Origin of the sequence: Micromonospora sp. NPDC047793, assembly GCF_040642635.1 — a bacterium.
GTDB lineage: Bacteria > Actinomycetota > Actinomycetes > Mycobacteriales > Micromonosporaceae > Micromonospora.
Map to the genome: position 1 here is coordinate 336547 of NZ_JBEYSG010000002.1, position 57671 is coordinate 394217.

8 protein-coding genes (2 of these 8 only partly in view) are annotated in these 57671 nt (G+C 71.6%); 5 read left to right on the forward strand and 3 right to left on the reverse strand.

What is annotated here, in order from left to right; translation table 11 throughout:
* Window positions 1–11483 carry the 5' portion of a hypothetical protein gene (locus tag ABZ738_RS06330; RefSeq protein ID WP_357211489.1) on the reverse strand. It extends 1870 nt beyond the left edge of the window, so 11483 of the gene's 13353 nt are visible here — the first part of the coding sequence; its start codon is at window positions 11481–11483; its stop codon lies off the left edge, out of view.
* 285 nt (window positions 11484–11768) lie between these two features.
* Here ABZ738_RS06330 and ABZ738_RS06335 point away from each other — a divergent pair, with 285 nt between their 5' ends.
* The 3 genes from ABZ738_RS06335 to ABZ738_RS06345 are packed head-to-tail and all read left to right on the forward strand — an operon-like array spanning window position 11769 to window position 15102.
* Window positions 11769–12104 (forward strand): WXG100 family type VII secretion target, encoded by a 336-nt coding sequence (locus ABZ738_RS06335; protein ID WP_131051368.1) that lies wholly within the window; start codon window positions 11769–11771, stop codon window positions 12102–12104.
* Between the two features lie 36 nt (window positions 12105–12140).
* Window positions 12141–12452: a WXG100 family type VII secretion target gene (locus ABZ738_RS06340; protein ID WP_131051369.1), complete on the forward strand. Its 312-nt coding sequence runs from the start codon at window positions 12141–12143 to the stop codon at window positions 12450–12452.
* Window positions 12453–12510: 58 nt separating this feature from the next.
* On the forward strand, window positions 12511–15102 hold the full coding sequence (locus ABZ738_RS06345; RefSeq protein ID WP_357211492.1) for a discoidin domain-containing protein: 2592 nt from the start codon (window positions 12511–12513) through the stop codon (window positions 15100–15102).
* A 10-nt stretch (window positions 15103–15112) separates the two neighbouring features.
* On the opposite strand, the gene ABZ738_RS06350 is transcribed toward ABZ738_RS06345, so the two are convergent.
* On the reverse strand, window positions 15113–17029 hold the full coding sequence (locus tag ABZ738_RS06350) for a WXG100 family type VII secretion target (RefSeq protein WP_357211494.1): 1917 nt from the start codon (window positions 17027–17029) through the stop codon (window positions 15113–15115).
* Window positions 17029–17646 carry a hypothetical protein gene (locus ABZ738_RS06355; RefSeq protein ID WP_131055257.1) on the reverse strand — a complete coding sequence of 206 codons (618 nt, stop codon included), beginning with the start codon at window positions 17644–17646 and terminating at the stop codon, window positions 17029–17031. Before ABZ738_RS06355 ends, ABZ738_RS06350 begins: the two co-directional genes overlap by 1 nt.
* A 149-nt stretch (window positions 17647–17795) precedes the next feature.
* On the opposite strand from ABZ738_RS06355, the gene ABZ738_RS06360 reads away from it, so the two are divergent.
* Window positions 17796–18320: a hypothetical protein gene (locus ABZ738_RS06360; protein WP_176092454.1), complete on the forward strand. Its 525-nt coding sequence runs from the start codon at window positions 17796–17798 to the stop codon at window positions 18318–18320.
* 3 nt (window positions 18321–18323) lie between these two features.
* On the forward strand, window positions 18324–57671 hold the 5' portion of the coding sequence (locus tag ABZ738_RS06365) for a hypothetical protein (protein WP_357211498.1). The gene runs 12153 nt beyond the window's last position; 39348 of the gene's 51501 nt are visible here — the first part of the coding sequence; the start codon lies at window positions 18324–18326; the stop codon falls past the right edge of the window.

Here is a 57671-nt window from a genome sequence, read left to right on the forward strand (position 1 = left end):
AGCAGTCCGTGGCGCTGTGGTGCGGGATGGACGGTGTAGTACGCCGCGAACGGGTGGAGAGTCGGCGTGTGCACACGGGTGTGGGCCACGAAATGATCGGTCAGGTCGGCGGGATCAACCAGGTTCGCGGCCAGTGCCAGTGTCCGGTCACCACCCACCAGTCCGGCAAGCTCCACGGCCCGGGACGCGCTCACCCGAGCGGACATCACCAGCTCCACGGTCGAGGATTCCGGAAGACCGTCGCGTACCTGCGTCAACACGTGGGGAGCCGTGGCCGGATCGCCCACCTCCACGATGTCGAGGCGTCGGGTCGGATGCGTCATCCGTGTCGGCGGATCCGTCCGGGACCCCGCCGGGCGTACGAAGGTCCCCGCCGGGCCCAGGTCGACCATCTCGAACCCCGGGACCTCCGACACTCGGATGGTCGACGCCGTCCGCCAGTCCCGCAGCGAACCAGCCTCCGTGAACTTCTGCTCGAGAAGTAGCTGCGCCTCGGCCACCGAATCGATGGTGGAGGCCATCACATCGGCGTACGGTCGTTGTGTGGCGAGCACGCCCTGCGTCAGTCGGTGACGCAGCCGGGGTGACCTCTCCAGAGGCCCGATGGTCGAGAGTCGATGGGCTGTCATCAGGATTTCGCGTTGCGCGCTGTCGCGGGCGGTGGCAGCACGCGCCCGTACGTGGGCGTAGTCGGACGGCCAGGCTTCCAGTCGGGTGTCTTCCCCGACACGCGTGTCCCACAGGTGGCGCGCGACATCGTGGGCCGTCGTGTGTTTGCTCATGTCCGGTGGTGAGGACACTGCCCGGGCCTGCATCGTGATCACTTCTGCGACGAGCAGTTGTTTCATCAGCGCGATGAGTGCGCCGTCGACAGAGGTGACTGCGAGGTCCAATCTCCAGCGTCTTGGGTCGAATATTGCTATGTCGCCGAAATCGATAAAATCGACGAAAGTGGGCATCGGCGGCACGTCGACCCATTTGACGAGCAGATCCACCAGCTTGGCCCACGCCATCCGCCGCTCGTTCCAGCCCCGACCGCCGTCGAGAATCGAGTAGCGCTCGCGTACCCAGCTCCGGGCGAAGTCCCAGAGGTGCGTATCCAGTGTGTCAGCGTGCCGTGCCGGCACTGAGGAGGACGGGTCCGCGCTGATGAGCGGCCCGTACGCCTGGTACGTGTCGGGGCGGAACCGGTCCGTGTCGGTGCGGAACAGGTGCAGTGCCGGGCGGGGCCCGGGATGCGTCTGCTCGACCGGACGCTGGTCGCCGTGCACGATGATGTTGATGTCGAGTGCCCTGGCGACGACTGCGGGAAGGTGTCGCCCCAGGGCCGTCAGCTGGAGGTCGACCCGTTCGATCCCCGCCTGCAGGTGACGGGCACCGGATGTCGCACCCCCTGACGCCAGGTGCGTCAGTTGTACGCGGGCATGGTCGAAATCCATGACGGCCCGTAGGAGCCGGGCGTGGAAAGTGGGAGTCGGCTGCTCCACACGCCGGGCGAACTCCGCCCGCCACTGGCTGCGCCGGTGCTCGCGCGTCCGCGCGCTGCTCGCCGCCAGCACCGCCTCCCGGATCGTGTGGTCGTCCGCGTCGGGCAGTCGACGCCGCACCACGGCCGACGCTTCGGCCCGCCACCGACCGAGCTGCTCGGGCGTCGGCTCCGTCGGCCGGAAATCGGCCAGGAGCGCGGTCGACGTGCTGAACGGCAGCTCCTCGGCCAGCAGAGCGCCCCGACCCCCCGCCACGTCGGCGAACCGCGCCGGCTCGGTCGCCACCACCCCCGTGACGACGTCACGCAGATGACTCGGCGTGCGGATCTCGGGTGGTAGCGGAACGCCCTGCCACACGGCGGCATCGAGGACCGCCCCCAGCAATCCCCGGTGCGCCCACTGCCCGTTCCGGGCCTCCATCGACGTCGGTGCCGGGCGGAGTGGTCCTTGAGCCGCCGCGTCCAGCCGGTCCGCGACCTCACGACGCAGCAGATCGATCCGGCTCTCGCCGGCAGCGTCCAACCAGGGCCTTGTCTTCGACGTCAGCCAGGAGTCCACGGCCCTCAGCGCGATCACGTCCTCGACGGTGGCACCGCCGGCGGGAACGGTGTCCAGGACGCCCTGTGCCTCGTCCACCAGGGCCGGTATCGGGCCGTGCTGCGACACGTCTACGCCCAGGTCACCCAGCCTGACCTGCTCGTTCCGGAATCGCTCGCGCCAGGCGCCGACCGTCGCGCCGCTACGCTCCAACTCGTCCCAGAGCCCCGCCACGCTGGCCTGCCGCAGCTCCAACTCAGTGGCGGCATCGGTGACCGGTGGTGCCGTACGCAGGTAGAGGTCGGCCCGCCGTTGGATGCCCATCAGGTGGTCCAGCGGAAGGCGGAGTGCCTCGCTGTCGGTGACGGCGTCGCGAGCTGCCATCTCCGGGTCCAAGCCGGCGACTGCGGTGACGAACGCGGCGGGATGCTCCGATCTGGTGGAGACCGGCCATATGGGGTGGTCGGCCATGCCCCGCACCGCTCCGTGACCGTGGTCCGGCGGCGGATACCACGAGTTCAGGTGAAACAGCGCGGCGACCTGTGCGCGTCCGGCCGGGTCCAGATCCAGGGCTGCCAGCAATGACCTGAGCTGCGGTCCCCCCGACGGGTCGAGGAACCAACCGTGTACCTGCTGCGGCTCTGACCTGGTGGTGGCGAAGTTCGTGCCGACCACGTCCGCAGCGGAGTCGGGCAGGGCCGAGGCCGCCAAGGGGTCGCGCGTCGTGGCAGCCAGGAGCGCCCAGACCACGCGGACCCCGCCCTGTAGCCCGCCCAGCCCGGACGTCGGGATGCCGGGATAGGTGAAGCCGACCTCGACGGCGTGAGGTCGCGATTCGGCTGCGGTCACCTTCGGCGGATTCGCATGGTTGAGCCAGGGCAGTTCCGGTGAACCGAACAGCCGGGTCAGCGCGTCCTCGTGGGCGCGGACGAGGCGGCCCAGCGCCGCCGCAACATCGACCGGCTCCCCTATCCCCGCTGCCGACAACGGGGCGTGATCGACTTCGATCACCATCTTGGAGACGGACACGCCGTACCGCCGCATGGCCTCGACCACGGATCCGAGCGCTCGCCACACCGGTGGGCTGTCCACGAGATCCGTGGCGCGGATGACGAACCTGCCGGCTTCGTCCAGGTCGAACTCGGTCCGCAGCCGTGACCTACCGCCATACACCGACGGCGCAGACTCTGCGGCGGCCAGCGCATCGACGAGTATCTCCCGACGATCCTCGGGGGCCACCCACGTCCACGGCTCGTGTGGCAGGTCGTCACTCCACGCGCCGTCGATGGTGAGAGCGAACGTCCGCCCGGACGCGGGATCGCCCAGGCCCCCCAACGCCTGAGTCAGGATGTACGGCACGGGTGGTGTGCCGGCGTTGATCCGGTGCCGGAGCCAGTCCACGGTCTCCGACGGTTCCGGCCACCTCTCGGACCAGTCCGAGGCGTACGCCTCGACACTCGCCGGTAGGGTCTCGGTCAGGAGGCGACCCTGCGGTACCTCGTGCGTCCGTGGCAGGGCTTCCGGGATCGTCGGAGCGGCCCGGACCGGGCCCAGTCCCCGTGCCATCGGGAACTTCGAGGCCACTCGCCGCGCCGGGAAGATGGTCAACAACGCTGCGGCCTGCGCGCGGGTCGACCCGTCCACGAGTAACTTCACCAGCCGCCACCCGTCGAGGCCCAGATCGAAGGCGTCGTCCGCGTGATCGCCGGGCGGCCGGAACGGCCAGTCCCACCACTGCGGCTCGGGGAACGGTTGACGGGCCAACTCCACCAACTCCGCGAATATCCGCAACCCGGCCTGTCGTACGCCGGGCCATAGGAGTTCCTTCCTGGAGCTCATGCGGAGCCTGACGACATCGGCGGAACTCCAAGCCACGTCGAAAGACAGGCCACTGTCCTTGCGGTGGGCGCGGAGAAACCCGGCGAAGCTCGCGAAGCCGTACGGTGGCGGCGGGCTGCTTCTGCTCGCCAGGCCGATCTGGCTCATCGCGTTGAGATGCGAGTAGTAGAGGTGGGCCAGCCGCAGGTATGCGGCGGCGTCGGCGCCGTACCCTGTCCTGACCTCGACCGTCGCCTTGCTGAGGGTGAATCTCAGATCCCTCAGTGTGTCGAGCACCTGCGCAAGGTCGGTCCATCCAGCCTGCTCGTGGCCGAACGTGACCGTCAACGAGTACTGGCCGCCCGTGGGTGGCTCGACGCGCACACCGGCTACCTGTGACAGGCGAGCGAACGCTCTCTCGGCCTCCGGTGACTGTTGGTCAAGGAACGACAGGAGGTTGATCGACATGCCGTCCGGCACGGGTGCGTCCGGGAGCAACGGGCTCAGCCATTCGTGCGGCGCGGAGCCGGGTCCCGCCGCCGCGCCCATCGCCCGGATCAGACCGGCGACAGACTGCGGAACGTCCTGCCGGGCGGCACGGGCGATGATCCGGCGAAACAGCTCAGCGCGCCGATCCGACGCGGCGTACCGCAGGGCTGCGGCGCTGACCTCGGCGACGTCGCCTCGGGTGAGGGTCGCCGACCCGTCGTGGTTCCACACCGGCCACAAGTCCGACGTGTCGAGTCCGTACTTCTCCTCATCGGACCGCCGCCAAGTCTGAAACGCCCCGATCACCCGGCGCGGCCCGGCCGGACCGGCATCAGGTACCTTCGGCGGCCGACTCAGGTTGGCGTAGACCGCCAGCGACTGTGTCGGGAGATCCGACCTTGCGGCGACTTCCAACAGTCCGCGGAGACCAAGCCAGCCACCGTCGTGGTTGAGCTGCTGGGCCAGCCTGGGTGGTACGTCGCCCTGCTCGAACACGATGTCGTACAGGTGGTCGGTGGGCGTGCCGGTCAACTGCCGCGTCGGCCAGTCCGGACGGCTTCGGATCGAGTCGGCGACCGGGCCCACCATGGCGAACCTCGGCGCGCCGGCCTCGTCAGCGTCGTTGAGGCGCGCGAGGTCGTCCGCCGGGTCGAGTACTGCGGGGTCGACACCGAGAACGGAGGCGAGCGCGAACAGTCTGTCGGGCGGGACACCCAGCCGCGACGCATGCTCCTCGATGTCGGGCACCTGCCCGATCCGGAGGCTCAACCCGGTGACCCAGAAGGTGCTGATGCGCAGTCGTGTCGCCAACTCGTGGCGCCGGTGGAGGTCGAGGCCGAGCTGTTCGGCCACCTCCGACAGGGTCGTCAGGTACCGCTCGCGCTGGTGGTCGTTCAGGTCCGCCCACATCTGGTCGGCGAAGACCCTGTTCGGGCCGGCGGCCGACTCGCTGCTCGTGTCGGTGTCCGACCCGCTGGTCATCTCGACATCGGAGTCGGTGTCCATCGCGGAACCTGGGCCGTCGGTGTAGGTGGCGTCCGGCAGACCCAGCACACTGGTCAGCCACCAGCCGAGATCGATCTCGTCACCCGACCAGTCGGCCAGAGTCAGGCCCCAGTCGGTGAGGAACGCCAGCGGCACCTGCGCGAGCCAGAACGTGTCCGTCACATCGAAGCCGGCGTTTCTGGGCCACAACTGTCGCAGCACGTCGTCGGCGATCGCCGGGATCTCCTTCGGCGGGCCCTGTCGACGCGGCAACGTGGCCACGACCGGCCCGAGTTGGACCAGCGGCACATCCCACCGTGCGGCCATGCCGAACAGCTGTGTCACGGTGTCGGGATGTGCGTCCGGTGGCAGCGGCGGGATGTCGGAGGCGCGCAGTCCACCCCACCGGCGGGCGTGGGCCAGGGCCGTCGGCACCGGCACCGCCAGATCACGGGCGGCGTCGAGTACGGCGACATGGTCCAGCCACGGACGGTCGATCAGGTCGCGCTCGACCTCGTGACGCGACATGCCCATCTTCTGAGCGAGCCACTCGGCCAGCCACAGGTCGGCGTCGCGTGCTGCCGGCAACTGCGGGCGGGCCGGCGGAGGCTCGTCCTCGTCGAACCGGCGTGCCGAGTCGTCCATCGCCTGCTCCAACAGCCCGATCCAGTCCAGGCCCGCGAGCCGCCGGTGATACTCCGCGACGCTGGCGTGGCCCACCCGGAACGTGCTGAACAAAAGGTCGTGTAGCTCGTTCGGGGTCAGCCCGTCGGCCCCGGACCCGTTGGGTAGGCGCGCCCCTACCCAGAAGGTCCACGACGGAAATGGCACCGGCTCACCGTCCGGCCCCTGCGTGAGCAGGCGAACCAGGTGTTCGACGGTCAGTCGGTCGTCCGACCGCTCGGGCGTGTGTACCGCCAGCCGGTTCAGGACTGACCGCATCGGCAGGAGATCCAGGATGTTCGCGTTCAACCGCCAGGACAGCTCCAGCGCGACCTCCGGCTCGATCCCGGCCCGATAGGCGAACCAGTCCAGGCGGTCCGGCACGTGGCCGGTGTCCGCGATCACGTCGAGCAGTCGCGCGATCTGCTCCTTCGGCAGGTGCAGTTTGTCGACCAACCGGGCAACGCGCGGCAGGTCGACCAAGGGGAGCTCGGCCACCGCCCGGACCTGCTCCTCGGGCACCTCCCACCGGTCGGCCCAGCCGGCGGCCTCCCGCACGCTCAACCTCGTCGATGTCGACGCCGGCATCAGATCAGGTTCCAGATCGGCCGACTGCCGAATCAACCGGGCGGGAGCCACTTCCGTCAGGAACCGCGTGATCTGGGACGTCGGAACGTTGCCGACCAGCTGGTATACGAGCGAGGGCAAGTGGCCGGACGGCAGGAGGTTGCTCAACTCGGTGACCGGGAATCCGAGCTTGCCGCTCAACTCCGCATACCGCGTGACGTGCTGCAGCGACTTGAACCCGAGTTCTTCAGCGATGAGTCGGACCTGATCCACCAGCCGCTCGACCAGCGTCCCGACCTCGGCGGGCCGGACGCGGTCCGCCCTCATGTCGACAATCCCCGCCGCGGTCCGGATCATTTCTCGGATGGACAACAGGCCGGCAAGATCGATCCTGCCTGCCGTCTCCAGTCGTGCGGACGGCGGATCCCCCGCCGCGTCGACGGGAGGGGCATCCGGAGGCGCCGGGTGCTCGCTCTCGGTGCCGGATGGGGCGACCGGCCCGAGGCTCAGCTGCCCGGCGAGCGCTTCGAGCGCCAGCAATCGCAGCTTGCGCCGCACCTTTCGGACCGACTCGTCCGGCCCGACCGAGACGAGGAACATTCCCATTTCCTTCGCCACACCGGCGATGTCGTCGCCCCGGCGGACCTGATCGGCGGCCCAGGCCACGGACCGTCCGGCCAACCTGTCCGGAAGGGTGTGCACCAGTTCCAGCGGCACCCCCCGCTCGCTCAGCCAGCGGAACGACGGAAGATCATCCGGACCCAGTCCGAGCCGGGCGCTCAGCTCGGCCAGATACACCACCTCGACATCGGTCGACACCCCGAACGGCCCCAACCGCTCGCGTAGCCCGGTCAGCAGCTCGTCAGCCGTGGCCACCCTGGTGTTGGTGGCACGCGTCCGCACCACGGTGACCAGTTCCCTACCGACGATCCGCAGGGCGCCCGGCGGTAGACCGAGATCCTGGGCGACCGCGTACCACGCCCGCCGGAGCGGCTCCACGAGATCCGCCGAGGCGCGCTCCTGCGCGTCGGTCGGGAGCGGCCCGTGCACCGCCGAGATCGCCTCGACCGTCAGATCGGTGACCTCGTCCGGGTCCGGCACGCTCTCGATCAGACGTACCCACTGCCGCGTCCTGGCCTCGTCCGGGCCCGTCACACCCAGGTCGCTGACGAGCCGGGTCCACGCGTCGCCGTGGAAGAGGTCGTCGGTCTGCGGCTGCTGATCCACAGCCGGGGTGACCGCCGGCACCGTCGGGGACGCCTCCGACACCGGCTCGTCCGGCTCCCACACCCGCTGGTACGCCGGTGGTGGCGTCTCCTGCCTGAACCGGTCTGCGGTGGGCGTGTCCAGCGCCAGTTCCAGTGCGCCGTCGAGCCGGAAGACGAGCTGCGGCAGGCCACGCACTTCTGCCGGCTCCACCTGCACCAGCAGCCCGCCCCGGACCCGTTGGTAGACCACGTCGTCGCTGCTGAGCGTGCCCAGGGGCAGCGCGTCGACCAACGCCATCCGGAACCTCAGCGGACCCGCCGTTGCGCCCTGGGGGCGCAGGGCAGCGCCGAGCATTCCGGACAGCCCTGGTCCGGAAATCACCTGGTGCAGCGTGTCGGCCCGCATCAACTGCCGTCCAGCCGATCGCCAGCGACCCACCTCGACCTCCGCGACGACTGCGTCGTGCAGTGTCCGTACCGACACCGGATCGATGGCGGCCACTCGCGCCAGGCCCCGCCGCAGCGTCTCCGGTGGAAGATCCAGCACTACGGGATTGAGCCGGTCCACCGTCGCGGCCAACTTCTCATCCACACCGACCAGTTCGGCCCCGCGCCGCGCCACCCGCGACCCTAGCCCGGACAACACCTCGTCCGACACCAACGCCCGCAACTGCACCAGCGCCGCGCGGACCACCGGCAGGTCAGCCGTCGGCGGATGCCCGGAGTGCTCCCACCGCACCGTCACCAGCAGCGGGGCGGCATACCACTGCGCGGACTCCGCCGCGCCCACATGCTGGTACGCGCCGACCGGCTCCGCGCGCACCACCAGCCGGATCCCCCTGTCCTCCGGCCTGCTAACGCGCGCCGGGCGCAGCACCACACCGCTGTCGAACAGACCGGACTTCCGCCAGGCCGTCAGTTGCTCGGCACTCAACAGGTCACGCAGCACGACGCGCTGGCTGGTGACTGCGGTGTCATACGTGACCGCCCGCCAGTCAGCGTCCTGCAGATGCTTCGCGTGATCCTTCACCAGATTCGCCGCCAGCCCCTCAACCCGCTCCGTCGGCGCCTCGTCGGGTTCGGACAGCACGTCGACGGCCATGGAGTCCGACGCGGTCTCGTCGGCTTCGGGCGACGTGTCGATGTCCATCGGGTCCGACGGCGCTTCGTCGGCGGCGTCCTCGGCATCGGGTTCGGGTTCGGGTTCGGAGGAGATCACCAGCTTTTCGACGACCAGGGGGAACTCGTCCGGTGTCAGCACGGCCGGCGGCCACGAACCGACCGCGACCGGCTCTTCGGCGGGGTCGGGCGGACTGGCGTCGAGTTCCAGATGTTCGTCGGGATGCGCAGCGGTGCTGCCTGGCGGCGTCTGCGGGTCGAACTCGGTGAGGATCCGGTAGTACATGCCCGCGTCGCGCCACAGTCGCCGGAGCAACCCACGCCGGGCCGCCACCGGGCTTGCCGTCGAATGTGGCAGGCGCAACCGCTCGGCGTACCGGTCGAGATGGGCCACCAGCGCTGCCGGGTCCTGCTCGGCCGGGTCGGCACCGGCCTCGTCCAGCAGCGCGTCCAGCAGGTAGTGACCGACCCGCGCCGGGACGCTCCCGGACGCGAACAGGGCCTCCTGCCACCGTGGACCGAAGGCCAGGTCGAGTAGCCGCCGGTCGTGAGCGGTCTCCGCGTGCAGCGACGCGGTCGACGGCCACGGTCGCGGCGACACCGGAGGCGCGGGCCGGTGCACCCGGACGAAGTCCGCGTCGGCGACGGCCCCGGTGTGGCTGGCCAGCACCCGGGCCACCCACATGCCGTACTGCCACACCGTCCACGGGACGGGGCGGTCAGGGGTGCCGATCACCACGCGCGGGTCGCCGTCGCCGACCTGTGGTGACACGTCTGCCGGACCGATCCACACCCGGTCGCCGACCGTGACGACATGCCAGCCCGGCAACATCTCGTACCTGCCGTCGTCGCGCGCGCTCAGCGTGAACATGCCACCGACAGGAACATCCGGCCGCGAGGCGGGATGCACGGTGTAGTAGGTGGCGAACGGCGTCATCGTCCGTTGGTGTGCCCCGCTGTGCGCGACGAGACGGGCGGCACCGGCACCGCTGGGATCCACCAGGTTCCGGCCGACCGCCAGGACGTGCCCGTCGCCCAGCACCTCGGCCAACGCCACCACGTGGGCCGCCGACAGACGCGCGGCGGGCACCAACTCCACGAGCGCGTCGGAGGGAAGGGCGGCCCCGATGTCCGTGAGTCGTCGACGCGCGTCCGACACGTCCCCGACCTCGACGACCACCAGCGGCCGGTCCGGATGAGGCAGCCGCTGCGGCGGTGACGCCGTCGGTGTCGTCGGCAGGAAGACGCCCGCCGGGCCCAGGCTCAGAGCCCCCAGATCCGCGAGTACGGCCACCAACCCGTCGATCTCGACGTGCCAGTCCCGCACCGAACCGTCGGCGGCGAGGGACAACTCCAGGCGAAGAGCCTGGGCCTCGGTCGGGTCGGCCTGGTACACGGCGCGTACGTCGGCCCTGGCCAGCAGAGCCCGATCGTGGCCGGCCGCCAGCCGCCGCAGCACCCGTGGGCCGAACCGGCCGAGTCTGCGGGCCGAGTCGAGCCGCATGTGCGTCCGATCCACCAGATCCACCACGGCGGGATGGGCAGCTCCCACCCACCGCCGAGCACGTACCGCCTCGCGCACCCCGGGATCCGCCGAACGGAACAGGCGGAAGTCCTCCACGTCGGTGATGCCGAGCAGCGTCCGGTGCGCCTGCTGCACCGGGCCGAACACCACCACGGCGGTCGCGGGATCCCGCAGCGCCGCCGACACCCAGCCCTCGCCCACCGGCACGATGACCGGCCCCGGACCACCACCCGGGGCGGGTGATGCCCCGAACCACCACACCACATCGTCGTGCGTGACCAGCCAGCCCAGCTCACCCGCGCCCAGACCGGGCCGCAAGCGCACCAGCGCCGACGAGTCGGGGGCCCGCAGGAGGCCGTCGAGCAGCGCGTCGACGTCCGCCGTCGGCGTCGGTTCGCCACCCGCCACCGACAGCACGTCGGCCATCGAGACCGGCATCACCTTCCGCATCAGCTCGGCCGCGTCCGGCCCCGGCGGGAGGCCGTGACGCACCAGGCGGAACGCCATCGCGACGGCCGCCGTCGGCACCGGGACCCGCAACCGCTGGTGCGACTCCGCCAACCACCCGGCCAACGCCTCGATGCGGGTCCAGGACGGCGAGGTGCGGTCGGACGCGATCTCGACCGCCGTGCGGACCGCCTCTCGGGCGGCGACGTGCGACCACGGCAGGCTCCGCACCGCCACGGCGTCGTCCCACGAGGTCTCCCGACCCTGCGGGTCCACCGGCACCAGCCGCGCCGAGCGCGCCGACCCGACCGGTACCTGCACCTGCACCCGGTACAGATCCGCGAGCTTCTCCACCGCTTCCGCGTCGTCCACCAGGCGGCGCCCGTCGACCCCCCAGCGCTCGACCTCCCACGGCACCAGCACCAACTGGTCGGAGAACGGTTGCCCGTGGACGAAGTCCGCGCCGACCGCCGAACGGGGCTTCTCCTCCGCCAGGAAGACCAGGGCCGCGTCGACCGGCCGCACCGCGGCGAGCGAGGCCGCCAACGCCGCCGAATGCCCGGTCTGGGTCAGCTCACCGGTGAGGACCAGCCGGCCCGCCACCACGAGAATCTCCCGGCAACCATGCGCGACCGGCACACCATCACCCCCCGGTCGCTTCTCCGGTACCGACAGCTTCGGATGGGTTTCCGCCGTTCGGTGCTCTGAGTCGGCCTCCCCGCCCAAGCCATCCCCGCCGCACGGTGGCACGACTCGCCGGATCCCCGGTAGTCCCTTTATGTCCGCACCGGGCGTCCTCACCGTCCGGTGCGGCGGGTGTCCCTGGAACTGGTGACTGTGCCGGTCCCGTGCCGAGCGGGCAGGCTGACACGGGACCGCCGTCCGGACGGCCAGGAGGCCGAGCGGCATCGACCGGGAGGGCCTATGAAGCTAGTCGACATCACTCCGCAGATGCTGCTGGACGGGTCGCAGTCCTGCACCGACACGGCTGCACAGCTACAGGCGCGGCTCGCGACGCTGCGACGGGACGTGGACGACCTGGCGTCGTACTGGTTGGGGCCGGGTTCCAAGGCCTACAAGCAGACGATGGAGGAGTACGACACCTGCGGCCGGATGCTCAACGACGCCCTGAACGGGATCTCGCGGGGCCTGCAGCGCAACGCCGGCAACTACGCCACGGCCGACGAGGCGACGGTGCGCACCATGCCCGAGATCAATGGTATTCCGGCGGCCCGTCTCGGGCCTGAGCCCGGCGCCTGACCGGAACCGTCAGCCCGCCCGAGTAGAGGAGTTCGCGTGACCGACAGTATGGGTAGTCGCATCCGGGTCCCCCCGGAGCTGGAGTTCGCCGGCGCCAGGCTCAAGAGCACCGCCGACGAGCTGGTCGACATGCTCGCCACCCTGAAGGCCAAGCTCGTTCCGTTGGAGGAGAGCTGGGTCGGTGAGGCACGCGAGGAGTACGTCGGACTCCAGGGGCAGTGGAACGCCGGGGCGAACGGTCTGTTCGGTGTGGACGGCGCACTGGGCGACATCGCCAACGCCGCCAACCTCGCCTGGAACAACTACTCCGAGGCGGAGTTCTCGAACCTGCGTACCTGGCGGGGCTGACGATCACCGCAGGCCGGGGGTCTTGAACATCCGAGACCTCCGGCTCGTAGTATTCGGCATGATCCGTGATCAACGAGGCCGTACCTCCGACGCGCAGCCGTCGCCGGAACCGGTCGGACCGGGTGCCGAGTCGAACCCGGAGTCGCTCGCGGACAGCAGCCGGTTCCGCAAGCTCGGTTCGGCCCTGAACTGGGTCGGTGACCGGGTGGCCGTGGTCGGCGCCGACCCGACGGGAGCGGTCGCCGCCGCAGCGACCGGGCTGGCGGCGGAGCGCGACGTGGTGACCGTCGTCGGGCCGCTCGACACCGCCGAGGACTGGGCGTTCGTCGAGACGGTGCTCCCCATCGCGGTGCCGCCGGGCAGTCGTGCCCGGGTCGCGGTGGCCGGGGCGGCCGGTCGCGGCCTGGCCGGTCGGCTGGCCCGGGAGCTGACCGCCACCCTCGACGTCCCCCGGGCCGAGGTGCTGCTGGTGCCCGGGGGCTCGCTGTTCGCGGTGGACGGCTGGCTGCGGCACACCCCCGACGGGGTGGCCTCCCCGGCCGGCCATCGCAGCCCGCAGCCGCCCTGGGAGAACGACGTCGACAAGCTGTGCGCCGCGACGCGCCCCGGTGAGCTGGTGCTGCTTCCCGTACCGGCCGGGATGTGGCTGTTCGGTCGGCTGCCGGGCACCCCGATGCCGGACTACGACGACCCCGCGTATGGGGTGCCGATGGACGCTGACCGGCCGGTGCTGCTGATCGGGCGGCCCGGGCAGCCGGAGCCGGAGGCGGACGCCATCGTGGAGTTCCTCGACCGGCTCCCGTCCCGGCTACGCCAGCAACTCGTGCTGGCCTCCTACGGATCGGTGACCACGACTGCGGCGGCGGCGACGAGCCTGGCCCGCGAAACGGGTGTCCCGGTGCAGGTGCACACCGGCCTGCCGGCGCTCACGCCCGAGGGCCGACCGACGAGTCTCGCCGTCGACCACGCGGCGGCCACCTGGGAACCGATCGCGACCGTCCTCAGTTTCCCGCCCGAGGGTCCGGCCCGCCCGGTCGGACCGGTACGCGGACTCGACGGCTACCCGGAGCTGACGGAGAACGTCTTCCGGCTCGGCGAGCGGTGGGTGGCCGAGGTGACACAGTCCGGCCTCTGGGTGCGGCCACCCGAGCAGGAGCACGCCGCACGCCTGGTGCGGTCGCACCCGTGGACCTCCGGCAAGGTGCGGATCTTCGTGGGCGTACCCGGCAAGCCGCCCCGGTACCACGTCTTGCCGGTGCTCGGCGCGCTGCTGGGCCGGATGCCCGCCGAGACCCGTCAGCGGGTCGAGTTGTCGCCGGCCCGGTTCGCGGTGGCGGCCGGGGACGACGCGGTCCCGACGCCGGACCCGGAGCAGGGTGAGCCGGTCGCGCCGGTGGTGCAGCGCACCGTCGTGCTGCGCGCCCCGCAGTCCGGTGGCGCGATCCCGGTTGTCCCGGCACCGGCGGAGCGGCCGGAGGACCCGACGGCCGCGAGGCGGAGTCCCGAAGTCGGACGGACGATCGGGGCGGGCGCGGCGTCGCCGGAGACGACCGCGTCGCCTGCGTCCGGCGGGAACGCCCCGGTCGGACCCGCGCTGGTGGCCGCGCCGACGACGACGCTGGCGGCCGAGCCGACGACGCAGTATCCGATCCGTCCGGTGGCGCGGCACGAGGCCGTCCGTCCGGTCCGCCGCGACGAGCCGAAGCAGGGTACGGAGGCGGTGCGCCCACCGCGTACCGAGGCGTCCCGTCCGCCGGTCTCGCCCCCGGCCGGTCCGGACGACGAGCGGCGACACCCGTCCGGGTCCGGTCCGGCCGGACCGGAGACCCGGCGGCGGCGCAAGCCCCGGCTGTCGGCCCAGATCCTGACCGCCGTCGCGGTCCTGACAGTGGCGGTCGCCAGCGGGTACGTGCTGAATCCGAACGGGCAGCCGTCCGGCGCCGACACGTCGCCGGGGTACGCCGTACCGCCGCCGCAGGGTCTTCCGGAGTTCTCCGCCGGGACGCCGGTCGCCGCCGACCCGTCCGGTATCCCGACCGACGATCCGTCCACCTCGGTCAGTCCCGCCTCCGGCAGCAGCGGCCAGACCGGTGCGGCCCCCGGCCCGAGCTTTCCCGGGCAGAGCCAGGCGTCGACGGGCGGCACCGACCGGGTGCCCGCGCCGGTGGCCCCGCCCCGACCCAGCGGGTCGCCGTCGTCCGCACCGAGTGCCACCCCCCGGCCCGCGGCGTCCTCGGCGATGCCGGGTCAGGTGAACAGTTCGGGGCGGAACCTGGCCCTCTCCGGGACCGCCAGCGCGTCGAGCTTCGAGACGATCTACCGGCCGTCGAGCGCGATCGACGGGGACCGGGAGTCCCGGTGGGGTAGCGCGTTCACCCCGGACACCCAGTGGCTCGCCATCGACCTGGGCGAACTCTGGCAGGTCACCGAGGTGCGGCTGCGGTGGCAGCGGGCGTACGCGACCGCGTACCGGGTCGAGGTGTCCGCCGACGGCGGGACGTGGCGGACGGTCTACCAGACCGGTAGCGGCGTGGGCGGGACCGTCGACATCGCCGTCACCCGCACTTCCGTCCGGTACGTACGCATGGTCGGCACGGCCAAGGCGATGCCCGGGTACGGGTACTCGATCCACGAGTTCGAGGTGCGCTGAGGAGGGCGGCTCACCGTTTGTTGTTGGTGAGGTTCTTGGTGTTCTGCTCTTCGACGTCGGTGTACATCGCGTGGGTGTGCTTCATCCGCCGGATCGCCTCGTTGAGGACGTCGCGCATCTGTCCGCTCAGACCGTCGACCTGATCGAGCAACAGCGCGAAGTTCTTGCCGGCCGGGCTCATCCAGTAGTCGCGCAGCGTGCGGAACTCCTTGTTGATCTCGTTCAGTTTGCCTTCCAGCGTGTCCCGTTCGGTGGCGACCTTCTTGGCGGCGTCGGCCAGCTTGTCGAGCTCGACGGCGAAGGTGAACTGGGAGCCGTCCGGGTTGATCTGGGTGATCGGCGTACCGTCCGCGTTGGTGATCACGGTGATCGAGGGCTTGCCGTTGTCGGTGTACGCCCACTTGATGTCGCTGCCGCTGCTGCCGTACTCGATGGTGACCGTCTTGGTGCCCTGGGTGCCGTACGTCGGCCGACCCTCGGAGTCGAAGGTGGTGAACGTCCAGCCGTTCTGCTCCATGCTGGTGACCGCACCGTCCGAGTTGCGGAAGATGGTCGTGCCACCGGAGTAGGTCCACTGGAAACCACCGCCGGCCGTCGGCGTGATGGTCACCGTCTCCCGGGTCTCCGAGTTGACGCCGGACGTCGGCGCCCCGTCCTTGTACGTGATGACCCACCCGTCGCCACGGTCCTCGGTGAGGATCTGGCCCTCCGAGTCGTACGTCACGACGCTCTCGTCGTCGTACGTGTAGACGGTGTTGCCGTCCCGGTAGCTGATGGTGGCGGTGACGCCGGGGCGTTCCTCGGTGGCGGGGATGTCGACGTAGTGCGGGCGGTTGTCGGCGTCGAACTGGCTGTAGGTGGTGCCGTCGGCACGTTCCTCAGTCAGGATCTTGCCGCCGGCGTTGTACGTGATGACGGTGTCGTCGGCGTACGTGTAGAGGGTGTTGCCGTCCTGGTAGGTGATGTCGGCGCTGGTGGCGGGGCGGCCTTCGGTGGCGGGGACGTCGATGTGGCCGGGGCGGTTGTCGGCGTCGAAGTCGCTGTAGGTGGTGCCGTCGGGGCGTTGCTCCTTGAGCATCTTGCCGTCGGCGTTGTAGGTGATGACGGTGTCGTCGGCGTACGTGTAGAGGGTGTTGCCGCCTTCGTAGCTGATGTCGGCGCTGGTGGCGGGGCGGCCCTCGGTGGCGGGGACGTCGATGTGGCCGGGCCGGTTGCTGGCGTCGAAGTCGCTGTACGTCGTGCCGTCCGGGCGTTGCTCGCTGAGGATCTTGCCGTCGGCGTTGTACGTGACGACGCTGTCGTCGGCGTACGTGTAGACGGTGTTGCCGCCCTGATAGTCGATCTCGGCGCTGGTGGCGGGGCGGCCCTCGGTGGCGGGGACGTCGATGTGGCCGGGCCGGTTGTCGGCGTCGAAGTCGCTGTACGTCGTGCCGTCGGCCCGTTGCTCTTTGAGGATCTTGCCGTCGGCGTTGTAGGTGACGACGGTGTCGTCGGCGTACGTGTAGATGGTGTTGCCACCCTGGTAACTGATCTCGGCACTGGTCGCCGGCTGCCCGCTGCGGGCCGGGATCTCGACGTACTGCGGTTGGTCGTTCGCGTTGAAGTCGGTGTACAGGGTGCCGTCGGGCAGCCGCTGGCTGACCAGGTCCTGGCTGTGACTGTCGAAGGTCAGCACCGACTTGTCGGAGTACCGGAAAATCGTCAGGTTGTCCTGGTAGCCGATGTGCGCGTACGTCGCCGCCTGCCCGTCCGACGGCGGGATCTCCACGTACCGGGCGCGCCCCGCGTCGTCGAACGAGCTGTAGACCCGCCCGTCCGGCATCACCTGCTGGACCGGCTGACCGTCGGCGTCGTACGTCACCACCGAGCCGTCGCTCTGCCGCTCGAACGTGTGCCCCTTGGTCGGCGGCTGCTCCGGCCCGGCCATCAGGCGGATTCCTCGGGGCCGCCGACCCGCGGGAGGGACTCGGGTGCCGTCGGCACCGTCTCGCCGAACGACTGCTTGTCGGCCTCGGCGTAGAACTGGGCGGCGTTGTTGACCCGGACGACGTACTGCGCGACCGCCTGGATCGAACCGCCGACCGCCTTGAGCAGCGAGAGCTGGGTGTCCACGAGCATCTGCGTCTGATCCGGATTGGGGTCCTCGACCGGCGGGAGGTCCTCGCCCTTGACCGTGTGCCGCGAGATGTGACTGCCGCCGTCGTGGCTTCTGATCTCGCGGTCGTTCTGTACGCCGCCCTCGTTCTCGGCGTAGAAGATCCAGCCGCCCTTGCTGAGCACGTCCGCCTTGAACGACTCGAACTCGTCGACCTGGGTGTTGAGTTCGTTCAGCATGTAGTTCTGCGCCCCGCGAAGGTCGGCGGGCGTGACCCCGAACGCGCGGACGGTCGGCTCGACGAGTTCCTTCGTCTCGTCGCCCGCGTCCTTGGGCGGGTTGAACAGATTGTCGCCGGTGACCGATCGCGCATAGCGTTCTTCCATGTGCAGTTCGGGTATGTGTTTAATCGACGCCTGTACGTAGGTGTCCAGCTCAGGGTCGGCCATCTTAGACATGTACCACGCGGGTCCTCGCGGACGGATGTCCCTCTTCGGGGGACGCCCACCGTCACCAACATTGAGATGGTCCGGTTGAGCTGGGCCGATGCTAGCGTCTCCGGCACGAGACCGATTGGTGCGCGGGCGGGGGGCTGAGCATGGGGAGCGGTGCGCCCGCACACTACGACGACGGCCAGAGCATCAACGTCGACCCGCAGGGCATGTGGACGATCGGGTCGGAGCGAGTCGTCAAACTCATGGGCGATGTCGTCGACTCGTGGGAGCGAATCGGTAACACCTGGAAGAACCTCGAACTCAGTTGGGCCGGCGAGACCGCCGAGGAGGTCCAGCAGTTCAACTATCGGTTGCAGAAATTGCAGTGGGATCTGTTCGGATCGCAGGAACAGGAAACCTACGGGCTGATTTCGCAGGTGTGCGGGATCGCGGCGAGCGCCGCGTCGAACTACGGCGAGGCCGAGAAGACGGTCATCAAGATGTTCGACGAGTTCACCGCCGCCATCCCCGCTGATGACCTGCCGCCCGAGGAGGACGGCGAGGGCGACGGCGGCACGCCTCCACCCATCGATCTCGGGGATGCGTACAACACGACCGAGTCGCCGGTGCACACCCTCTACCCCAACAATCCCGACGCGAACAAGCCGCCGCCGCCGGATAACGAGTGACGGATGGCGAGCGACACCCATCCGGATCCTGACAAACTCGATGCGCTCGCCGCGCAGTGGGAGGCCAAGGCCGAGGACCTCGATCGGTTGCGCCTCGTACCGGCGAAGGCCCTGAACCAGGTCGGCAACTGGCAGGGTAGCGGTCGGGCAGCGGCTACCCGCACGTTGCCCAATCTTGAGAAGAACCTCCGCAACACCGCCGAGTTGTGTCGCCGCTGGGCCCGACGGTTGCGCAAGATGGCGGACGAGATCCGCAAGAAGCTCGAAGAGCTCCGCAAACAGTCGCTCGTCACGATCCTGAGCGTCATCTTCGGACTGCTCTTCGGTTTCATCGTCGGTTTCGCGATCGGCCCGGCGCTTGCCGCGCTCGTCGCGGCGATGGCGCGGGCGGTCGCCGGTCTCGCCACGGCGCTGCGGGCCATCATCAACCTGTCGTTCCAGTTCGGTGTCGGCGCGGCCGTGTTCGGTTCCACCCAACTTGCCGCCGAGGTCTTCGCCCAGGCGATCGCGTCGCACGTCGACGGCAAGTTCGAGATCACCAACGAGAGTTGGATCAGCGTCGGTGCCGCCGCCGGTCTGGGCGGTCTGTTCGGACTCTCCACCCGGGGACTCGGCAAGGTCGGCGGCGGTGGGCCGAAGTCGACCGACGTGCCGACGGTCAAGGGCCTGGACGGCACGAACACCGGTGGCCGACCCAGCGATACCCCCACCCCGGACGTGCGGACCGGTCGCGGCGACATACCGGGCGTCGGCTCGCCGGACGGACCTCCGCTCGGCGCACCACCCCCGTACGGTGCTGTCGGTGGTCGGCCCCCGACGCCGGGCCCGGTCAGTGCCAGTTCGACGCCGCCACCGGTCCGCCCGGTCGGTGGGCGGGGAAACGCCGGTGGTGCCGCGCCGACGCGGACGACCCGACCCACCACGGTCGACCAACCCCCACCCTCGGCGCTCGGCGGCGCGCCGGCGCGGACCACACCGCCACCGGCCCGCCTCGACGGCCCGGTGAACACGCCACCACCAGCCCAACCGCAACCCCGCGCCGGGGTGCCGCAGCCCGACGGTCGGCCACCGGCGGTCGGCAACGGCAACGCGGCCAGCAGCCTGCCACCGCCCGCCCGCACCACCCCGCCGCCGAAGGCCGACGCGGGTGCGCCACCCGTCGGTACGCGGACGCCGGGTGGGCCGGCGATGGCCGGAGTGGACGCGCCCGCGCCGCCTTCGCGCGCCGTCGCCGCCGATCCTCGGCCGCCGTCGGCGCTGACGCCCGAGCCGGCGCCCGGCGGAGGACGGCCGCCTGCGGCGAGCCCGGACCTGCCCGCCACCCCCGCTGGTGGGCGGCCGCCTGCGGCGAGCCCGGACCTGCCCGCCACCCCCGCTGGTGGGCGGCCGCCCGCCGCGAGCCCGGACCTGCCCGCGACCCCGGGCGCGGGTCGGGACGTACCCGTCAACGGCCCTGCCCGGGACGTGTCACCGATCGCCCCCGAACCGGTCCGGTCCGGCACTCCGCCGCCGGGCCAGGGCCTGACGGTCGATCCGCCCGTGGCACGGCCCGGTGGCGTCGGCGCGGTGACGGACGTTCCCCCGCCGACTGGCAGACCTGCCGGTACCACTCCCGATGCCACGGTGTCGGTGCCACCGCCCGGCCGCCCGGTCCAGCCGGGTGTCGAGGGGAACCCGGTGAACACGCCCGGCGGCGGCACCATCGGCGGGGCCCCGCGTCCAGGGCGTCCCGTCGAGGGAATCCCGGCCAACCAGGTGGTCGACGTCCCCACGTCCACCCCGAGACCGGCCACCCCCGAGCCGTCCACACCGGTGCCACCCGCCGGGCAGCCCGGCCCACGGGGCAACCTCGCCGCCACCGACCTGCCGGCCGACGTCAGGACCCCGGTCACCACGAGACCACCTCTCGACCGGGCACCCGTCTCCGGCGAACCGCCGGCCGTCCGGCCGGACACCCCGGTCACGTCACCCCGACCCACCTCGCATGCGACGACCCGGCCGGACACACCCGAACAGGTCCCGACCGACGTCCCGCCCGGTTCCCGTCCCGGCGGCACCAACGGCGACCAGCCGCCGGTCGTCGGGCAGGGCAAGCCGACCACGGACACCGCCCCGGTGGGCGCGTCCTCGAAGGGCGCGCCGGAGCCGGGCAAGACCAACCCGGTGCAGGCCAACCTCGACGCGCGGATCCGCGACCTCATCACCGAGGGAGGCGGCGGCAAGGGGCAACCCGGGGTGTCGCAGTCCAGCCGGCCGGGCACGCTGACCGAGATGCGCGCGCTGCGCGAACGGATCCTCGCCGACAGCCCCGGTGGGCAGCCCACCGGTGGCAACGCCCTCGTCGTGCAGCGCCTGAACGATCACATCGCCGACCTGACCCCACGGCGGCCCGTCGGCGGCGACGCGCAGGGGGGCGCGGGTCGGCAGTTCAGCGGTCAGCCGGGGGTCGAGACTCCGCTCAAGCAGGTCCCGTTGCCGACGAAGCCCATGCCCGGCGGTCCGCGACACACCGGGCCCGACGGCATCGACGCTCGGGCGCCCTATCCGGACCAGACGTCCGTACCCGCGGTGGGGCCGAAGGGGCCCGGCGGTCCGCGACCCGACCCGGAGGTGAAAGGTCCGGTCCCGCCACCTGCCGAGGCGCCACCCCCCAAGACCTCGGGCCGCGACCAGTACACCGGCGAGTGGGACTGGCACATCCGTCGGGACAAGTTCGGCACCGAGTTCCTGTTGTTGCAACGTGGACCGGAGCAACCGCCGGGTGTGCGTCTCGGCGGATCCAGCGGCGAGCCGCACGGCCCGGGAGGGCTCGGCCGACCGCCCCGGACCGATCCGGTGGATCCACCCGACCCCGGCGCCGGGCGTCGCCTGGGCGACGGCAAGGCGGTCCGGGACGACCAGTTCGGTGTCTCGTCCAGACCGGCCGGGAACAACCAGGTCAGCGAGTATCCCGCACAGGTCCGGGAGATCAACGGTGAGAAGTGGGTCCGTCTGCCGGACGAGGCGGTGCAGGGCCGGCCCGGTGCCGGCAACCAGCAGTCGTCGGACCGCTGGATGCGGATGCCCGACCGGGACAACCGCGTCCTGCCGGACTCCGGCGGGCGCGCCCCGGAGGGCAGTTACTACTCCTGGCAGGAGCACACCCCCGGCAAGTCCGCCGTCTCCGGACTGGACCGGGGCCGGGGGCAGATGGTCGACATCAAGAGCCGCCCCGGCTGGCAGCTCAATCCACCGGAGCCCGCACCACTCGGTGTCACCTCCCGGCCGACTCCGGGGGCGGACATGCCCGGCCCCGGAAACCGGCTCGGCGGCGGGACGACCGACCGTCTGATCAACTCGCTGAAGGACTTCGGGGGCATGTTCCGTCGGGGCGGTGACGCGCCGGCCCCACAACCGCCCTCCGTCGTCATCAAGTCGGCGGGACCGGGCGGCAACACCGGCGGCGGGATCGCACCGGGGGGCAGGGGCACCACCCCGGACGCGCCGGCCTCCGGCGGAAGCTGGAAGGGGTACGGCGAGGGCCAGCAGCTCGGCGGTCGACCGGCCCGGCCGGACGTCGACGGCAGCCCGGTCCGGCCGGGACGGCAGGGCCTGGACGGCGGCGGGACGGGACCGGGCCGAACCGGGGACGTCACCACGCCGCCCCGGTCGACCGACACGCCGACGCCGAGGACCGACACCGGCAGCCCGCAACCGGGGCGCTCGACCGGGGCGGAGGGCGGCGGCTCGTCGCGTACCGGTGGGTCGCAGGGCACGATGGGGATGCGGGATCCGCGCTCCGGCAGCCGTACCGAGACGGTGACCCCGGACCGGTACATCGAGCCGACGGTGGACAACCCGGCCTGGGCCACCCGTGGCGCCCGGGATGTCGGTGACACGCCCCGGGGCGTCGGGGGCGAGACCCGGGCACCAGCCGGGCAGGGTGGTCAACGTTCGCCCTCCGGCACCGAGGGGGCACCGCCGAGCGGTGCCAAGCGTGTCCCGGACCGCATCACGACCACCGACACCCGGACGCCGGCCGGGTCGCAGCCGGGCGAGGTCTTCGGGGCGCGGTCCGGCCCGACTGCCGCGCCGGGCCCGAGGCCGGCCGGACAGCCCGTTGCGGCCCGCGACAGTCTGCACGGGCAGATGGCGGACCTCCTGGAGGGTGCGGCCAAGCGCGCAGAGGTCAAGCCCGGTGGCGGACCCAAGCCGGGTGATGACGTCAACCTGGGCACGGGGACGCGGGCGGGCGAGAGTTCCCGTACGCCGGGCGACGTCACCACGCCGCCGGGGCAGTCGCGACCGGGTGAGGCGTTCGGGCAGCGTCCGGAGTCGGGGACCCGACGGTTGGAGTCGTCGCCGGAGTCGGAGCAGGTCACGCCCGGCAAGTTGCAGAAAAACCGGCCCGTCGGTGACACGGGACGGCCGGGCGAGACCTTCGGGCAGCGTCCCGAGTCGGGCACCCGGCGGTTGGAGTCGTCGCCGGAGTCGGGATCGGCCGGGCTCGGGAAGTTGCGCAAGGACCGGCCGACGGGCGATGCGGGGCGGCCGGGCGAGGCGTTCGGGCAGCGTCCGGAGTCGGCGAACCGGCGGTTGGAGTCTCCGTCGGAGTCCGCTCCGGTCAAGCCCGGCACGTTGCGCAAGGACCCGCCGCCCGGTGACCCGGCACCGCGACCTGGTGAGCCGTTCGGGCAGCGCCCGGAGTCGGGCACGAAGCGTCTGGAGTCCGCTCCGGGGCCCGGAACGGGACGGACGGACGCGTCGGCAGGGTCGTCGACGCCGCGTACCGGAACGCACGAGCCGTTAACGCCGATCCGTGATGGGCAGTCTGCGCCGACGACCGGACGACCGGCCGGGCCGACACCATCCCAGGTCGCGCCGACCGAGGGCACGCCTGCCGCGACGGTGAAGCCGGAGTCGAGTCCCAGGCCCGAGCCGGGCACCAGACCTGAGTCGACGACCAGCCAGGAACCCGCAGCGGCCAGTGGCAAGGCGCCCGCGCCCGGATCGGCAGCTGACCGGCGGGCGCAGGCGTGGGCGAACGCGTCGCCTGCGGAGATCGAGGTGCTACGGGGCGGGGGCGCGGGCGCCGGGCTGCGCCCCGACCAGCGGGTGAACGTGGTGCTCAATGATCGGATCTCGGCCGAGTACGCGAAAGCGGCGCAGGACGCGTTGCGGGCCGAGCTGGCGGATCTGCGGGGCCGGGTGCGGACTCCGGGTGAGCCGATCGCGGATTGGGTGTGGCGGGAACAGCGGATCGCGGAGATCGAGTCGAGGCTGGGCGGACGCGCTCCGGAGCCGGTGGACGTGCCGGTGCCGACAGCGCCTGCGGGTGAGTCGCCTGCTGACCGGCGGACGCGGGCGTGGGCGAACGCGTCTCCGGCGGAGTTGACGGTGTTGCAGGGCGGGGGCGCCGGTGCCGGGCTGCGCCCCGACCAGCGGATCAACCAGGTGCTCAACGAGCGGAACTGGGCGCGGCAGGCGGCTGAGGTCGAGGCGGGTCTGCGGGCGGAGTTGGCGGACCTGCGGGCACGGGAGCAGTGGGGGCAGAACCCGTCCGAGGCGGAGCAACGGATCCTCGATGGTGCGGGGCTGGGCGCAGGCGTGCGGCCGGATCAGCGGGTGCTGGTGGTGGAGGCGCTGCGGTCGTTCGCGCAGGGCGCCGAGACCTGGCTGGAGGGGCCGAGGGCGGCTGCGGCGGGGGCGGCGCGGACCGCCGAGTTGCGGCGGCAGGTGGAGTTGGCGCGGCAGGGCCTCAACCCGTACGGGGACGGCGGGGTCCAGGTCGTGCTGCACCGGCGTGGCAGACCGGAACTGCGGGCGCTGGAGGTCGACACGCCCGGTGCCCCCGCCACCACGCGGGTGGAGCCGGACGGGCTGGAGTGGTTGTGGCGGGATCAGCGGATCGCCGAGCTCACGTCGGCGTTGGGTGTGCGTTCCGAGGTGTCGTTGCCGAGGCCGCCTGCGGGTGAGTCGGCTGCGGAGCGCAGCACGCGGGCCTGGAAGGACGCGTCGCCCGCGGAGTTGGAGATCCTGCGGGGTGGTGGTGCGGGGTTCGGGTTGCGGCCGGATCAGCGCGTCAACCTGGTGCTCAACGAGCGGAACTGGGCACGGCGGGCGGCTGAGGCCGAGGCGGGTCTGCGGGCGGAGCTGGCGGATCTGCGGGGTCGGGTGCGGACGCCGGGCGAGCCCATCTCGGAGTGGGTGTGGCGGTCCCAGCGGATCGCGGAGATCAGGTCGGCGCTTGGCGAGCAACCGGTCGAGGTCCCGGCGCCGAGGCCGCCTGCGGGTGAGTCGGCTGTGGAGCGGAGCGCCCGGGCGTGGGAGAACGCGACTCCCGCCGAGACCGAGATCCTGCATGGCGGGGGAGCTGGTTTCGGGTTGCGTCCCGACCAGCGGGTGAACCTGGTGCTCAACGAGCGGGCCTGGGCGCGGCAGACCGAGCAGGGGTTGCGGGCGGAGTTGGCGGACCTGCGGCGGCAGGTGCGCACGCCGGGTGAGCCGATCTCGGAGTGGGTCTGGCGCTCCCAGCGGATGAACGACATCCAGGTCGCGCTGGGTGACCGTACGCCGGAGCCGGCACCAGTATCGAGGCCGTCCGGTGCCGGCCCCCGTCGAGTGGAGAACCCGACGCCCGCCGAGCAGGAGGTGTTGGCCGGTCGGGGCGCCGGCTTCGGGTTGCGGCCGGACCAGCGGGTGAACCTGGTGCTCAACGAGCGGGCCTGGGCGCGGCAGACCGAGCAGGGGTTGCGGGCGGAGTTGGCGGACCTGCGGCGGCAGGTGCGCACGCCCGGTGAGCCGATCTCGGAGTGGGTGTGGCGGTCGCAGCGGATCGCCGAGATCCAGTCGACGCTGGCGGGGCGTACGCCGGAGCCGATCGTCGTACCGGTACCGAGGCCGCCGGCGGGAACGTCGACCGCCGACCGGAGTGCGCGGGCGTGGGAGAACGCGACGCCTGCGGAGCGGGAGATCTTGCAGGGCGGGGGTGCCGGCTTCGGGTTGCGTCCCGACCAGCGGGTCGACCTGGTGCTCAACGAGCGGGCCTGGGCACGGCAGAGCAAGGCGACCGGGGTCGAGACGCCGACGACGCTGCCGCCGGAGCTGGCCCACCTGCAGGCGCGTACGCGGCGGATCACCGATCCGTCCGAAGGGGAACAGCGGATCCTCGACGGTGCGGGTCTGGGCGCGGGGTTGTCGCCGGGACATCGGGTGCTCACGGTCGAGGCGCTGCGGTCGTTCGCGCGGGGCGCCGAGACCTGGATGGAGGGCCCGACGGCTGCTGCGGCCGGTGCGGCCCGCATCGCCGAGCTACGGCGGCAGGTCGAGCTGGCGAGGCAGGGCCTCAGCCCGTACGGCGACGACGGGTTCCGGGTCGTCCTGGACCAGCAGGGCCGCCCGAGCCTGCGGTCGCGCGAGACCTCTGGTACTCCCACCGGGCAGGTGGAGTGGACCGTGCCGGGGCAGGTCCGTGAGCCGGCGCCCCAGCGCCCGGAGACCGTGTTGGTCGGCGAGCACGACGCGTTGCCGCCGGTGACCGAGGAAGCGGTTCCGCCGGTGCGACCGGCCGAGAGTCCGTCGGTGATCCGCGAGCGCCCAGGCATCGGAGAGTCGGCACCCCCGGTGCAGACGATGGAGCGTCCGCCGCTTCCGACGGTGGAGCGCCCGTCGGTGCCGGAGCGGCGGATCCTGGCGGGTCAGCGTCTCGGCGAGGGGCTGTCACCGGCGCGGCGGGTGCAGACCGTGGAGGCGCTGCGATCGTTCGTGCAGCAGACGCGGACCCGCATCGACGACCTCACGGCGGCAGGCGGTCCAGCAGACCTGCGGCGGGCCACCCGGCTACGGCAGCAGGTGGAGGCGGCCGAGCAGGGCCTCAGCCCGTACGGGGATCGGGGCGTGCGGGTGGTGCCCGGCCGGGACGGCCGACCGGAACTGCTGCCACCGCGTGAGGTACGCGGCCTGCCGCTGACCGGGGCGGAATGGAGGGTGCTGGCCGGACAGGGCGCGGGCGAGGGCCTCTCCTACGACCAGCGGATCGACCTGGTGGTCACCGAGCGCAACGCGGCCTGGCAGACCGAGCAGTTGCGGGTCGAGTTGGCGCAACTGCGGGACCGGCAGCCGCTGCCGGACGAGCCGACGTCGGATCAGGCATGGCGGACGCAGCACATCGCCGACCTGGAAGCCATGGTGGGCGCCTCGGCCGGTGACCGGACGGCCCCGCCGGTGCGGACGGTCGCCCCGGTGCGACAGCCACCGCAGGCCGGGGTGTTGACCGAGGCCGAACAGGAGGTGCTGGCCGGGCGGGGCGAGGGCCGGGGGCTGCCGTTCGACCAGCGCATCGACCTGGTCGTCGGCGAGCGCAACTGGGCCTGGCAGACCGCGCAGGTGCAGGCGGAGTTGGCGGAGCTGCGCGCCTGGGACGCCCTGCCGGGCGGCTCGGTCTCGCAACGGATGTGGCGCGCGGACCGGATCGCCCATCTCGAAGCCGTGGTGACCGGCGAGGTCACGCACTCCCGAGACGAGCAGCCCGCGCCACCGGTCCCGACGTCGGACGGACCCCCGCCGGTGCCGCCGGTGGTCGGCCCGTCCGCAGGAGAGCAGCGGATCCTCGACGGCGAAGGGCTCGGCGCGGGTCTGTCGCCGCTGCGGCGGCGGGACGTGGTGGAGGCACTGCGGTCGTTCGCGCAGCGCGGCCGGGCGGAGCTGGACGACCTGGTCGCCGCAGGCGCGGACGAGGCCCGGGCGGGACAGCTCCGGCAGCAGGTGGAGGCAGCCGAGCAGGGGCGCAGCCCGTACGGCGACCGTGGGGTCCGGATCGTGCTGGACCGGGACCGGCAACCGGTGCTGCTGCCCCCGCGTGAGCTGCCCGGCCCGCTGACCGAGGCCGAGTGGACGGTGCTGCGCGGCCGGGGCGAGGGCCGTGGCCTGACGTACGAGCAGCGCGTCACGCTCGTCATCCAGGAGCGGGCGGCGGCGCGGCAGGCCGAGGAGGTCCGGCAGGCCGAGGAGGTCCGGCAGCGGCGCGAGCTCGACCAGGCGTTGCGGACGTGGCAGGCCGAGCAGGAGCGGAAAGCCCGCGAGGAACAGACAGCAGTGCGCGCGGCTGCCGTCCCCGAGGGATACCAGATCCGGCACGAGCAGGCCGACACCTACCGGCTCTATCGGGGCGCGGCCCCGACGTCGGCGGAGGACGCGGGCGCACCGCTGGTGGCGGGTCGGGAGGCGTTGCGGGTCGACCGGTCGGTGACCGACATGAGGGTGGTGGGCCGGTACCTCCGTGCCCTGGACCCGGCGGTCACCCGTCGGCAGCAGGTGGAGGTGCCGCGCACCGGGCGGCGGGTGACGCCGGAGAAACTGCGGTCGCTCGTGGAGCGGCACCTGCCGGCGGGGGCGGTCATGGCCGTACCGGTCGGTCAGGTGACCGCCGGAACGCCGGTGCCGTTCCCCCGGCTGCCCGGCGGCGCGTCGGCGGACGACGGCTGGTATCTGGTCGACGAGGACACCACCCTGCGCGACAGGGTCCGGACCCGGCCGATGGCCGCCGGGCACACCCTGGTGGAGTACCCGAACCTGATCTGGATTCGGCCGCCCGGCGCCCCGGAGTCGGTGATCACCGGGTTCCTGGCCCGCCCCGACAACGCGAAGACGCTGGTGCTGGTCGGTGCGCCCGGGGGCAACCCACCCGGCGAGGTGTGGGACGAGCTGAGCACGTATCTGCGCGGCCTGCCGGAGCAGCGGTTGAGCCGGCTGGAGATGAAGGATCTGGTCGCCGAGCGACCCGACCGCCACCTGCCGGAGGACCGCCGGTTGGTCGAGTACCACGAGGCGGCGCGCCGGATCGGGCACAATTTCACCGGTAAGCCCACCTTGGAGGCCAAGGAGGAGCTCTGGGCGTACCTGTCGGACACGCTCAATCCGGCCGGGCCGGGACACGTGCCGGTGCCGGAGTTCGATCCGACACTCAACGCCCCCGGCCGTCCTGGCACTGACAAAGGCCATGATCTGCACGGTGGCTTCGAACATCGTCGTTGGCGTCTGCTGCTCTCCGACAAGCTGGACACGTGGCAGGCCGTGGTCACCACGATGCGCCACGAGTGGGAGCACGTCGAGCAGTACTTCCTGATGGCCCGCTACCTGGCGGCCACCCACCGCACGGTGGCGGACCTGCGGCGGCACCTCGCCGTCGAGGACGACCGGGTGCTCCAGGCCGCGCTGGACGACCCGGCCGTGCCGGGCACCGACGACCACGAGTACGGCGAGCAGTTGTACCGGGGGAGGCTCGGTGCCGATCGGGGGGCGACCGAGGCGGTGGAGGCGCGTCGGCGCGAGCTGTACCGGGTGTACAAGGACACCGTGCAGCGCAAGCGGGCCAACGACGCAGACCCGGCCCGGACCCTGCGCGGTGGGGCCGAACTGGCGCTCCAGACGATCCGTGCCAACGCCGCGTACGCCGCCTCACTCGTCGAGTACGCTGCGCTGCCTCTGGAGGGCCCGGCGATCGAGCGGGAACGGCAACTGGACCGGCTGTTCGCCTGGGACACCATGCCGGACGCGGTGCCGGTCGGCGTCGCCACCGGACCTCGGCCCGGCCGTGCGGCAGATCGTGCCGGCGCGGCTGGGGTCGGACCGGCACCGGACGAGTCCGCCGAGGTCACCGCCAGCCCACCCGTGCCGGCCGAAGCCGCCGTGGCGCTCGCGCCGACGAATCCGCTGCTGGACCACCGGCTTCTCGTGACCGCCGACCGCGAGATGCACGAGGCGGTACGCGAGCTGGTCCGTGCCGACTACGGGCGGCTCTCGGGCAGGTCGGGAGAAGCCGCGCAGCAGGACGGCTGGCGGAACCTGGCGAACCTCGTCCTGCGGCACGCCGGGTTGCCCGAGCTGGGACCCGACGGCCTCCACATCGGTCAACCGGCCGAGGGACACCTGGGCGGATTCGACCGGCGGTCGTGGACGATCGGGCTCGCCGACGGCTCCGTCGAACACCTGCTCCGTACGCTGATGCACGAGCTGGTCCATGTCGAGCAGGTCACGCTCGTCGGCCGGCTGCCGGCGGGCCGCCCCGACGGCGTCGCGCTGGATTCGCTCGTCCACGACGCCCGGGTCCGTGACGAACTCTCCTCGACAGCGGTGGATGTCGGCAGCCCTGGGCACAGCATCGCCGGGTGGATGCGGCCGGAACTGGAACCGCAGGGCGAAGCTCGGGCGACAGAGATCATCGCCGCGGTGGGTGCCGCGCAGTCCCGCATCGACGTGACGCCGACACTCCTGCACGAAGTCGACCGCCTCGGCGGGTTCAACGCCGGAGTCCGTGGCCGATTGGCGCGGGGCCACGACGGCGTGCTCCGACACTTCGCCGAGGCGATGACCCGATACCTGAACCTGCCGCTGGAGGCTCAGGCACACCTCGTGCAATTCGACTTCGACTCCGACGGTGTGGCGCGGGACTGGCGACGGGAACCGCAGGCACAGGTGCCGCCACTTCCGGGGTACGTCGTCGAGGCGATCGTGGCGGGCAGCGTCGTCCGTCCGCAGGGCGTCGTGGTGACACCGCCACCTCGGCTCGCCCATCCCGGTCGTCCACAGGTGCTGATCCACCTGACCGACCTCGGCGACGCCGAGCAGGTGCTGCCCGAGCTGGCGTCGTCGCTGCCCGCCCACGCGTTGGTGGAACTGCACGGCGCGCCGGGAGGCCGGCTGTTCACCGTCGAGGAGTTGGCGGTGCTCTCCTCGGCGCTCGACGACGGCCAGCGGCTGATCGTCGCCCCGGACCTGGTGGCACCCGCCGGTGAGTTCGCCCGTCACCTGCTGCCGTTCTCCCGGACGCACGCGCCGACCTTGGCCCCGTTCGCCGCCTACTACCTGCTCCACCCGAGTTCGCGGCCACCGTTCCTGCCGATGCCCTTCCCGTACCTCATGCGGAATGTGGGCGTCGGGACCTTCGAGCTGTATCCGGGTTGGCATGTGGTCGCGGTGGGCGACCGGGCCTGGATCGGCCCGGCCGACGGGCAGCCCGACCTGACCGGTGTGCCACACGCGCGCGTGGTGATCGGCAGCCCCGGCCAGGAGACGCCGTGGGCGGTGGTCAGCGCAGGACTCTGGCTGGCCCGGATCCTGGCCGGTCAGGTCGGGGCCACCGTCGACGAGGGCTTCGTCCACGTGTTCCGACCGGCGATCGCACCCGCCGACACTCCGGCGGCCGTCACCGACGACGTGCTCCACGCGGTCGAGGACCGCGACCGTGAGCTGGTACGCCTCGCCTTCGGCGCGGAGTACGTCCCGGCATCCGGGGGTGCCGTCGGGGTCCCGCACCTCGACAGGAACCCGTTCAGGCTGGTGGAGTCCGCCGACTACGAGCTGTACTACGTGGTGGACGCCCTGCTCCACCTGGCCGGCGTCGGACCGGTCGCTCCGCTCGTGGCACCGTCGCGCGCGGTCGACGCGCTGACCGGGTTGGCGGACCGGCTGGGCCTGAGCGATCCGGCCGAACCCGATTCCGGCGCGCTCGCCGCCCGGCGTGCCCTGCTGGCGGCGGGACGACTGGCGGCCGTCGCGTACGGTCCGGGTGGCTTGACCATGCCGAGACTGCGTGCGGCGTGGCACGTGCACACGACGGCGGGAGATCCGACGCTTCCTGCCGTCACCCGGGCGAGGACGCTGGTCGAGCGGGTCGTTCCCGCACGCCACGTCCAGGACCTGGACCGGGAGCTTCCGCTGCTCGTGATGCGGGTGCTGGAGCCGGTGGCGATGTCGGGCGGTTCCCGGTCGGCGCTCGGCCCGTCCTACGATCGGTCGGGCGAGTGGCTGATCCGGATACTCCAAGGTACGAGGGCGACCGATGACGGGGCGGCGACCCTCTGGTGGCCCGGTGCGGACCTGAGCCACGTACCCCTCAAGGTCTGGGCGGCACTGCCCATGCTTGCCGAGATCGACGACGTCCTGGTGGTGGGTTACCAGGCAGGCCCGGACGGGCTGCCGCTGCTCGACGGCCGACCCGCCGCCGACCACCAGGTCCTCGGTGGTGCCGCCCTGCTGGCCCAGCTCGGTGACACGCTGCGTACCGAGCTGAACGGCGGTGACCCGAGCCGGCAGCGGGTCTTCCTGACGCCGCTCGTCGACGATCCGGCGGTCGAGGAGTCGCTCGACGGGCTGCGGACCGACCTCGCCGCGCTGGACAAGCGGCTGGGCTGGGGAGTGCGGCTGGCGGCGTCGGTGTCGACCGGGATGGACGAGACGGATTCGGCCGGCGGCGATCCGGACGACATGGAGATCACCGCGAGCCCGCCCGATCCGGCGGAGGAGCCGGTGCGGGTCGGGTCGTGGCCGCCCGTCCTCCTGTCGTCCCAGGCGTTCCCCCTGCTGCACGAGCAGGTGGCCATCGTGTCGCCCGAGTCGTCACCGTCCGGCTCGCGCGTGACCTCGCGGGCGGTGTCTCGGGCGGTGTCGCCGTCCGGCTCGCGGGCCGTGTCGCCGTCCGGTTCGCGGACCGTCCCCGCGTCCGTGAGCGCGACGGAGGCACCGGATGAGCCGGTCGCGCGGGCGATGGTGGCCCTGGTCGACGCGTATGCGCCGGGGCGTGCGGAGCACGACTGGGAGGTGACCGCGCCACAACCCGGCGGACCGGTGCCACGTGGCCCGCTGGCCGACCTCTTCACCGTCGAGGCGCTGTCCGGTTGGCCGGCTGGTGTGCTGCGCGCCGGGGTCGTCCTGCGTCCGGTCGGCAGCACCGGGGACCGGCGGTTCCGGTTGGTGGTCCGGGCCGAGACGGCGGGTTCCTACCGGCACCTGGAATCGGATGGGGACGTTCACCGGTACGGAGTGCCACTGCTGGTGACGGTGCGGCTGGAACACACCGGCCCGGTGCCGGTCGGGCCGCTGCTCGAGTCCGCGTCCGAGTTGCCGCAGTCGCGGGCGGTGCTGCTCGATCAACGGGTCGCGGTGACGGACGAGGTGCTGCGGCAGCCGGGAGTGCGGATCCGGCGCGGCGGCGTGGAGCAGGTGGCGGCGCTGCCCGGCGGTCCGGACGAGACACTGGAAGCGCTCAGGCTCGCAGCGCTGCGGGTGCCCGAAGGAGCCGCGCTGCCCGGGCAGGTCGTGGTGGCCGGGATCGCGGCATCGGTGCGGGTGTTGCAGGACGCGGTGGTGGCCGAGCTGACCTCGGGCCGGTGGGCGGAGAGCTGGTCGGCGCGGACCCGCGCCGGTGTGCGGTCCCGTTCGGTGCTCGCCGATCCGGTCACGTTGGACGGGCTGTCCCACGCCCTGTCCGAGCCGGGGTTGGTCGACGCGCTGCGCGGGCAGCCGGTGGCGGTGGGCCCGCTGTCGGTCGGGCTGGCGGCGTTCGACGGGGTCCGGCTGGGTCAGGTGACCCGAGCGGGTGCTCCGGAGGTACGCGTCCGGGCGGGCCTGCTGGTGCAGGTGGCGCTGCGGGAGACGGTTCGACCTCCGGCGGGTCCGGCCGGGTCGCCACCGCCTTTGGCGTTCCGCCTGGACGGGGCGGTGGAGCTGTCGATGCCGCCGGAGTTGGCGGATCAGATCCTCGATGTGCGTACGCCGCCGTACGAGGCCGAGGCACCCCCGGCGTATCAGCGGGCCGCGGCATCGGCGTGGGGTGTGAGCGACGAACAACAGCGGCTGCTGACCGACGTGTCGGGCGGGCCGGGAGCCTGGGACCGGCTCCTGGAGAGTCAGCCGTTCGGGTTCGACGGCCCGGCGTTCTGGCGTCTGGCGGGGCTGTTGGAGGTGATCGACGAGAGCGGTCGGGTCCGGGATCGGTCGCGGTTGGCCGGGCTGGCGCGATGGGTGCAGGTCATCGAACGGGTGCCGGACCCGTCCGAGGTCGAGGCGTTGGCCGTGGGGGCGGTGCTGACGCAGACGCGTGCGGAGTTGTCGGCGGCGGAGAACGCCCTCCAACGGGCCGGAGAGGTGCTCCGCTCGTCGGCGTACCAGCATCGGTCCCTGGAGACCGAACAGCGCGGCCTCGACCGTCGGATCGCAGGGTTGTCCGCGACGGTGACCGACGGCGCGGCGGCGTCCGAGCTCGCCACCCTCCGCCGGGAGCGCGACAGGGTCACGAACGCGTTGCCGGCTGCCGTCGCGCATGAAGCCCATGCGTTGGACGAGTTGAGCTTGCGACGCGACGTCGACGCCCGGCTACGGGACGGTCTTGAACGTCTTGTCGCCGATCCGTCGGGGTCGGCACGGCTGGCGACCGTCCGGCGGGCCTGGTTCGCGATCGCCATCGAGCTCGGTGTCGAGCCGGGTGCCCTCGAAGTGATGAGCGGTGAGGTCGCTGCGGTGGCGGTCGGGCGCGGTGACGCCTCGCCGACGGAGTTCCTGGCCGACCTGCGGCAGCGGCTACGGCCGCTCGGGGTGTTCACCGACAACGACCTGGCGCTGCTGGCCGGCCTCGGTCGGCGGATGGCGCTGGGTCCGTCCGACGTACCAGCCCTCGCGTGGCTCAACGACCGGGGTGTGCCGCTCGAGTTGGTGGACGGCCTTCCGGACGAGTTGGCGAACACGACGGTCACCTGGGCCTCGAAACAGCACCTCCGGGGCGACGACCCGGCATCGGTGGCCCGGGAACTCGGTCTGGCGGGCGCACCGGCGCTGAACGGGCTCGTCGACGTGCTCCGGGACGCCGCCGTGGCGGCCCGGCCGGTGGGTCGCGCCACGCAGCCGTCCGGGGACGACGATCGTGGCCAGTGGTCGGAGTCGATGCAGGACTGGTGGTCCGCCCTGCTGATGATCCGTGACCTGGTGGACGTCGTGGTACGGCGTTCGCCGGTGCCGATCATGAACGCTGAGCAGGGTGCGGCGGTCGCAGCCGGGGTGCTCCGGCTTGCCCAGGAACTGGGCTTCCGGACGCCTCGGCACCTCCTGCGGTATGCCGTGTTGAGTGCGCGGCTCGGCTTCCCGGTCACGACGCTCTCCGCGTACCTGCCGTCGCGGCACATGCGCTTGCAGGTGTACCGGTTGCTCGGCAACCTGCCGATGGCCGAGATCGAGGAGTTCCTGACCGATCTGGTACGGCATCGGCCGGTGGACCTCCAGCAGGGCGGGAACGTCTCGGTACCGCGCCCGGTGGGAGAGCGGGAGGCAGCCGCGTGGGCCTCCCGGTTCGGTGTGTCGGCCGACGCCATCCGGACGGCGGCAGCGAGTCCCCTGGTGGACCTGCCTCGCCTGGTCGGGTTGGCCGACCAGATGGGGTTGGCGGGCGAGCAGGCGCAGTGGCTGTGGACGGTGACGTCGCAGATCGGCCGGTTGGCGGCCGACCTGCCGAGGCTCGCGTACCGGGCGGGTACGCTGCCGCAGGTCCTGCTCGAATGGAGTTGGCGGATGGACGCCGACCCACGGGACCTGATGCCGTTCCGGTCGGCGCTACGCCTGGTGGCGGCCCCGGACGCGTCGGTGACGTACGCCGACCGGCTCACCGTCCAGGAACTGGTGGCGCACCTACAGAGCACCGTCGCTCACGGGATCGAGGCGTGGTGGTGGGTCCTGTGGGTCGGCGCGCACACGCCGTCCAGCGAGGGGCCTGACGGGCTCACTCCCGGCGAACTGCTGGACCGGATCCGGGCGTACCCGACGGGGATCTTCGAGAGCCCGGGGACAGAGAACGCGTCCGACCTGACCCAGATGGTCGCGGACCTTCCCGAGGACTACACCGCCGGTATCGAGCCGCTCTCGTCCCTGCCGACCGGGCGGAACGCGGACCACTGGTTCGGCGACTGGTTCGAGGAGCGTTTCGCCGTACCCGAAGGCTCCATCACCCGCGACATGGCGAGCCGGCCGTGGCTGGACCATCTCGCGGTGCTCGACGACGCACGCAGGCTCGGGACGGAACCGAGCGAGGCCCTCGATCACGCACGGCGGACCGGTGGCGGTGATCTGACCGTGATGCGGTCGGACGAGCTACCGGACGCTTTCTCCACCCCTGCCCTGACGGACCTGACCCGCCGGTGGGAACTGCGCCTCTACCAACTCGAACCGGTGATGCACCTGCTGGACCACGGCACAGCGGCCATTCCTGCCGACGAGTTGCCGGGACGTCTGCTGGCCCAGGTCTGGGGATCGGTGGAGCGAGTCCCGGCGAGCCAGTCCGCAGCCGTCCTGCCGATTCGGGCCCTGGCGGACATGGCCCTGTCCGCCGACACCTGGCCTCCGATGACCGCCGGTGACGATCCTCGGCTGCTCCGGTGGATGACCGGTGTGACGGGCCTGGACTGGACGACGGACACCGACCCTTCGCGGGCGACCACTCTGCGGCACCTGATCGAGGCCGGATATCTGACCGCACTGGGCAACCTGGCTCGCAGGGTGGGCCTGCCGCAGCACGAACGGGCGGCGCTCGCGAGCCGGCTGCGGATCAGCCAGGAGTGGGTGACGGCGCTCAGCCTCCGGATCGGCTCGGTGCCGACGCGCATCGTCGAGCAGGCCGCCCTGCTGGGCGTGGCGGACCCCGCGCGCCTGTTCGCGCTCGCCTCCCTGCTCGGCGTCGACCCCCGCATCCTCGGCCCCGACGACGATCTCGGACGACTCAACGGCACACCCGGATCGGACCGCCTCGGTGCGGCGGGCGAGGTCGCCGCCTCGATCCGGGCCCGGCCCGACTGGCCGACCCGACGGATGCACGGCACCCTGACCGACGATCTGTTCCGGGTCGTGCAGTCGTCCGAGGTCGCACCGGCCCAGGTGGTGACGCTGCTGCGCAGGCTGCCGCAGCTCCTGAACGACGACGGTTCGTGGCTCGGTCTGCCTCGGCTGCTGAGGATCGCGGTGCGGCTGGGCGGGCGGCCTGAGCCGGTGGCGCTGTACGCCAACACGAACCGGCCGCCGTTCGTTCCCGGCCGCCCACAACCCACCGACGAGCAGGTGATCGCCGCCTACCAGGAGTGGACGGAGCGCCTGCGCGACAGGTACGGGCTCGACCCGATCGACGTGTGGCGGGTGTGGAACGGCGACGGTTCCGCGATTCTCGCGCGGGGCGATGTCGCCGAGATCCGCCTCGCGGCGATCCAGCACGCGGGCGACGATCTGGCGGGAATGACGAGCCGCCTGGCCGCGAACACCGGTCAGGACGTGTTGGATGCCATCGAGACGGTGACACGCGGATCAATCCGTGGTGCCCGGGTGCCGTTCCTGCCGGACGTCGCGGTGCCCGACGGGGTGCACATCAGGTTCAGGGTGCGCCAACTGGCGGATGGACCGCGCGCGCGGCTGGCGAGAATTCTCGACGGTGTTCCCGGTGCCGCTTTCCAGCAAGGCGGATTGAGTTGGGACCACGTCAGCTTCACGTTCGCCTCAGACGGCGGCGGCTGGGCCGACCTGACGAAGGTGCTGAGAGCCTTCGGGCCGAATCCCGGCAATCGGCCGCGCCAGGTGCACGTGGACGTGCGTCACGGGTACGGAACGGACCGCGCCGCCTACCTCCGACTCGCGCACCTCTACTACTCGCACAGCGACGTCCTGACCACCGCCGGAGTGGCACCCTTCGACGACCTCGACGTCTATCGCGCGCAGTTGAGCCTTCCGCAGTTCCCGACGTACGAGCACTTCCTCGCCTACCACGGCGCTGAGCGCGGAGCGTTGTGGATCGGCGCCGCACCGCGATCCGGCGACATCATCCGGTTCAGGACCGGGATGGACGCGCCAACCGATCCCGGCACCGTCCAGGCGCGCGTGTTGATGATCGCGGAACTCGTCCGGTCGGCCCGACGCCCGATCGAGGACGCCGCCCTCTGGGCCCGGCAGTTCGAGCTTCCCGGGGCCCGCCGTCGTGCTCGCGATGGCGGCGCCGCGCGGGAGCTGGGAGCCGACGGGCGCTGGCTGGCCTCGCTGCACGCCGATCCGGCACTACGGGCCCAGGCTGCCCTGCTGATCCTGGCCGGTAGGGACGAGCCGTACCAGTACGGGTCTTCCCGGCCGGCCGTGCCGGGGCTGGGTCCGGTGTGGTCCGATCCCGTCGTCACGTCCGCGTCCGCCGCGACGTCGGTGGCGTCGAGCCCGGCCTCGGTGGACGACGACGGCGACGTGGAGATGGACGGCAGTCCGCCCGACCCGACCGAGGCGCCGGTGGCGGTCGGATCCTCGCCGCCCGCGCTCGTACCGTCCGCAGCGTTTCCCCTGGCGTACGACCAAGAGAGCCTGACCGCACCGGATCCGGCGGTGCCGAATCCGGCGGCGGAGGCGGCGACCCGCCTGGTTCGCACGTACGTGCGGAGACTCTCGCGGAGCCGCTGGGAGGTGGTCGGTACGCCGGGCCGATCGGCCGAGCGGTTGACCGAGTTGCTCTCCACCGAGCGCCTCAAGGACCTGTCTCCCGCGCAGCTTCGAGCCGGTGTGACCATGCGGCCGAGTCGTTCCGGAGAAGGCGGGGACGAGCGGTTCCGGTTGGTCGTGCAGACCGAGCCGGCCGGTGCCTACCGGCATGTCGAGTCGGCCGACGGTGCGCACCGATACGCGTCCTCGCTGCTGGTGACGGTGCGACTGGAGCACACCGGGCCGGTGCCGGCGGGGAGCACGGGCTCCGAACCGGTCACGGATCTGCCGCAGACCCGCGCGGTGCTGCTCGACCAGCGGGTCACGGTGGCGGACGAGGTGCTGGCGCAGCCGATGCCCCGGACGGCTCCCACCGGCGTCGAGCGGGTGCCGGCGCTGCCCGATGGCCCGCGGGAGACGCTCCGCGCGCTCGGCCTACGGCCGCAGTCGGTGACCGAGCACGACGTACGGAACGGACAGGTCCGGGTCAGCGCGATCGCCCCGACGGCGGCGCGGACGCTGCACGACGCGGTGGTCGCGGAACTGCGCTCGGGTCGTTGGGCGGTGCACCGGCCGGCGGGTGCCTCGGGTGGCGTGCGGGACCACCCGGTGCTGGCCGACCCGGCCGGGGTGGACGGGATCCATCACGCGCTCTCCGCGCCGGGACTGACCGCGCTGCTGCCCGGTGCGCTCGGCGGACCGGGCGCGGCGGCCGGTCCGCTCCGGGTCGAGCTGGCGATGTTCGGCGGGGTGCGGCTGGGCCGGTCCGGCCGAGGCGAGACCGCGCGCGAGCGGATCCGGGTCGGCCTGCTGGCGCAGGTGACTCCGGCGGGTTCGCCGGACGCGTCACCACTGGCGATCCGCCTGGACGACGCGGTGGAGCTGTCGGTGTCGCCCGACACCGCCGACCGGATCCAGCGTGACGCCCGTCCCCTGCACGAGGAGTCGCCCACCTACGAGCGGAAGTCACCGTCGGTGTCGGGGCTGAACGCCGAGCAGCAGGCCATGCTCACCGACGCGCTCGGCGGCTCCGACGCCTGGGACCACCTGCTGAGGAGTCAACCGAACGGGTTCGACGGCGCCGCGTTCCTGCGGTTGGCCGGGGCGCTGGCGGTGCTCGACGAGAACGGTCAGGTCGCCGACGCTGACCGGCTGAACCGGATGGTGCGCTGGGTGCAGCTCATCGAGCGGGTGCCGGAGCCGTCCCAGATCGAGCCGCTGGCGTTGGCGGCGGTGCTGACCCAGGCGCGCGCCGCGTTGGCGCACGCGGAGGCCGAACTGGTCCAGGCCGAGAAGACGCACTGGTCGGCGGAGTACCAGCACCGCTACTGGCAGTCCAAGGCGACCGGCCTCGACCAGAAGGCGGAAGGTCTCCGGGGTCACGCGGAGGAACTGCGACGTCGGGTGCACCCACACCAGGAGTCGCTTCCCGACGCTGCGGCACCGGTCACGCGACTCGCCGAGGTGCAGGCGGAACTGGCGACGGTGTCGGCGGACGTCGACAAGGTGCGCGCCGCGTTGGCCGGCGCCGCCGATGAGAGACGTCGTGCGGCGCGGGAAGTAGCCGCACTTCGCATCGAGGTCGCCGGACTCCGCCGGGAACTGGCGTCGCTGCGCGCGAACCCGTCGAGTGCGGTGCAGGTGCCCGTGGTCCGGCAGGCATGGTTCGCGCTCGCCGTGGAACTCGGCGTGGACCCGTACGCGCTCGAGGTGTTCGGTGGCGTGCTGGCCGCGACGATGGTCGGGCGGAGTGAGATCGCGGCCGGGGAACTGTCGGCCGAGCTGCGACGGCGGCTACGTCAGTACGGGGTGTACACCGACAACGACCTGATCATGTTGGCGGATGTCGGCAGGCGGCTGATCCTGGATCCGGCTGACCTACCCGTCCTGCGGTGGCTCAACGACCGGGGCGTGTCGTTGGAGTTGTTGGAGGCGTTGCCGGCCGACCTGTTGGTCACGGCCTTCAACTGGGCGTGGGAGCAGCATCATCGTGGTGATCCGGCTGCGGTGCCGGAACTCGGCCATCGCGAATCCGGTGAGCCGGACGGTTGGCCCGCTCTGCTGAGCGGTCGCCTCGGCTTCCCGATCACGTCGCTGCTGGCGGACTCGTCGTCCCGGCACCTGAAGCTGCTGCTCTACCGGATGCTCGGCGACCGACCGATGGACGACGTCAGCAGGTTCCTCGACTCGCTGACGCCGCCTCCGTCGTACCGCAGCGTGCCCCCGGTCAGCGAGGAACAGGCGGCCCGGTGGGCGGCCCGGTTCGGGGTGACCGCCGACGAGGTGCGGGTCCTGGCCGCGAACGCCTGGGCCGACCTGCCCCGCATGGTCGGTCTGGCCGAGCGGATGGCACTGGACGACGGCGAGGCGCACTGGCTGTTCGACCTGACCCGCACGATCGGCCGGGTGGCCACCGACTTGCCGAGACTGGCGTATCGGATGGGCGTGCGGCCGCAGGTCGTGCTCGAATGGAGTTGGCGGATGGCGGCCGACTCGCGGGACCTGATGCCGTTCCGGTCGGCGGTGCGTCTGCTGCCGACCACTCCGCCGCCGGTACCGGCGGAGAACCGGCTCTCCGTCGCGGAACTGGTGTCGAACCTTCGGGACAGCCTCGACACCGTGACCGACGCGCCGTGGTGGGCGTTGTGGATCGCCACGCACACCCCGTCGACCCTGGGTCCCGACGGACTGACGCCGGGAGAGCTGTACGACCTGCTGGGTGAGGAGACGCAACACGTCTTCGTGTATCCGGGGACGCTGAGCGCGGTGAACCTCCTCGACCGCATCAGGGATCCGTACCGGCCCCTTCGGGACTACGCGGAGATCAGCCCGTTGCCCGCCGAGCGGGCCGCCGACCAGTGGTTCGCCACGTGGTTCGGTGAGCAGTTCGGCGTTGGTGAGATGGTCATCCACCACGACCTGATGAGGCGGCCAGGTCTGGACCACCTCGCGGTACTCGACGAGGCCGCCAGGATGGAGGTGGAGCCGTCCAGGCCCCTCGAGTACGCCCGGTGGTCAGGCGGCGGGGACCTGGCAGCGACGCGTGCGTTCGGGTTGCCCGCCGGCGAGCCCCAGGCCGGGCTGATCGAGTTGGCCACTCAGTGGGGCGTGCACCTGCACCAACTCACACCGATCGTCCCCGTGCTGCCTCGGGAAGCCGATTTCTGGGCGCAGGGTGTCGAGCCGGTCATGACGAGCGTGCTGACCCGGATCTGGGGCGGTGCGGAGTCGATCCCGGCGGACAGCTATGAGGCGACGAACCTGCTGCTGACGTTCCTGACCGACCAGGGGATCAGGGCGGATCGCGATTGGGTGTCCAGCGCCCATTCTCTGCGGGGGCTGTGGCTCACCTGGCAGTGGGGACTGGACTCCACTGCGGAGACGGAGAGCTTGAGACTCTTCGACGAGTTGTCCTCGGAGAGTAATGGCAGTTACCTGGAACTGCTGCGAGAACTCGCGAATCGGATGAACCTGTCTAAGCTGGCACGAACGGCGTTGGCCGACCGGCTGGGGATCAGCACGGGCTGGGTGGACGCCTTCAGCCTCCGGATCGGGACGGTGCCCGACGGGGTCGTCGACCAGGCCCGCCGCCTGGGGGTGACCGATCCGGCCCGGCTGTTCGCCCTCGCCGCCATGCTCGGCGTCGACCCGAGGGTGCTCGGACCCGAAGACGGTCTCGACCGGCTGAACGAGGACTCCGGCGACGCTCGCTTCGATGTCGCGTACGACGTCGCCACGTCGATCCGGGCCCGCTCCGACTGGCCGGGGCGGTCGTCGGGCGACACGATCACCGATCGGCTGTTCCGGTTGGTGAAGCGGTCGTGGACCATCCCGTCGAACCTTCCGACCCTGCTCAACGACGACGGCAGTTGGCTCGGTGTCGACCGGTTGCTGGAGGTCGCAGAGCGGCTGCACACTGCACCGGAGTCGGTGGCTCTGTACGCGAACACCCAGCGGCCACCGGCCGTGTCGGGCGATGGGCAGCCCACGACCGAGCAGGTGGTCACGGACTACCAGGCGTGGGCGGAGTCCGTATACCAGAAGTACGCCCTCGGTCCGAAGCAGCTCTGGCGGGTCTGGAACCGGGAGGGCACGGCGTCTCTCCACCGTTACCACGTCCGCGCGATCCAGGCCGCCGCGCTGGCGTCCGCAGAGCCCACCGAGGCCACCGAACTGTTCGACCGGTTCACCGCCGGTGCCAACCCGCTCCGGGCGGTAGAGGAGCTGGCGCGGGCGCGCGTACCCGGCGCCTGGCTGGTGCCGTTCCAGCCGGAGGCACCCGAGCCGGCCGGGGTGACGATCTGGCTGTCGCTGCGGTTGTCCACCGGCGGACAGTCCCGTGAGCTGCAAGAACAGGTGGCAGAGTATCCCGGCGCCATTCTGCTGGGGAACGATCTGCTCTACGAGTTCGGCGCCGGTCGCGGCGACTGGGCTGGACTGGCCCGCCTGGTGGAGATCGTCCCTCGGCAGGTCGCCGGGGAGTCCGTGATGATCTCCGTGCGGTCCGGGTACGGCATGGACGCGGCCGCCTACCTCCGGCTGGCTCACCTCTATCACACGCAGGCCGACGTGTTGACGATTGCCGGACTGACCCCCTTCACCGACGAGAGCGCCTACGCGGCCAGAGAGTTCGACTCCTTCGAGGAGTTCCTCGGGCACCACCGCAATGGCTCACTCCTCATTCGCGCGAACTGGCGCTCCGGCGACCATGTCGCGTTCGTCATGGCTCCCGGTCAGGTCTCGCCCGGTGTCCTGCAGGCCCGCGTGCGGATCGCGGTGGAACTCGTCCGGATCGCCCGGCAGCCGTTGTCGCCGCAGTGGTGGAGCCAGCGTTTCACCGGCCCCGGCTTCCAGGACCCGTCGCGGGCGGGCGGCCCACGCCGACTCGGGGACCGGGCACACCGACTGATCGAGCTGCTCCCCGATCCAGCGCTGCGGGTCCGAGCGGCCGGGCTCGTTCTCGGCGGCCCACAGGTCCGCCACCACGCCGAACCACAGGCATCGGGGCTGGGGCGGGTACTCGCCGATCCCACCCTCGCCCACACGTCGTTCGCGGCGCCACCGATGCCGAGCCCGGATCGCGTACGCGAGATCCTCGCCTCCGACCCGTCGACGTCCGGCCTCGACGTCGAAGCTCTGACCGCCCGGCTGAGCAACGCCACCGACGAGCGGGACGAGCGGGTCAGCTGGCAGGAGGCGGTGCTCCGCGCGGCGATCCACGGGAGGGTGGATCTCGCCGGCCTGCTGACCGGGCAGCTCTGGCCGGTTCTGGCCCGCCAGCTGATCACCGGCCGGATGGCGCTACCCGACGAGGTCGTCCGGACGGCGTACCGCTTCGTCGCCCAGACCTCGGACGCGGACTGGACGAGCCTGCTCTCCGAGCGGATGCCGCGGCCACTGTGGAACCTCACGGCGCCGAACCGGGTGGACGAGGAGGCCGCGGACGGGCGGGGCGACTGGCCCGACCTTGGTGTGCCCGGAGCGCGACCGCCCGCGCAGAGTCTGGTGCCATGGTTGCGGGGCCGTGTCTCGGTCGGCGAGGACCCGCTGCCGTACCTCGTCGAGAACGCGTTGGATGGTCTGGCGGGACCCGACACGGGCACCACGTTCGGCCTGCAGCTCGTCATCGAACAGCAGGATTCCGCAGACGCCGCGTCGCACGGTGCGTACGGTGAGATCAGCTACTACATGACCCCGGTGTGGCAGGGCCTCCGGGAAGCCGTACCCGGTGTGGGGCTGATCAGCGAGGTGGTGCACCCAGGGGGGTACCGACTCACGGCACAGGGACTGGTGGACAGCCCTGCGGTGTGGCGGGCCCTCGGTCTGTTGATCGACACGGTGCGGAATCTGACCGCCCGGGCAGAGCTGCCGCTCACCATCGACGTCGAGACCGCCGCCACGCGAAGCGGACTCTTCTCGCCCGAGGCCCTCCACCGGGCCGCCGAGACGTACTCGGAACTCCTGCAGCGGATGTCGTCCGGCCCGGACCGCGCCGCCGTCAGCACGCGGACCGACTCGGAGCGCATGTTCGAGAGCACCGGCGACGGTGTGCGCACCACATCGATGCCGCTGCACCTCGCGTTCGGGCTGGCCGGACTACAGGCCCGGCTGCGGGTCGTGCTCGCACTGGTCCGGGCGGCGGAACGCGGCGGTGCGGGGACCGACGGGGGCGTCCCGTCGCTCGGTGACGGGACCGGGCGGTTCGATCCCGACCTGGTCTGGCTCGACGACTGGCTGCTCGACCTGTCCGGCTGGACGGATCTGCACGCCCTGCTGGACACGCTGGACCTGGACCCGCCGGGAGCCGTGCAGGTCGCGACGCTGTTCCAGCTGACGTCGTGGTATCCGCCCGGCGAGGAACGAGTAGGACTACCGCGTGGGATCCGGTGGATGCCGGATGTGCCGCTGCTCACGCTCGACGAGGAACACCCGGCCGCGTTCCTCGCTGCGGTCGTGGAGAGCAACCCGGAGACCCCCGTCCGGGACATCGTGCGGGAGCGGGCTTCGCACCGACTGCCGCTGCGGTTCCGGCACGGGCTCTACGCTCGGTTCCACGCGTTCGCCGCCGCGCTCCCACCCGACGCGGACCTCGGATCCGCACGCGCCGTGCGGCGCAGGGCAGCCGCGAGAGTGTGGAACGAGCTGGACCGCAGCAACGAGCCGGTGAGCGTGTGGCACGAACGGTTCCAGGCGCAGAACCGGCTATCGGCGTGGACCTCACCCACCTCAGTCCCGGCCGTCCCCGACGCGTACGAGTCGGCCCGCTCGGTCTGGCTGGCCACTCCGGCCCGTCCGGAGGCCGCCACCGCGGAGGACGTCGCGGCGCTCCGGACCGCAGCCGGCTGGTTGGACACCGTGCCGTCCGATTCCGCCGCGCGCCTGCAGCACCACATCGGCACATGGCTGGCACGACAGGACCCGGATCGGTTCTCCGTGTCGATGCCCGAGATGCAGGTGCGGCCGGGCCGGTGGGCGCAGCACGGTCTCCTCGGTGCCGTCATCGACGCCGCCCGGTGGCAGGGTGTCCGCCTGCCGTCCGGTGTCCGCGCACCGGGGCGCCTCCGCCGCCACGTGCTGGCGCAGATCGCGCAGCACGACGACCTCGTCCGCGACCTGCTCGGCGCGGGACCGACACAGCTCGCCGAGGAGGTGCCGCCCGGAGCGTTCGTCGAGCTGGTGTCGAGCCTCCCGGCGGCGGCCCCGGCGCCCGAACCGACCGCGCATCGACGGAGCATCGTCGAGGAGAACGTCCGGCGCGAGCATCCGGGGATCAGCGATCAGGAGTTCGCGCACCGGGTCCAGGCCGCGCTGGACGGATGGCTACCCGAGAACCGGCGGCAACACCTGCGCGGCCGGTTGCTCCAGACGCAGGAAACGGCAGCTCAGGTGCGCCAGGCCGTGATGGCCAGCGTCGGACCGCGTCCGACGCTGGCCGCCGCGTTGCGGCGTGCCATCGACGGCCGGGCGGGCGATCTGGCGGGTTACCTGGGTTCCTGGGAATCCCGCAGTCCGACGGCGAGCCGGCACCTGGTCGTCCTCCTGGCTCGTGCACTCGACATCGACGTCGTGATCCGCAGCGGTGCGATCGCCGAGAGCACCAATCCGGGCGCGCGTCCGGTCCTGCACCTGGACCGGTCGGCCGGCACGGCGTACCGGCCGTTGTCGCCGGTCGGGACCGAAGCATCGACTCCCTCCGGGACGCCGAACCTGCCGCGGCTCGACGCCGCCGACCCCGAGCTGACCACCGAGGTGCGTGCCCGGGCCCGTGACCAGTACGCGGCGCTCGCCGGTGGCGACCCCGCGCGGTCGCAGGCGTGGACGGCGCTGACGGACCTGCTGACCGACTGGGTCGGCCTTCCTGAACTCGCCGTCGAGGTGGTGCCGGGGTTCGGCTCAGGTGTGAACTACTCACAGTGGGCGGTGCAACTCGGCCCCACTTCGGTCGACCACGACCTCGGCGCGCTGTTCGCCGAGATTCTGCGCGCCGAGCAGCGGATGCTCGTGGAGCAGGCGTCGTACGCGGGGAGCGCGAACAGCGAGTCGTTCGTCAGCCCCTTCACCGAAGATCGTGTCCGGCGTCTCATGCGACAGACGCTCATTCCCGGCGATCGCCGCTTCGGTCCGGCGGTGCAGATGTGGTCCCCGGAGGACGAAGGGCAGCGAGCTGAGCTGCACGCCGCATTGTCGGCCGCCGATCGCTGGTTGATCGCCGAGAATGCGCTCACCGCCGGGGGCGGTCAGGTCTCGGCACGACTGCGGGGACGCCTGGTGCGTGACCGCAGCCGGGTCGAACGGTTCCACGCCGACGCCCTCGCCATGCTGCACAACCAGCCGATCGAGACGCATGTCCGGGCCCTGCAGGCCCGGCTGAGTGCCGGCGGTTCCGTCCGGGACTGGCGGGTGGGGCCCGACATCCAGGTCGACCCGGACTCGGGCGTCGAGGTGACGTGGTTCGGTGCGGCGGGCGTCCAGCTCCGACCGGCGGGCGGTGCCGTCGCGCCACAGCACCGTCTGGTGCATCCCGAGCGGCCGATCGTGCTGGTGCACGCGACCTCGATAGCCGAGGCCGCACAGATCCTCGGGCGGGTGGCCGCCGGACTACCGGCGAACGCCCTCATCGAGCTGGTCATGCCCCGTCCGGTGGACGTGACCCGGGCGATCACCCTGGCCGGTCTGCTGCACGCCGACCAGGAGCTGGCACTGCGGCCGGACCTGATCACCCGTGGGGCACGGGAAGACCACCTCGTCGGGTACTCGCGGGCACACACTCGGGCGGTCGAGCCGTTCGTCTCCTACTACACCGTGCACACCGAGCCGCAGGCCGAACCGCTGTCGGTGTCGTACCTGAGGCAGCTGCCCCACCTGGGCGGCGGTCGGTTCGCCCTCGTGCCGGGCTGGACGGTGGTTGCCGAACCGCATCGGATCTGGATCCGGCCCGACGACGTCGGCGACACCGTGCCCACCTTCGGCCACGAGTCGGTCGCCATCGGCAGTCCCGGAGCCTCCGTGCCGTGGACGGTCGTCCGGCTCGGAATCTGGTTCACCACGTGGTGGGCCGCGCAGAACGGCATGAACATCGGTGATGGTCTGTGGAAGGTGTACGGGAACGTCGCCTCGCCACCGGCGATCCGCAGGCTCCGTGACGTGATCGCCGCCGACCCGGTGGACGCGATGGTGTGGACTTCCGCCTTCACTGTCGTCGACCTCGACGGGATCGATCATCGCCTCGGCGGCGAGGACGGCTTCCTGCCGTTCCTGCTGCTCGACCAACTGATCGGCGTCGCGGGCGGCGACGGCGACACCGACCCGGACCGGGCCGTCGAACTGCTGACCGAGCTGACGCGTCGGCTCGGCCTGCACGACGGCGGTGAGGGCGACGAACCCGACCGGGTTGCCCGGATCTCTCTGCTGGGCGTCGCACTCGGCGTGCACGAGGCGCACGGCATGGCGGGGCTCACGGAGGACCGTCTCAGGGCCGTGGTGGACGAGGAGCGGCTCAGTAACACCGAGACGGACCCGGACGACTCGGACGACGGCTCGATGGACGCCAGCGCGCCCGCGCCGGCCGAGGAACCGGTGTCGGTCGCCGCCCCCGGGGAGGCCCCCGGGGACGACATCGGGTGGCAGCTTGACGCCGACGGCACGTACAAGCATCCCGACAACGAAGCCGACGACCTTCCCGAAGCACTGCGCGAGAACCGGTCGTCGCCGCTCAACGAGGTGGGCTTCCTGGCGGCGCTGCGTCGCCTGGTGATCGCCCGGACTGCGCCGGAGCAGGTGCCGACGGAGAACGAGTGGGTCGACCACCTGCTGCGTCGAGCCACCCGGGACATGGAACTGGCCGATGGTCGGTTCACCCCCAGCCTGACCGAGGTATCGCAGCGTCTGATGTCCCGCGAGCCGGATTTCCGGCTGCAGTTCTTCGTGCGGGAGGCGAACGACGCCCCCGTCAGGGCGCAACCGGTGCAGGGCGACAGCGGTGACGTCTTCTACCTCTACCACGACGTAGACGGAGACTCTTTCGACATCTACTTCCTCGGTGAGGCCGCCCGCCTGATCGAGGACATCGCACGACCCGAGCCGGTGCCCGGCCTCGCGCGTCGGATCCGGCAGGCACGACTCGGCATCCCCGCCACGGTGACGCCGGGCGGACGGTACGCGTCCGACTCCGCCAGCGGCTACGACCCGACTGCGGCGACCGCGACGGCCCGGCAGTGGCGTCGCACCGTCCTCTGGCTGCGGTCGCTCGCCGTGGACGGGACACCACTGGTCGAGCAGGAGGTGATCGAGCAGATCGACCTGCTGCACGGCGAATCGCGGACCGTGATGGAGGCCGGCTGGTCCGTGCTCCGGCGGCGGATCGGCCAGGCATGGCAGTGGGCGACGCGACCCGGTGTCGAGATGCAGACCCCCGGCAACGGCCCGCGAGAGCACGCGGGCCGGCTGGCCGGTGGGCTCCACGCGGACCTGGCCACCTTCCGGGGTGAGCTGGCCGAGGCGGTCGACGCGGCCACGCAGGAGAGCCCGGAGAGCCAATCGGGGGGCCGTCGGGGGTCCGCGTTCAGCGCGGTGGGGTCGGAGCCGTTGTCGGCTGACGTGTCATCGGTCCTGGTGGCGCCGATGCGGGACACCGGCGGTTGGGACCTGCGCCCGGACGGCGGCTACCAGGCGGGGGAGGCCGCCGGACTGCCCACGGGTCTGTGGTTCGACGACTCGGACGCACGCTCCGAGCAGAGCGAGGACGACCTGCTCCGGGTGGGGCGCGAGTTGCTGGCCGCCGGGGCCCGGCCGGCACGGATGCCCACGTTGCGGGAGCTCCGGGATGCCGGGCCACCGGCCGGGTCGACGGCCCCCGAACCGGAGCGGTGGGACGAGCAGCTCTACGCGTGGCTCGGGGCGGCGGCGGCCAGCGGGGGTGGCGTGCCGTTCCGGTTGCAGGCATTCGAGCGGGATGCTTCGGGTCGCATCCTGGCGTACCCGGTGCAGGGCGAGACCGGCGACGTGGTGTTCGCATACCTGCAGGGGGAGAGGCTGTATCGGCTGCGCGGGTGGGCAGTCACCTCGACGGGCGGATATCAGGAGAACACCGCTTCGGAACTCCCGCCCGGACTGTCGGTCGTCAACGTCGGAGCGTCCGAATGGGGCAGCCAGATCCTGTACACGGTGCAGATCCTGTTGACGCAGGCGATGGGTGCGAGCCGCTCACCGGAGCCCGGCGAGATGCTGGTGAAGTTGGCGTCCTACGCGGACCAGATCTGGCCCAGGCAGGTCTTCCGGCTGCTGCGTTGGGCGGTCAAACAGTTCGCGGGTGAGACGCCGTTCCGGTTGCAGGCGTTCGAGGACGCCGAGCGAGGTGTGTACCGGGCGTACCCGATCGAGGGTGACTCCGGGCCGCTCATGTTCGTCTACCGGTCGGCGTTCGGCGAGATCCTCCCGCTGCGCATGCGGGAATGGGCGAGGTCCGGCAACGGTGGCTACGAACCGGTCCCCGGCGTTCGGGCTGTCCGTCTGCCGGACGGCCTGAACGCCGGTGCCAGCACCGGCGCTGACGCTTTTGGGCTGGCTGACGCGGTGGCCCGACTGATGACCGTGCACGGACACCCGGCGACCGGCGAGGGGCTGTGGCGGCACCTCATCGACGGGGATGCCGTACCCGCAGGCACGGGGCCGGCCCCACACGCCGACGCCGCCCTGCTCGGGGTGATGGGGCAGGAGTTCGGCTTCCGGACGCAGGTCTTCGTGACCGACGGCGAGACCGTCACCACCGAACCGGTCCAGGGCGAACTCGGTCCGCTCTTCCACCTGGTGCGTGACTCCCACGACGGCACGTACGCCCCGCTCTGGTCCGGGCCGTCGACCCATCTGCTGCCGGCACCGACGGCGCCGCCGCACGACGACCTCTGGCCGGTGACCGACGACGGTGAGTACCAGCGGGAGGGGACTGCTCCCCGACTGCCGCAGGCGCTGTCGCCGGGCATGGGCGGGTCGTCGTCGCGGGCCGTGCTGCAGGCGATGCGGGAGTTGGTGGTGGCCACCGGTGTCCAGCGGGTGCCGACCTCGGCACGCCTGTTGCAGTTCGCCGGAGCGGTACCCGCCGGACTGGACTGGGACCAGGAGATCTTCGAGTGGCTCCAGCTCACCGTCCGTGGCCTCGGCGGCAGCGAGGCGTTCCGGTTGCAGGCCTTCGACGAGATTCAGCCGGGCCGGATCAGGTCGTACCCGGCGTGGGGCGAGTCCGGCCCGATGCTGTACCTGCTTCGCACCCACGGCGATCGGTACCACGCGCTGTGGGGCGACCGTCCGGAGCAACTCGTCGTCTCGCTCGACGCCCTCGTACGCCAGGGGCGTCCGGTGGCGGCGGCCGAGGTACGGGACCGACTGACCCGCCTGGGCCGCGCAGACCGTGGCCGGTTCACTCGTCGCTGGTCGCAGCTCAGCGACCGGATCGAGCGGGCACGGCGCAGCCTGAGCGCACGCCAGGAACTGGCCTTCGGCGGTGAGAACGAATGGGCCCGTACCGTCGGGCAGGCACTGGCACTGCTCCGGGCGGACCTGAGTCGGTTCGATGGCGAGCTGGAACGGGCGGTGGCCGACGCGGAGCTGACCTCCTGGTTCGGGTTCGGGGCAGACCTGTCCGACTGGCACCGGCAGGTGTGGGAGCTGTTGAGCAGGTTGGCCGGTGTCGACGGCGGCTTCGGGGGCTGGCTGTCGGAGACCGCGCGGGCGATCGGCCTCTACCACCAGCCGAGCACCGCGCAGTGGGGACAGGAGATGTCCCGGCTACGTCCGTGGGGTCGGCGGCCGGACGTTCCGATCTGGGCCCGGCGGCGCCTGTTCCACATCGTCGGTCTCACCGAGGAGCTGTACCCGGGACGGCTCGCCGAGGGCAGCCCGACGCAGCGTGCCGCCCTGTTGCAGCGGGTGCGGCGGCTGGTGGACGCGCTCCGCCGGGACCCGCTGTGGCGGCGGACGCCGGGTGTGCAGGATCGGGTGCGTCCGGAGTTCCTGATCGCCCTGCTGCGCGGCTGGCAGAGGTCCTCCGCCGAACGGCCGATCACGAACGACGACCTCCGTGCGCTCGTGGACGTGGTCGACGAACTCAAGCAGCCGGGGCGGTCGGTTCGGCTGCACCAGGTCCTCAACGCCTGGCAGCAACGGCACCGGGCGGCCACGGCGCAGCACGTGCCCCCCACCGCCGACGAGGCACTCGCCCTGCCCGTCCACCGGATCGCCGACCGGTGGGAGTTGCCGCACCACATGGTCGAGGGTCAGCTCCTCGGTCCGGCCGACGCGACCCTGCTTCCGGCCGAGGCCGCTCAGGTGTTGGAGCTGATCCGGACGGCGGTCGGGGGCGGCGTACCCGACCACGACCCCGGCATGGTGCGGCTGCGCTACGACCTCGAACACCGGTACCGCGACTTCCTCGTCAACGGCAACCGCTACTTCATGCGTCGCGATGGCATCCCGATCGAGCTGCACGTCGGTGCGAAGCTGGTCAACACCCTGGTCGAGGATACGACGACGGGGCCAAGCTCCCGGCGGCTGGACAGCGCCACCATGTCCGCCCGCAAACAGAAGTACCTCAAGAAGTTCCTTCGTCCGCGTACCGTCCACCTTCCGTTCTCGGCGCTGTTCGGTGCCCTGACGGCTGGTTTCGTCGCCGTGCACGTCGCGATCACCCGTAACGAGCCGGCGAGCACCATGAGCAGGTCGAAGGGGATTCTGCACACCCGGATGCTGCGCAGCGGCACCACCGCCACCGCCTTCCGCGCGGACAGCAGATGGACGGTTACCAGCAGCGCCCCCGGTGCGGAACCCGGCCAGGCGGTACGCGGTGAACCGCACAGCCGACTGATGCCGCAGTCGGTCCTGCTCGACGTGCCGGTCTACCTGACGCGTCCGACGGCGTACGCGAAGGGCAAGGCACGAGCGGTCGAACCGTCGGTGTCCGTGTCCGACTCGAGGAGGTCCGCCTCCGACATCGCCGAATCGGTGATCTCCGAGTCGAGCCACCAGCAGCCGTCCCCACGGTTGCGTCAGGGGTCGTGGGGTACGGAGGCAGCAGGCGAGCAGTCGCCGACAGCTCTTTCCCGCCGCAGCTCGACCGACCTGTCCTCGTCGTCGATCGTTCGGCCGTTCAGCGGCTTGAGCCGGAGCGACCGGCCGGGATGGCGCCTCTTCCAGCGGGTGACGTTCCAGACGAGCAAACGTGAGCCGCAGGCCGTCGACCTGAAACAGCTCCGGCGTACCCCCTCCGGGCGGCTGCTCCCGCCATCGAGCGACAAGCAGCCCGTCGGGAAACCGGTGACCGTCGGTGATGTCCCGCCGACGCTCGACTTCCAGGGCGAACTCCCACGGGCGTTCGTCGTCGACGACGTCGGCGACACGACGGCGTTGACCGAGGCGATGACCTCGACGGTGGCGCAGCCCCTTGTGGTGGGCGGCTCCGCCCGTGCCTCGTTGTTCGAGTTCTCCCAGCGGAGCGACGTCGGCAACAGGATCCACGAGATGGTGGACACCTACCAGTACACCCCGGTCCTGGCCGACGACGAGACCCGCAACGCCATCGGGGCCGAGCGGGTACGAGCGCACTTCGGCCGCGCCCGACTGCTCTCGGTCACCGAGAAGGCAGACGACGTGGCGATGCGTCACATCTTCGCCAGAGTGATCGAGGTGGCTGCCGAGACCGGGGTCATCGACGGACTGAGCGGCACGGTGGGTGCCGGCCCCGGATCGCGTTACCGGGGGCCCGGCCTGACCGTGTCCGGCGGTCTGCGCTGGTTGTTCGCCAAGTCGTTCCGACAGACCCGCGGCGGTGCCACCGGCAGCGGTGCCGTTGGCCAGAAGTTCGCCGAGACCGTCGGCCCGACGGCCCTGTACGCGGTCGAGGTCACGTTCGACGTCGAACCGATGGGTGACGAGCCGGCCGGTCAAGCGGACGTGATCCTCCTCATCCGCATGCAGGTCGAAGAGGCCCAGCGGCTGGCTGACCCGGGCCGGGTGGTCAGCCCGCAGCGAGTGACCGACCTGACGTACCGCTACCAGGGCGAGTCGACCGCACCGCAGGGCGTGGGACGCCTGCCCAGCAACGGCGACGTGGTCCAACCGCCGAAGTACCTGATGAGGGAGCACCCGACCACGATCGGCAGCTCGGTGGTGGCCGACCTGACCGGTATGCGCGAACTGCACGACCGGCTGCTCGGCGAACTCGAGTCGAGCAAGCCGGATCTGTTCCCCGGCTGGCGGACGGTGAAGCCGTCCGGCCGATCCCTGCGGGACATCGATGTGATCGTGCAGAACTACGTCACCCTGGCCGCCGGCCTGGCGCGGACCTCGTCGATCGGCGGTGGCCTGTCACCGCTGATCGGCAACGGCACGCGGATGAGCTTCCGGCAGTTCGGCGTGGTGCACTCCGACTACTACGAGCTCGTGGTCAAGGGGACGCTGAGCAACCGGCGGCACGCCGGAAGCACGAGCCTGATCAAGCCGGTGGACGTCGCGTTCCTGACCGATCTCGTGAATTTCACCCACTCCCGTGAGCAGGCGTACTCGACCGGCCCCGAGATCGCGGTGGCGGTGAAGTCGTTGCTCACCGATATCGGTGGTCGGTTCGGTGTGGTCGGAAAGGTGAGTTGGCCGCGGGTCCGATCCGGCGGGTTCGGCGCGCCGGTGTTGGCGTACCGGTGGTCGAACCGGGCGACCGGAGTGGAGGTGTTCGACTTCGACCTCGACTTCGACGCGCTCTGGTTGCATCACCAGCGCCCCGCGCGGTGGCGGCGATCGGCGCTCGTGGCGTGGGCCAACGGTGGCTGGCGGATACAGGCCAGTCCGCCGGAGCGGCTGTTGGCCGAGGATGAGCCGGCGCGGGGGACGGTGAGTCTGTGGACGCCGTCGGACATGTCCTGGCGCGTCGAGTCCGGCGTCACGCCGGCCACCGTCCCGACCGCGACACACACCGAACCGCTCGAGATCGCCGCCGCCGACGCCCGACTGGCCGTGGGCGGGGCGCGGCCGGAACTGCTGACCCGCGCCTTCCACGTCGACGCGATGGACGTGCCACCGGGGCTGTTGAGCGAACTCGCCCAACGGGCGTTGGGTGACGTCAGCCATGGTTCGCCGATCATGACCATCTCGGGAACTCCGGTGAACGTGGCGCTGACGGAGTCGTTCGAGGAGTCGGCACAGAAGGGACACTCCAGCACACTCACCGCGCCTGGCGGGTTGCAACTGGGCGGTCTGTTCGGAGACGGCAGCTACGCCGACTGGCACGCCGGAGTGGCGGCGCGGATCACGCCGGTGAACTGGCGACTGGAGCACTACATCGAGTCGCTGGTCGTCGAGGACTACTACCGGGGCACCAGCGGCGCGCAAGTGTCCCGAGGCGGTGGCATCAAGTGGACGGGTGGCGTGGTGGTCGGGCCCGGCTGGACCCCCGACCACCCCGGTGGGCGGTTCGCCGGCCGTCTCTTCGGCAACTACTACTACGACCGGGAGCGGATCCGGGCCGAGCGTCGGGAGGTCACCGGCGCGCAGGAGCGCAACCGGTCGCACACCGGCCGATACCTGGTGCTGAAGGCGGACCTGGAGTACATCGCCCTCGCCACCGCCAGATGGGGCAACCTGCTCACCGAACTACCCCTCGTCGAGGACCTGCTGACGATGCTCCCCGACGGACGAGGTCCGCTGCTGCGGTCGTCGGCCTGGCAGGCGACGGTCCCCGACGGGCTGTACGTGTACGTCGCCGAGTCAGACCTTCAGGACCTGGCTCTGTTGATCGGCCCCGCGGATCCGACGACGGCGGGATTCCTGGCGGGACTGCTGCCGCCGCCGCTGGGACGGGAGCGGGCCTGGCGGGCGCCCGAGCCGATGCGGCTCGGGCAGGGCCTGACGGTCAACGTCCTGGAAGACAAGATCGACCTCGATGAGCTGAAGGCGTTGCTCCACGACCGTCTCGCCGGGCAGATCCGGGGAGTGCTGCCCGCCGATCTCGCCGACGACGTGCTCGGTGGTCTGCGGCACCTGCTGGCCGGGCTCCGCGCCGACGGCGTCAACGCCTTCCTCGACGACCTGCTCGAAGACGGGATCCCGCTGGTGCTGCGCCGGCGGGCGTACCTCGGACGGCGAGTCGTGCAGGTCTCGGTGCGGGTGCGGCAGGAGGGCGAACCCGTCTTCCGGGACCTGCGACACGACGTCAGCATCGAACACCATCACATCGCGCACATCCGGCAGGAGGAGAACGACACGACCTCCCGGCGACACCTGGGGACGCTGCAACTACTGGCCGGCGACGGCACGTCGCACGGTCCGGTCTTCGCCCTGATGCCGGGTGCGGCAGCGGGCACCGCTCGGGGCCGTTCCACACACCGCCACGAGGCGCGCCTGCTGCGCGTGCACACCACGGTGACCTCCACGGGACCGACGGTGCGATTCGCGATGAACCTCGTCCCGGAGGTCGTCATCGAGCACGCCGACGGGACCACCGAGGTCGTCTCCGGTCACCCGGTCCAGCCGCTGGTCCGAGTTCCGGAGACGATGAGCCGTCCGGCGGTCCGGGATGCCATCGAACGGGTGGACCCGTCACCGGGGATCGTGACGATCCGGTTGCTGGCATCGTGGGAGGTGGAGCCGGCTCGACTGGTCCGGTGGAAGAACGACCCGTTCGCGGTTCGCCTGCCCACCTTCTTCGGACCCGGCCAGGCATGGGGATCGAAGGTGCTGCGGCTCGCGGCGCAGCGTCTGCTCACCATGATGGTCAGTGGCCGGACCGGCCTGCCGGGCAGCGACCTGGCGGGCATGGACCGAATCGGTTCGTCCTATCAGGTGGCTGGATCCGATGCGAGCGCCACCCTGGGATCCCTCTTCACCCGAACCGTCCTGAGCAGCACCTTCTTCCAGATCAACGACGCGAGCGACCGTGACTCCGCCGGTCGCCTGCCGGATGTGGACGGAGAACAGGCCGGGCTCGCCCTGCCGACGGTCTCGGTGCTCTCGACCCTGAGCGCGGTGGAGGGCACCTGGCTGGACGTGGACGCGCGCCTCCTCGCCAACCTGCGTAACGTCCGCCTGCATTCGGTGTCCGGGGCACAGGGCGAGGCCGTCCGGATCGAGCGTCGCAAGGTGCTGCTGACCCCGGCGGGCACCGATCACCAGAGCGCGGACAGCGGGATCCAGGACGTCCTCTTCCAGACCTCGTTCGACCACCGGAACCAGCGCGACGGTGAGATCAACGAGACCGACCTGTTCGCCCTCACCGGTGTGACCGAGACGTCCAACACCGAGGACGACGCTGCCGGCGGGGAGGGTGAACCGGGCAGCTACCGCAGCGTCCGCGACATCGGGCGTACGTACGAGTACCGGGCCGACGTCGTGTACCGGATCGTCGCGACGCTCGACGGTCGGTCCGAGGGCATCGAGGTCGTCATTCCTGACGGCTTCTGGTTCCGGCTGCGGGAACGGGAGGCGTTCCCCACCGGCCTGATGACGGTGCCACTGGCCCAGGCACTGTCGCCGTATGTCGACGTGGTCGACCACGCCGCCGCCGCGTATCGCAAGGCCGCTCAGGAGTCGGAGGACGCCTGGCACCGCGTCGTCGTGGCCGGGCAGGAACTCGCGCAACGGATCGAGGCCGAGCAGCAGGCATGGCGACATCTCGGTCAGAGCGGTGACTCCCCGCTGCCCGACGGTGTCGAGCAGTGGCTCCAGGAACGGACCGACGACCGCGACCGCGGGTATCTGCCGGCGGTCCGAGCGGTCCAAGGGGCCCGCGAGAGTTATCTCGACGCCCACCGGCAAGCCCTCCGGGCCAACCAGGATCTGCGCGAGGAGCAGGCACACAGTCAACGCGGCAACATCTTCTACCCGAGCGCTGCAGCCGACCTGTCGGCCGGACAGGAGGCGGTGGAGCGGGCGGACGACCGGGAGACGTTCCAGCGGGAGCAACTCCAGAAGGCCCTGGCACAGATGGCCGGGCCGGCCACCATACCGGCGCTCGCCGCGGATCTGACGCACGATCATCCGGAGCTGACGCGGCTCGGTGCTGTCTGGCGCGAGACGGCGGGCCGAGCGCGTGCGGCAGCGGGTGAGGCGAGAAAGCACCTGGCCGACTTCCCCCAGTCGCGGACAAAGACCGAGGAGGCCGCCACCTCGCTGCGGAATCTGCGTCAGTCGCTCAAGCAGCAGGTCGCCCGCTTGGTACCGGGCAACGTGTGGGCTGCCGAGTCGGGCAGCCGGTCGGTGGACGACGGTGGCCTGCCTGCCTCGCAGACCGTCGGTGATCTGGATGGACCGGCCGCAGGGGAGTTCGCGAACGCGGGGATCGGGTTCCCCGGTGGACAGTACTGGCCGCCCGAGGTGGACGGCCCGGACATCGCCGGGGTGACGCCACTGCCGGTCGTCCCAGGTGCCTTCGTGGTCGCGACGCACGGCGACGCCCGTGGCGTACGGATCCGGGGCCGGCACGTCTCGGTGGCCCGGTTCGCCGAGGTCATCCGTCAGACGCCGGGGTGGCGGGGACAGCCGCTGGCGCTGGCGGTCTGCAACTGCGCCACGAACAGCTGGTCGAGCCGGTTCGCCGACAGACTGCGGCGGATCCTGCAGGTGGACGTGTACGCCAGCGACGGTTGGGCGGAGACCGGGCATGGGTGGTTGCGGGCCATGCACGTGGGCTTCGAACCGGACCACGAGCGAGGGCTCGACCAGCCGGCCCCGAACGGTTCCGCAAGGATCACGCTGCGGCCAGCGGCGTTCTGGCACTACCCGGCCGACGGTGGTGACCCGGTCGAGGTCGGGGCGGACCTGACCGCCGTACCGGCCACCGGAGCTCTTCCGGCACCGCCGCAGCCGTTCGACCCGGACCCGACGAGCGGGTTCCCCCTGTCCGACCCTGAGGTGCAGCGGGCCTCACACGCCCTGGCCCGGACCCATTTCGAGGCGCTGACCCGCGCCTGGCAGAGCACGGCCGTCGCGGGGGCGGCCGTCGCACCTGCCGAGCCGGCGTCGACGTCCGACACTGATGCGGTCGTGTCCTCCGCCGAGGCGGCGTTGCAGGAACTGGCCGACCACCTGGCCGTCGCCGAGCAGATGCCGTCACCCTCGGTCGAACTTCTGCCACCGACC

What these genes read in the sequence shown, in the direction of transcription:
- ABZ738_RS06345 (WP_357211492.1), top strand. Translation starts at nt 12,511, where the DNA reads ATGATCCGTGATCAACGAGGCCGTACCTCCGACGCGCAGCCGTCGCCG.
- ABZ738_RS06355 (WP_131055257.1), bottom strand. Translation starts at nt 17,646, where the DNA reads ATGGCCGACCCTGAGCTGGACACCTACGTACAGGCGTCGATTAAACAC.
- ABZ738_RS06360 (WP_176092454.1), top strand. Translation starts at nt 17,796, where the DNA reads ATGGGGAGCGGTGCGCCCGCACACTACGACGACGGCCAGAGCATCAAC.
- ABZ738_RS06335 (WP_131051368.1), top strand. Translation starts at nt 11,769, where the DNA reads ATGAAGCTAGTCGACATCACTCCGCAGATGCTGCTGGACGGGTCGCAG.
- ABZ738_RS06350 (WP_357211494.1), bottom strand. Translation starts at nt 17,029, where the DNA reads ATGGCCGGGCCGGAGCAGCCGCCGACCAAGGGGCACACGTTCGAGCGG.